At 67.4% G+C, this 55042-nt stretch carries 56 protein-coding genes (1 of these 56 cut by a window edge); 38 read left to right on the top strand and 18 right to left on the bottom strand.

The features are described 5' to 3' along the window. On the bottom strand, positions 1 to 818 hold the beginning of the coding sequence (boxC, locus tag Q0632_RS11265; protein WP_298929092.1) for a 2,3-epoxybenzoyl-CoA dihydrolase. 874 nt of this gene lie to the left of the window's left edge; the window shows 818 of its 1692 coding nt (coding positions 1–818); it begins with the start codon at positions 816 to 818; the stop codon falls past the left edge of the window. Next, positions 815 to 1699, bottom strand: coding sequence for a helix-turn-helix transcriptional regulator (locus tag Q0632_RS11260; RefSeq protein WP_298929087.1), 885 nt, complete (start codon positions 1697 to 1699; stop codon positions 815 to 817). Before Q0632_RS11260 ends, boxC begins: the two co-directional genes overlap by 4 nt. Before the next feature lie 118 nt (positions 1700 to 1817). On the opposite strand from Q0632_RS11260, the gene Q0632_RS11255 reads away from it, so the two are divergent. The 8 genes from Q0632_RS11255 (at position 1818) to Q0632_RS11220 (ending at position 9419) form a co-directional block, all read left to right on the top strand. After that, positions 1818 to 2288 (top strand): flavodoxin domain-containing protein, encoded by a 471-nt coding sequence (locus Q0632_RS11255; RefSeq protein WP_298929085.1) that lies wholly within the window; start codon positions 1818 to 1820, stop codon positions 2286 to 2288. 60 nt (positions 2289 to 2348) lie between these two features. Further along, a complete protein-coding gene (locus Q0632_RS11250) occupies positions 2349 to 3932 on the top strand; it encodes a benzoate-CoA ligase family protein (RefSeq protein WP_298929082.1) in 1584 nt (527 codons plus the stop codon). A gap of 98 nt (positions 3933 to 4030) precedes the next feature. Further along, positions 4031 to 5218 carry an ABC transporter substrate-binding protein gene (locus Q0632_RS11245; RefSeq protein ID WP_298929080.1) on the top strand — a complete coding sequence of 396 codons (1188 nt, stop codon included), beginning with the start codon at positions 4031 to 4033 and terminating at the stop codon, positions 5216 to 5218. Positions 5219 to 5353: 135 nt separating this feature from the next. Continuing rightward, complete coding sequence (locus tag Q0632_RS11240; protein WP_298929078.1) at positions 5354 to 5974, top strand: LysE family translocator; 621 nt, start codon at positions 5354 to 5356, stop codon at positions 5972 to 5974. A gap of 15 nt (positions 5975 to 5989) precedes the next feature. Continuing rightward, entirely contained in the window at positions 5990 to 6853 is an 864-nt protein-coding gene (locus Q0632_RS11235) for a branched-chain amino acid ABC transporter permease (protein ID WP_298929075.1), read from the top strand. 88 nt (positions 6854 to 6941) lie between these two features. Next, entirely contained in the window at positions 6942 to 7964 is a 1023-nt protein-coding gene (locus Q0632_RS11230) for a branched-chain amino acid ABC transporter permease (RefSeq protein ID WP_298929073.1), read from the top strand. Further along, a complete protein-coding gene (locus Q0632_RS11225; RefSeq protein WP_298929070.1) occupies positions 7957 to 8709 on the top strand; it encodes an ABC transporter ATP-binding protein in 753 nt (250 codons plus the stop codon). The genes Q0632_RS11230 and Q0632_RS11225 overlap by 8 nt, the downstream gene beginning before the upstream one ends. Then, on the top strand, positions 8706 to 9419 hold the full coding sequence (locus Q0632_RS11220) for an ABC transporter ATP-binding protein (RefSeq protein ID WP_298929067.1): 714 nt from the start codon (positions 8706 to 8708) through the stop codon (positions 9417 to 9419). The genes Q0632_RS11225 and Q0632_RS11220 overlap by 4 nt, the downstream gene beginning before the upstream one ends. A gap of 7 nt (positions 9420 to 9426) precedes the next feature. On the opposite strand, the gene Q0632_RS11215 is transcribed toward Q0632_RS11220, so the two are convergent. Next, positions 9427 to 9798: a hypothetical protein gene (locus Q0632_RS11215; RefSeq protein ID WP_298929064.1), complete on the bottom strand. Its 372-nt coding sequence runs from the start codon at positions 9796 to 9798 to the stop codon at positions 9427 to 9429. Positions 9799 to 9808: 10 nt separating this feature from the next. Then, a complete protein-coding gene (locus Q0632_RS11210; protein ID WP_298929061.1) occupies positions 9809 to 10729 on the bottom strand; it encodes a LysR substrate-binding domain-containing protein in 921 nt (306 codons plus the stop codon). Positions 10730 to 10847: 118 nt separating this feature from the next. Here Q0632_RS11210 and Q0632_RS11205 point away from each other — a divergent pair, with 118 nt between their 5' ends. Next, positions 10848 to 11483, top strand: coding sequence for an FMN-dependent NADH-azoreductase (locus Q0632_RS11205; RefSeq protein ID WP_298929058.1), 636 nt, complete (start codon positions 10848 to 10850; stop codon positions 11481 to 11483). Positions 11484 to 11552: 69 nt separating this feature from the next. Here Q0632_RS11205 and Q0632_RS11200 read toward each other — a convergent pair whose 3' ends face one another. Next, a complete protein-coding gene (locus tag Q0632_RS11200; RefSeq protein WP_298929055.1) occupies positions 11553 to 12107 on the bottom strand; it encodes an NADPH-dependent FMN reductase in 555 nt (184 codons plus the stop codon). 85 nt (positions 12108 to 12192) lie between these two features. On the opposite strand from Q0632_RS11200, the gene Q0632_RS11195 reads away from it, so the two are divergent. After that, positions 12193 to 13077 (top strand): DMT family transporter, encoded by an 885-nt coding sequence (locus Q0632_RS11195; protein ID WP_298929053.1) that lies wholly within the window; start codon positions 12193 to 12195, stop codon positions 13075 to 13077. On the opposite strand, the gene Q0632_RS11190 is transcribed toward Q0632_RS11195, so the two are convergent. After that, the gene (locus Q0632_RS11190) at positions 13064 to 14677 is read right to left on the bottom strand and encodes a rhodanese-like domain-containing protein (protein WP_298929049.1); all 1614 of its coding nucleotides are present in this window, start codon (positions 14675 to 14677) and stop codon (positions 13064 to 13066) included. The genes Q0632_RS11195 and Q0632_RS11190 overlap by 14 nt on opposite strands. 180 nt (positions 14678 to 14857) lie before the next feature. Between Q0632_RS11190 and Q0632_RS11185 the strand changes: the two genes are divergently transcribed. Next, a complete protein-coding gene (locus Q0632_RS11185; protein ID WP_298929046.1) occupies positions 14858 to 15031 on the top strand; it encodes a universal stress protein in 174 nt (57 codons plus the stop codon). Positions 15032 to 15033: 2 nt separating this feature from the next. Then, on the top strand, positions 15034 to 16065 hold the full coding sequence (gene adhP, locus Q0632_RS11180; protein WP_298929043.1) for an alcohol dehydrogenase AdhP: 1032 nt from the start codon (positions 15034 to 15036) through the stop codon (positions 16063 to 16065). A 40-nt stretch (positions 16066 to 16105) separates the two neighbouring features. Here adhP and Q0632_RS11175 read toward each other — a convergent pair whose 3' ends face one another. From Q0632_RS11175 to Q0632_RS11165, 3 genes are read right to left on the bottom strand one after another with little or no spacing between them, the layout of a single operon-like run. After that, the gene (locus tag Q0632_RS11175; RefSeq protein ID WP_298929040.1) at positions 16106 to 17020 is read right to left on the bottom strand and encodes a cupin domain-containing protein; all 915 of its coding nucleotides are present in this window, start codon (positions 17018 to 17020) and stop codon (positions 16106 to 16108) included. Between the two features lie 35 nt (positions 17021 to 17055). Continuing rightward, entirely contained in the window at positions 17056 to 18072 is a 1017-nt protein-coding gene (locus tag Q0632_RS11170; protein WP_298929037.1) for an ABC transporter substrate-binding protein, read from the bottom strand. Positions 18073 to 18129: 57 nt separating this feature from the next. Further along, the gene (locus Q0632_RS11165; RefSeq protein ID WP_298929034.1) at positions 18130 to 18942 is read right to left on the bottom strand and encodes a class II aldolase/adducin family protein; all 813 of its coding nucleotides are present in this window, start codon (positions 18940 to 18942) and stop codon (positions 18130 to 18132) included. A gap of 247 nt (positions 18943 to 19189) precedes the next feature. Between Q0632_RS11165 and Q0632_RS11160 the strand changes: the two genes are divergently transcribed. The 9 genes from Q0632_RS11160 to Q0632_RS11120 all read left to right on the top strand — a co-directional run bounded on the left by Q0632_RS11160 (position 19190) and on the right by Q0632_RS11120 (position 27286). After that, on the top strand, positions 19190 to 20029 hold the full coding sequence (locus tag Q0632_RS11160; RefSeq protein ID WP_298929031.1) for a TauD/TfdA family dioxygenase: 840 nt from the start codon (positions 19190 to 19192) through the stop codon (positions 20027 to 20029). Beyond that, positions 20029 to 20745 (top strand): GntR family transcriptional regulator, encoded by a 717-nt coding sequence (locus Q0632_RS11155; protein WP_298929029.1) that lies wholly within the window; start codon positions 20029 to 20031, stop codon positions 20743 to 20745. The genes Q0632_RS11160 and Q0632_RS11155 overlap by 1 nt, the downstream gene beginning before the upstream one ends. Then, positions 20745 to 21566, top strand: coding sequence for an SDR family oxidoreductase (locus tag Q0632_RS11150; protein ID WP_298929901.1), 822 nt, complete (start codon positions 20745 to 20747; stop codon positions 21564 to 21566). Before Q0632_RS11155 ends, Q0632_RS11150 begins: the two co-directional genes overlap by 1 nt. Positions 21567 to 21594: 28 nt before the next feature. Beyond that, on the top strand, positions 21595 to 22422 hold the full coding sequence (locus tag Q0632_RS11145; RefSeq protein ID WP_298929026.1) for an ABC transporter ATP-binding protein: 828 nt from the start codon (positions 21595 to 21597) through the stop codon (positions 22420 to 22422). Then, entirely contained in the window at positions 22419 to 23252 is an 834-nt protein-coding gene (locus tag Q0632_RS11140) for an ABC transporter permease (RefSeq protein ID WP_298929022.1), read from the top strand. Before Q0632_RS11145 ends, Q0632_RS11140 begins: the two co-directional genes overlap by 4 nt. A 119-nt stretch (positions 23253 to 23371) precedes the next feature. Further along, positions 23372 to 24004 (top strand): ABC transporter permease, encoded by a 633-nt coding sequence (locus Q0632_RS11135; protein ID WP_298929019.1) that lies wholly within the window; start codon positions 23372 to 23374, stop codon positions 24002 to 24004. A gap of 9 nt (positions 24005 to 24013) precedes the next feature. Next, positions 24014 to 25153: a pyridoxal phosphate-dependent aminotransferase gene (locus Q0632_RS11130; protein WP_298929017.1), complete on the top strand. Its 1140-nt coding sequence runs from the start codon at positions 24014 to 24016 to the stop codon at positions 25151 to 25153. Between the two features lie 13 nt (positions 25154 to 25166). Beyond that, complete coding sequence (locus Q0632_RS11125; protein WP_298929014.1) at positions 25167 to 26048, top strand: alpha/beta hydrolase; 882 nt, start codon at positions 25167 to 25169, stop codon at positions 26046 to 26048. After that, a complete protein-coding gene (locus Q0632_RS11120; protein ID WP_298929009.1) occupies positions 26045 to 27286 on the top strand; it encodes a M20 family metallo-hydrolase in 1242 nt (413 codons plus the stop codon). Before Q0632_RS11125 ends, Q0632_RS11120 begins: the two co-directional genes overlap by 4 nt. Before the next feature lie 18 nt (positions 27287 to 27304). Here the strand turns inward: Q0632_RS11120 and Q0632_RS11115 are convergent, their stop codons facing one another. From Q0632_RS11115 to Q0632_RS11105, 3 genes are all read right to left on the bottom strand, one after another. Then, a complete protein-coding gene (locus tag Q0632_RS11115; protein WP_298929005.1) occupies positions 27305 to 29965 on the bottom strand; it encodes an AAA family ATPase in 2661 nt (886 codons plus the stop codon). 64 nt (positions 29966 to 30029) lie between these two features. After that, positions 30030 to 32894, bottom strand: a complete 2865-nt coding sequence (locus tag Q0632_RS11110; protein ID WP_298929002.1) for a winged helix-turn-helix domain-containing protein — start codon at positions 32892 to 32894, stop codon at positions 30030 to 30032. 54 nt (positions 32895 to 32948) lie between these two features. Continuing rightward, positions 32949 to 34295: an MFS transporter gene (locus Q0632_RS11105; RefSeq protein ID WP_298928999.1), complete on the bottom strand. Its 1347-nt coding sequence runs from the start codon at positions 34293 to 34295 to the stop codon at positions 32949 to 32951. 251 nt (positions 34296 to 34546) lie between these two features. On the opposite strand from Q0632_RS11105, the gene Q0632_RS11100 reads away from it, so the two are divergent. Both Q0632_RS11100 and Q0632_RS11095 read left to right on the top strand, forming a co-directional pair. After that, positions 34547 to 35233, top strand: coding sequence for a response regulator transcription factor (locus tag Q0632_RS11100; RefSeq protein WP_298928996.1), 687 nt, complete (start codon positions 34547 to 34549; stop codon positions 35231 to 35233). An 18-nt stretch (positions 35234 to 35251) separates the two neighbouring features. After that, complete coding sequence (locus Q0632_RS11095) at positions 35252 to 36040, top strand: SDR family oxidoreductase (protein WP_298928992.1); 789 nt, start codon at positions 35252 to 35254, stop codon at positions 36038 to 36040. 24 nt (positions 36041 to 36064) lie between these two features. Here the strand turns inward: Q0632_RS11095 and Q0632_RS11090 are convergent, their stop codons facing one another. Continuing rightward, entirely contained in the window at positions 36065 to 36979 is a 915-nt protein-coding gene (locus tag Q0632_RS11090; protein WP_298928989.1) for an alpha/beta hydrolase, read from the bottom strand. Positions 36980 to 37193: 214 nt separating this feature from the next. Between Q0632_RS11090 and Q0632_RS11085 the strand changes: the two genes are divergently transcribed. Continuing rightward, complete coding sequence (locus tag Q0632_RS11085) at positions 37194 to 38189, top strand: cytochrome c peroxidase (RefSeq protein WP_298928984.1); 996 nt, start codon at positions 37194 to 37196, stop codon at positions 38187 to 38189. A 7-nt stretch (positions 38190 to 38196) separates the two neighbouring features. Here the strand turns inward: Q0632_RS11085 and Q0632_RS11080 are convergent, their stop codons facing one another. The 4 genes from Q0632_RS11080 to Q0632_RS11065 are packed head-to-tail and all read right to left on the bottom strand — an operon-like array spanning position 38197 to position 41783. Beyond that, positions 38197 to 39066 carry an ABC transporter permease gene (locus Q0632_RS11080; protein ID WP_298928982.1) on the bottom strand — a complete coding sequence of 290 codons (870 nt, stop codon included), beginning with the start codon at positions 39064 to 39066 and terminating at the stop codon, positions 38197 to 38199. After that, positions 39063 to 39887 carry an ABC transporter ATP-binding protein gene (locus Q0632_RS11075; RefSeq protein WP_298928979.1) on the bottom strand — a complete coding sequence of 275 codons (825 nt, stop codon included), beginning with the start codon at positions 39885 to 39887 and terminating at the stop codon, positions 39063 to 39065. The genes Q0632_RS11080 and Q0632_RS11075 overlap by 4 nt, the downstream gene beginning before the upstream one ends. Positions 39888 to 39898: 11 nt before the next feature. Further along, positions 39899 to 40885 (bottom strand): ABC transporter substrate-binding protein, encoded by a 987-nt coding sequence (locus Q0632_RS11070; protein ID WP_298928975.1) that lies wholly within the window; start codon positions 40883 to 40885, stop codon positions 39899 to 39901. A 22-nt stretch (positions 40886 to 40907) separates the two neighbouring features. Beyond that, on the bottom strand, positions 40908 to 41783 hold the full coding sequence (locus Q0632_RS11065; RefSeq protein WP_298928972.1) for a TauD/TfdA family dioxygenase: 876 nt from the start codon (positions 41781 to 41783) through the stop codon (positions 40908 to 40910). 202 nt (positions 41784 to 41985) lie between these two features. Here Q0632_RS11065 and Q0632_RS11060 point away from each other — a divergent pair, with 202 nt between their 5' ends. From Q0632_RS11060 to Q0632_RS10995, 14 genes are all read left to right on the top strand, one after another. Beyond that, complete coding sequence (locus Q0632_RS11060; RefSeq protein WP_298928969.1) at positions 41986 to 42942, top strand: TauD/TfdA family dioxygenase; 957 nt, start codon at positions 41986 to 41988, stop codon at positions 42940 to 42942. A 35-nt stretch (positions 42943 to 42977) separates the two neighbouring features. Beyond that, on the top strand, positions 42978 to 44309 hold the full coding sequence (locus Q0632_RS11055) for an extracellular solute-binding protein (RefSeq protein ID WP_298928966.1): 1332 nt from the start codon (positions 42978 to 42980) through the stop codon (positions 44307 to 44309). 6 nt (positions 44310 to 44315) lie between these two features. After that, positions 44316 to 45221 carry a carbohydrate ABC transporter permease gene (locus Q0632_RS11050; RefSeq protein ID WP_298928963.1) on the top strand — a complete coding sequence of 302 codons (906 nt, stop codon included), beginning with the start codon at positions 44316 to 44318 and terminating at the stop codon, positions 45219 to 45221. Then, positions 45208 to 46113 carry a carbohydrate ABC transporter permease gene (locus tag Q0632_RS11045; RefSeq protein WP_298928960.1) on the top strand — a complete coding sequence of 302 codons (906 nt, stop codon included), beginning with the start codon at positions 45208 to 45210 and terminating at the stop codon, positions 46111 to 46113. The genes Q0632_RS11050 and Q0632_RS11045 overlap by 14 nt, the downstream gene beginning before the upstream one ends. Positions 46114 to 46121: 8 nt before the next feature. Further along, the gene (locus tag Q0632_RS11040) at positions 46122 to 47186 is read left to right on the top strand and encodes an ABC transporter ATP-binding protein (RefSeq protein WP_298928957.1); all 1065 of its coding nucleotides are present in this window, start codon (positions 46122 to 46124) and stop codon (positions 47184 to 47186) included. 8 nt (positions 47187 to 47194) lie between these two features. After that, positions 47195 to 48421 carry an acyl-CoA dehydrogenase family protein gene (locus Q0632_RS11035; protein ID WP_298928954.1) on the top strand — a complete coding sequence of 409 codons (1227 nt, stop codon included), beginning with the start codon at positions 47195 to 47197 and terminating at the stop codon, positions 48419 to 48421. A gap of 27 nt (positions 48422 to 48448) precedes the next feature. Beyond that, a complete protein-coding gene (locus Q0632_RS11030; RefSeq protein WP_298928951.1) occupies positions 48449 to 49426 on the top strand; it encodes an aliphatic sulfonate ABC transporter substrate-binding protein in 978 nt (325 codons plus the stop codon). 8 nt (positions 49427 to 49434) lie between these two features. After that, a complete protein-coding gene (locus tag Q0632_RS11025; protein ID WP_298928947.1) occupies positions 49435 to 50268 on the top strand; it encodes an ABC transporter permease in 834 nt (277 codons plus the stop codon). Beyond that, the gene (locus tag Q0632_RS11020; RefSeq protein WP_298928942.1) at positions 50265 to 50999 is read left to right on the top strand and encodes an ABC transporter ATP-binding protein; all 735 of its coding nucleotides are present in this window, start codon (positions 50265 to 50267) and stop codon (positions 50997 to 50999) included. The genes Q0632_RS11025 and Q0632_RS11020 overlap by 4 nt, the downstream gene beginning before the upstream one ends. Before the next feature lie 171 nt (positions 51000 to 51170). Further along, the gene (locus tag Q0632_RS11015) at positions 51171 to 51584 is read left to right on the top strand and encodes a nuclear transport factor 2 family protein (RefSeq protein WP_298928940.1); all 414 of its coding nucleotides are present in this window, start codon (positions 51171 to 51173) and stop codon (positions 51582 to 51584) included. A gap of 4 nt (positions 51585 to 51588) precedes the next feature. Beyond that, a complete protein-coding gene (locus Q0632_RS11010) occupies positions 51589 to 51981 on the top strand; it encodes a MerR family transcriptional regulator (RefSeq protein WP_298928938.1) in 393 nt (130 codons plus the stop codon). A 217-nt stretch (positions 51982 to 52198) separates the two neighbouring features. Further along, a complete protein-coding gene (locus Q0632_RS11005) occupies positions 52199 to 52783 on the top strand; it encodes a class I SAM-dependent methyltransferase (RefSeq protein ID WP_298928931.1) in 585 nt (194 codons plus the stop codon). Positions 52784 to 52821: 38 nt separating this feature from the next. Continuing rightward, positions 52822 to 53103: a hypothetical protein gene (locus Q0632_RS11000; protein ID WP_298928929.1), complete on the top strand. Its 282-nt coding sequence runs from the start codon at positions 52822 to 52824 to the stop codon at positions 53101 to 53103. Between the two features lie 84 nt (positions 53104 to 53187). Then, positions 53188 to 54090: a LysR family transcriptional regulator gene (locus Q0632_RS10995; RefSeq protein ID WP_298928927.1), complete on the top strand. Its 903-nt coding sequence runs from the start codon at positions 53188 to 53190 to the stop codon at positions 54088 to 54090. A 42-nt stretch (positions 54091 to 54132) separates the two neighbouring features. Here the strand turns inward: Q0632_RS10995 and Q0632_RS10990 are convergent, their stop codons facing one another. Further along, on the bottom strand, positions 54133 to 54822 hold the full coding sequence (locus tag Q0632_RS10990; protein WP_298928925.1) for a Tim44 domain-containing protein: 690 nt from the start codon (positions 54820 to 54822) through the stop codon (positions 54133 to 54135). Between the last annotated feature and the right edge of the window lie 220 nt (positions 54823 to 55042).

The following is a 55042-nucleotide window of genomic DNA, read 5'->3' as shown; positions in this document are numbered from 1 at the left end:
CTGTAGTGGTAGCCGGCCTCGTCAATGGTCACGCTCAAAGGCGTCAACTCAATGCCTTTTTGGCCGGTAGACCGCGTGGATTGTGCCTTGAGCGCTTCGATTTCTGTAGCAAGAAGCTGTGCGAACTGCTGCGGCTTGGCCAGGCCGTCGATCAGCTTCCAGTCTTTCGCGCGGTCGGCGCGCACCCCTTCGCTGGTGGTGCAGAAGATGTCGGCCAGGTCGCGCCGCACCTTGCGCTTGTCGGTCACGCGGGTCAGGCCGCCGGTGCCGGGCAGCACGCCCAGCAGCGGCACCTCGGGCAGGCTGACGGTGGACGAGCGGTCATCGACCATGACGATGCGGTCACAGGCCAGGGCCAGTTCGTAGCCGCCGCCGGCGCAGGCGCCGGTCACGGCGGCGATGGACTTGAGGCCGTCGTTGCGCGAGGAGTCTTCCAGGCCGTTGCGCGTCTCGTTGGTGAACTTGCAGAAGTTGACCTTCCAGCCGTGGGTGCTCAGGCCCAGCATGTAGATGTTGGCGCCCGAGCACCAGATCTTCTCCTTGCCCGACTCGAACACCACGACCTTGACCGAGGGGTGTTCGAAGCGCACGCGGTTGATCGCGTCGTGCAGCTCGATGTCCACGCCCAGGTCGTAGCTGTTCAACTTGAGCTTGTAGCCCGGCTTGATGCCGCCGTCCTCGTTGATGTCCAGCTCCAGCCGGGCCACCTCGCCCTCCACGCTCAGCGTCCAGTGCTGGTACTTGCTTGGATGGGTGGCAAAGCGCACCAGTTCACGGCCGCCCTGCTGGAACAGCAGGGGCTCGGTCATTGCGTTCATGTGGTTTCCTTCGGGACGGCGCGGTCCAGGTCTTTGAGGGATTGCTTCACGCTGCGCGCGGCGGTGTCGACCACCGCGTCGGCGCGCGCATACAGGGCTTCGCGGCTGGCCAGAATGCGGCGCAGGTCGTCCAGCGCTTCGTTCGTGGCACCGCGTGTTGAATCAAAGGGCCGCATGTCGCCCTGGGCGACGACGCGGCTCATGTGCTCTTCCGGGCTGGCCTTGAGCCAGACGCAATAGAAGCGGCTTTGCAGCAGGTCGAAGGTCTCGCGCTCGCTGACGATGGAACCACCTGTGGTCATGACGACGCCGTCGGCGTGGTCCTCGGCGATGCGCAACAACGCGCGGCGCTCGTAGCGGCGGTAGCCGGCCTGGCCGTGCAGCAGCAGGATCTCGTTCATGCTGGTGCCGGCCTCGCGCTCGATCTCGCGGTCCAGCTCGATGAAGGGCACGCCGCGCTGCGCCGCCAGTTGCGCACCCAGGGTGGTCTTGCCGGCGCCGCGCAGGCCGATCAGGGCAATGCGCTGCTCCCGGCCCTGCGCGTCGCCCAGGCCGAAGCTCGAGGCCAACAGGGCATGGGCCTGCTCCAGCTGGTTGTCGTCCAGCCGGCCCAGCAGGCCCTGGGCCCGCGCCAGCGCCGGCCGTGGCGCGTCCTGTAGCAATTCCAGAATGGTGATGTTCAGGGCTCGGGCCGCGGCCTCCAGCGAATTGATGGAGACATTGCCCTTGCCGCTTTCCACATCGGCCAGGAAGCGCTCGGACAGGCCGGAGTCGGCCGCCAGGGCCTTGCGCGTCATGCCGCGTCGGGCCCGCCAGGCCCGCACCCGCGCACCCAGTTCGGCCAGGGTGGCGCTGCTGTCTTGGTCGGTCATCAGTTGCATGGGGTCTTGGTGTGTTCGCCAGGGCTTGCGCGGCAAAGCGATTGCAGTATACTTCCTGTCAACGAACCGTCAAGCAGTTTAATGCAGCTTCACGGGTTCAGCTCAATCGGAGAACAGCATGAAGCTCAAGATCCTCGTCGGCACCATGACCAGCACGGCCGACTACGTGGCGCAGGCGATCCAGATGGATTGCGCCGATCTGGTGGAAGACATCGAGGTGCAACTCATGGACGGGCTGGACATCAGCGCCTTCGATGAAGATGCGCTATATCTCATCTGCACCTCCACCTACGGCTCCGGCGATGTGCCGGACAACGCCCGCAGCTTGTACGAGTCGCTGGACGCCACGCCGAAATTCCTGGGCCATGTGCGCTACGGCGTGATCGCCCTGGGCGACCGCACCTACCAGCAGACCTTTGCCTTCGGCGGCAAGAAGTTCGACGAGCGCCTGCAAGGCCTGGGCGCGCAGCGCGTGGGTGAGGTCTGGATCCATGACGCCAGCGCCGGCACCATGCCCGAGACCGAGGGCACGGCCTGGTGCCGCGAGTGGCTGCAGCTCGCTTTGGCGCCGGCGCAGACAGCGGCCTGAACCGGCGGGCAAAGCCCGCAACCCTCAGGCCCCAAGAAGAAGAAGACAGGAGACAAGAACATGCAGCTGAGCCAGGCCGACCACCGCAGCAGCCCACCGCTGGTGGCGATCCCACGCGACTACAACGCCGCCCATGACCTGCTGGCGCGCAACGCCGGCCGCGCCGGCAAGACGGCCTTCATCGACGCCGCTTCCGGCGCCACGCTGACTTACGGCGAGTTGGAAGACCAGGCGCACCGCTTTGCCAACGCCCTGCGCGCCCAGGGCTTTGCGCCCGAGAGCCGGGTCATGCTGGCCATGCTGGACACAACGGAATGGCCCGTGGCCTTTCTGGGCTGCATCCTGGCCGGCGTGGTGCCGGTGGCGGCCAACACCTTGCTCACGGCCAAAGACTTCGACTTCATGCTGCGCGACTCGCGGGCCCAGGGTCTGATCGTCTCGCAGGCCCTGTGGCCGGCCTTCGAGGACATTGTGGGCAGCGTTGCGAGCCTGCGCACCGTGATCCTGGCCGGAACCGACGAACTCCAGGGAAAACTGGCGCTAGCTCCCATGGTCAAAGGCGCAGACGCTAGCAAAACCGTAGCAGCCACCGGCAGCGACGACGCCTGCTTCTGGCTCTATTCCAGCGGATCCACGGGCACGCCCAAGGGCACGGTGCACCTGCACAGCCACCTGGTGCAGACGGCCGAACTCTATGGCCGCGCCGTGCTGGGCATCCGCGAGGACGACGTCGTCTTTTCGGCCGCCAAGCTGTTCTTCGCCTATGGCCTGGGCAACACCCTGACCTTCCCCATGAGCGTGGGCGCGACCGCCGTGCTGCTGCCCGGGCGGCCGACGCCCGAGCAGGTCTTCGCCATCCTGCGCAAGCACCAGCCCACCATCTTCTACGGCGTGCCCACCCTCTATGCCGCCTTGTTGGCCGATGCCGGCAGGCCCAAGAAAAGCGAACTGAAGCTGCGCGTGTGCACCAGCGCGGGCGAGGCCCTGCCGGCCCAGATCGGCCGCAAGTGGAGCGCCGAGTACGGCTGCGACATCCTGGACGGCATAGGCTCGACCGAGATGCTGCACATCTTTTTGTCCAACCGCCCCGGCCAGGTGCGCTACGGCACGACCGGCCAGGCCGTGCCCGGCTACCAGCTGCGCATCGTGGCCGACGACGGCCACGAATGCGGCGACGGCGAGATCGGCGAGCTGCAGATCAACGGCCCCAGCGCCGCCCTCTTCTACTGGAACAACCGGGCCAAGACCAAGGCCACCTTTGCCGGCGAGTGGACGCGCTCGGGCGACAAGTACACGCGTGACGCTGACGGCTACTACACCTATGGCGGGCGCAGCGACGACATGCTCAAGGTCGGTGGAATTTATGTGTCGCCCTTCGAGGTCGAGGCTTCGCTGATGACACATGCCAGCGTGCTGGAGGCCGCCGTCATCGGCGTGGCCGACACCGACGAACTGGTCAAGCCCAAGGCCTACGTGGTGCTCAAGGCCGGCCAGGTGGCCAGCGCGGCCGACCTGCAGCAGCACGTCAAGGGCCAGCTCGCGCCCTACAAGTACCCGCGCTGGATCGAGTTCGTGCCGGAGCTGCCCAAGACTGCGACCGGGAAAATCCAGCGCTTCAAGCTGCGTGGCGCGGCCGGGCTTTGAGGGTTATTCATGTGGCGCGAAATTCGCACATCGGCTACAAATGCTTTAAGCCTCAACTAATTTTTGCCATCCAACCAACGACCCGAGGAAACCACAACATGACCACCCGCCGCCTCGTCCTGTCCCGTAGTGCCGCCATCGTCGGCGCTGCCTCCACCGGCCTGCTGCTGCCCGAAATCGTGCGTGCCCAGTCTGCCAAGGTGCGTGTCGGCTTCATGCTGCCCTACACCGGCACCTTCGCCCAGCTGGGCGTGGCGATCGAGAACGGCGTGCGCATGGCCATCGCCGAACAAGGCGGCAAGCTCGGTGGCCGCGACATCGAGTGGTTCAAGGTGGACGACGAGTCCGAGCCGTCCAAGGGCGTGGAAAACGCCAGCAAGCTGGTGCAGCGCGACAAGGTCGACGTGCTGATCGGCACCGTGCACTCGGGCGTCCAGATGGGCATCCAGAAGGTGGCGCGCGATTCCGGCGTGCTCAACCTGATTCCCAATGCCGGCGTGCATGCCGCCACCCGCGCCTTGTGCGCGCCCAACGTGTTCCGCACCTCGTTCAGCAACAGCCAGCCGACGCTGGCCCTGGGCGAGGCCATGGTCAAGCGCGGCCACAAGAAGGCCGTCTGGATCACCTGGAAGTACGCGGCCGGCGACGAAGCCTTCGAAGGCTTCAAAGAGAGCTACACCAAGGCCGGCGGCACCATCGTCAAGGAACTGGGCCTGCCCTTCCCCAACGTGGAGTTCCAGGCCCTGCTCACCGAGATCGCCTCGCTCAAACCCGACGCCGTGGCCTGCTTCTTCGCCGGTGGCGGCGCCGCCAAGTTCATCCGCGACTACGCCGCCGCGGGCCTCAAGGGCAAGATCCCGCTGTACGGCTCGGGCTTCCTGACCGAGGGCGTGCTCGACGCCGCCGGCCCCGCCGCCGACGGCATCATCACCACCATGCACTACAGCGACTCGCTGGACACGCCGCGCAACAAGCAGTTCCGCACGGCCTATGCCACGCAGTTCAAGATGCAGCCCGACGTGTACTCGGTGCAGGGCTACGACACCGGCCTGCTGCTGGCCCAGGGCGCGGCCGCCGTCAAGGGCGACCTGAGCAACAAGGCCGCCCTGTACAAGGCCATGGAGGGCGCCGTCATCGACAGCCCGCGCGGCAAGTGGAGCATGAGCAAGTCGCACAACCCGGTGCAGGACATCTACCTGCGCGAGGTCAAGAACCGCGAGAACGTGGTGATCGGCACCGCCGCCAAGGCCCTGGCCGACTCCGGCGCCGGTTGCAAGATGGGCTGAAGCTTCAGCAAGGTTTGTCATCCTGGGCTCGACCCGGGATCCACATTGGCGCGCCACGATGGATGCCGGATCAGGTCCGGCATGACAGACTGTTCTTGCCCGGCATGACAATTGTCTTTTGCGTAGTCCACGCCCATGACGCTCTCCACCTACCTCCTCTACGTCGCCGCCGTCGCCCTGCTGATCGTCACGCCGGGGCCGACCATGCTGATGTGCATGACCAACGCCATCCACCACGGCCCGCGCCGCGCCATGACCTCGGTGGCCGGCGCCGTCAGCGCGGTCCTGTGCGTGATGCTGCTGTCGGCCATGGGCCTGGGCGCGCTGCTCGCCACCTCGGAAACGGCCTTCACCACCGCCAAGGTCCTGGGCGCGGCCTACCTGGTCTGGCTGGGCATCAAGACATTCCGCAGCAGCGCGGTGCTGCAGGTCCAGGCCGACAACGCGCCGCGCGCCCGCTCGTTCTGGCTGCAAGGCTTCCTGGTCGGCGCCAGCAATCCCAAGGCCGTGCTCTTCTTCGCCGCCTTCTTCCCGCAGTTCCTCAACCCCGCCGCGCCCATGGCGCCGCAGTTCGCCATCCTGGCCCTGACCTTCATGGCCTTCGAGTTCAGCGTGCTCACCTGCTGCGCGCTGGGCGTGGCGCGCCTGGTGCCCCTGCTCAAGTCGGCCGGTCCGGTCAAGTGGATCAACCGCATCTGCGGCGGCCTGTTCACGCTGATGGGCGGTTTGCTGCTTTTGACGCGCCGCTCCGCCTGAAATGATGTCGCGCTGATGGACCTCGCGAATTTCCTGATCCAGCTGCTCAATAGCGTGCAGTACGGCCTGCTGCTGTTCATGCTGGCCGCCGGCCTGACCCTGATCTTCGGCATCATGGGCGTGGTCAACCTGGCCCACGGCAGCTTCTACATGCTGGGCGCCTACCTGGCCTGGTGGCTCTCGGCCATGACGGGCAGCCTGACGCTGGCCATCGTGCTGGGCGCGGCTTTGTCGGTGCTGTTCGGCCTGGCGCTGGAGTGGCTGCTGTTTCGCCACTTCTACCAGCGCGATCACCTGGACCAGGTGCTGCTGACCTTCGGCCTGATCTACATCTTCGAGGAGCTGCGCTCCATCCTCTGGGGCGACGACGTGCACGGCGTCACCATCCCGCAGCTGCTGTCCGACTCCATCCCCCTGACCGACAACCTGTCCTACCCGGTCTACCGGCTGTTCATGTCGGGCGTGTGCATCGCGCTGGCGCTGGGCCTGTACCTGCTGATTTCCAGGACCCGGCTGGGCATGAAGATCCGCGCCGGCGCCTTCAACCGCGACATGGCCGAGTCGCTGGGCGTGAACATCAAGCTGATCCACGCCATCGTCTTTGCCCTGGGTGTGGCCCTGGCCGCGGTGGCCGGCATGATCGCCTCGCCGGTGGCCAGCGTCTATCCCAACATGGGCTCGCAGGTGCTGATCATGTGCTTCGTGGTGGTGGTCATCGGCGGCATCGGCTCGGTACGCGGCGCCCTGATCGCCGCCCTGCTGGTCGGCCTGGTCGACACCTTCGGCAAGGTGCTGCTGCCCCAGGTGGCGGGCATGCTGGTCTACATGCTGATGGCCGCAGTCCTTCTCTGGAAGCCGGAAGGCCTGTTCAAGCAATGATGAATGTGACCCCCACGCTTTTCACTGCGTGTAATGCGCTGCCCCCCGAGGGGGCCTTCGTCGCCTTGGGGCGGCCCAGCGGCGACTCATGACAGCAAAAGCCAATCTCGAAGTCCTGCCGCGCGGCCTGCAGATCGTGCTGGCGCTGGGCCTGGTGGCGCTGGCCGCCTTCCCCTTCGTCGGCACCGACTTTTATGCGCAGATGGTGGCGCGCATGATGATCCTGGCGATCTTCGCCATGAGCCTGGACCTGCTGCTGGGCGTCACCGGCCTGGTCTCTTTGGGCCATGCAGCCTTCTTCGGCCTGGGCGGCTATGCGCTGGCCCTGGTCTCGTCCGACAGCGCGGCGGTCAGCCTGTGGTGGTCGCTGCCGATGGCGGTGCTGGCCTCGGCCCTGGCCGCGCTGGTCATCGGCTTCTTCGTGGTCCGCACGCATGGCATCTACTTCATCATGGTGACCATGGCCTTCGCGCAGATGCTGTTCTACCTGGTGTTCGACAACAAGGACCTGGCCGTCGGTTCGTTGTTCACGCTGCGGCTGGGCGGCTCGGACGGCGTCTACGTCAACCTCAAGCCCGACGCAGGGTTCTTTGACCTCGAAAACAAGCGCGTCTTCTACTACTTCACCCTCGCCTGCCTGGTGGCCGTCTATGCCTTCCTGCGCCGCCTGCTGTGGAGCCCCTTCGGCCGCGCCCTGGCCGGCATCCGCGTCAACGAGCACCGCATGCGCGCCATGGGCTACGGCAGCTTCAACTACAAGCTGGCAGCCTTCACCCTGGCCGGGGCGCTGGCCGGGCTGGCGGGCTACCTGTGGGGCGCGCAGACCGGCTTCGTCAATCCGGAGCTGATGGGGTTCCACATGAGCGCGCACGCCATCATGATGGTCATCCTGGGTGGCCTGGGCAACTTCGCCGGCGCCATCGTCGGGGCCTTTGCCTTCGAATACCTGCTGCATGTGTTCAAGGACCTGCCGGCTATCGGCAGCTTCAACACCGGCAAGCACTGGCAGCTGTGGATGGGCCTGTTCATCGTGCTGCTGGTGGTGTTCGCGCCGCGCGGCATCCTGGGCCTGGCCGAGCGCTTCATGCGCAAGAAGGCCAGCAATGAGTGAAGTCCTGCTCACGGCGAACAATCTCGTCAAGCGCTTCGGCGGCCTGGCGGCCGTCAATGGCGTGTCGCTCGAACTCTGGCGCGGCACCATCCATGCGGTGATCGGCCCCAACGGCGCTGGCAAGAGCACGCTGACCAACCTGCTCTCGGGCGATGCCGTGCCCACCTCGGGCAGCGTGACTCTGGGCGGCAGCGAGGTGACGGGCTGCAAGCCCGAAGCCATCTCGCGCCAGGGCCTGGGCCGCAGCTACCAGAAGACCAACATCTTCCTGCCCTTCACGGTCTGGGAGAACGTGCGCCTGGCCGCCCAGTCGCGCCAGCCGCAGGCAGCCCGCTGGCTCTCGCTTGCTAGCAAATCAATAGCTACCAACGACTGCACGACGCGGGCTATCGAGCTATCCGGCCTGCAAAACCGGATGCACGCGGTGGCCGGCACCATCAGCCACGGTGAGCAGCGCCAGCTGGAGATCGCGATGACGCTGGCCACCGGCCCGCAGGTCATCCTGCTGGACGAGCCGCTGGCCGGCATGGGCACGGCTGAGGCCGAGCGCATGGTGGCCCTGCTGCAGCGGCTCAAGGCCGAACACGCCATCTTGCTGGTGGAGCACGACATGGACGCTGTCTTCGCCCTGGCCGACCGGTTGACGGTGATGGTCAACGGCCAGGTCATCGCCAGCGGCACGCCGGCCGAGATTCGCGCAGACGCCAACGTGCAGGCCGCGTATCTGGGCGAGGAACACGCATGAGCGAGCTCCTCATCGATGCCAAAGGCCTGCAGACCTACTACGGCGCCAGCCACATCCTGCGCGGCGTGGACTTCCAGGTCGCCCGGGGCGAGACGATCGGCCTGATGGGCCGCAACGGCATGGGCAAGAGCACCCTGCTGAAAAGCCTGATGGGCCTGGTCAAGCCGCGCGGCGGCACGGTGCACATCACCGGCAAGGACATGACGGGCCGCGCGCCCTACGAAATCGCGCAGCTGGGCATCGCCTATGTGCCCGAGGGCCGCGGCATCTTCGGCAACCTCAGCGTGGTGGAGAACCTGAAGATGGCAGCGCGCGCCGGCACCCGGGGCCAGCGCGACTGGACCTATGAGCGCGTGCTGCAGACCTTCCCCCGCCTGCAGGAGCGCCTGGGCCACGGCGGCCAGCAGCTCTCGGGCGGCGAGCAGCAGATGCTGACCATCGGCCGGGCCCTGATGACCAACCCCGACGTGCTGATCCTGGACGAGGCCACCGAAGGCCTGGCGCCGCTGATCGCCAGGGAGATCTGGCGCATCTGCGGCCTGATCCGTGAATCAGGCATTTCCAGCGTCATCGTCGACAAGAACTGGAAGCACGTCACCCAGGTCACCGACCGCAACCTCATCCTGGTCAAGGGCGAGGTGGTGTTCAGCGGCAGCTCGGAGCAATTGCGCGCACAGCCGCAGCTGCTGGAGCAGCACCTGGGGGTTTAAGGGGCGCTCAAGCCGGGCAGCTGCCGCCGGCCGCACGGGTGAAGCTCTCGCCCTGCAGCATGGCCAGCGAGTCGCGCGTCTCGACGATGCGCAGCTTGTTGCCCTCCAGCTGCAGCGCCATCCCTACGTCGCCCTTGGACGTCGGCACGGTGGCCACATCGCCCTGCAACGTGGCCTCGTAGTCCTTGGCGCGGCCCAGCGCCCGCAGCTGGATCTTGAGCTTGTCGCCGCTGGGCTCGATCTGCAAGGCGGCGCGGCCCAGCGGGATCTGGCCGCACCACAGGCCCAGCATGGCAGCGGGCGGCTCAGCAGCGAGCGCCGGCGTGCCGCATCCCAAGGCCAGCAGGACCACGGCTGTGCTTGTTAAAAATGCTTTCATGCCTGTGCGATCACTCCGGGCAATTTTGGTTCAGGCCCTCGGCCGTGACGTTCTCGCCCAGGAAGTCCAGGAAGCGGCGCACGGCTGGCACCATGCCGCGCCGTGAAGGGAACACGGCATGCATGATGCCGCTGCGCAGCGGCCACTCGGGCAACACCAGCTCCAGCAGGCCCAGCCGCAGTTCGCGCGCGCACATGTAGTCGGGCAGCGCGCCTATGCCCGTGCCCTGCAGCACGGCGTATTTCAGGGTCAGCATGTCGTTGGCCGTGTAGCAGGGCTTGTGCTGGAAGGCATGCTCTCGCCCGCCCGGGCCGACCAGGGTCCAGCTGACGCGGCCATCGGCTGCCGACATGGCGACGGTGGCCAGCTTCTGCAGGTCCTCCGGGGTCTTGGGCCGGCCCTGGCGCTCCAGCTGGACCGGGGCGCCCACCATCAGCAAGCCGGTGCTGCCCAGGTTCTTGACCACCAGGCTGCCGCTGTCGTCCAGCGTGGGCCGCACGCGCAGCGCCACGTCGATGCCCTCGGCCACCAGATCGACCACGCGGTTGGTCACCTCCATGTCGATGCGCACCTGCGGATGGCGCGCCAGGAACAGCGGAATCAGCGGCCCCACGGTGGACTGCGCCAGCGTCACCGGGCAGCTCACGCGGATGGTGCCGCGCGGCTCGTCGTGCACCAGGGCCACGGCCTCGGCCGCGGCATCGGCCTCCTCGCGCATGGCCACGCAATGGCGATGAAAGACCTCGCCGGCTTCGGTCAGCGAGAGCTTGCGGGTGGTGCGCTGGAGCAGGCGCACGCCCAGGCGCTCCTCCAGCTCAGCCACGCGGCGCGAGAGCTTGGATTTGGGCAGGTTCAAGGCCCGCCCAGCTGCCGCAAAACCGCCGTGGTCCACCACCTCGGCGAAATACGCCATGTCATTGAGATCCTGCACAGCAGCGCTCCATCGTCCTATTGATAGAACAATCTAACCCGTTATTGCCGGCTTATCAAAGCATTCGCCCATCTCCACAATTGATCCACGGTCAAAAACCGATCCACAGGAGAACCTCATGAAACTGTTGCACGTTGATTCCAGCCCCCTGAACACCAACTCGGTGTCGCGCCAACTCACGGCACGCATCGTGGCGCAGTGGCAGGCCACCCACCCCGGCACCGTGGTCGAGACCCTGGACCTGGACAAAAATGCGCCCTCGCACCTGAACATGGATTCGCTGGGCTTCAAGCTGGGCACCAAGGCCGAGACCGACGTGGCGCGCCGTGAGAATGAGATCTCCGAACGCCTGGTGACGCAGTTCCTGGCCGCCGATGTCATCGTCGTGGGCGCGCCCATGTACAACTTCACGATCCCGACCCAGCTCAAGGCCTGGATCGACCGTCTGGCCCAGGCTGGCCGCACCTTCACCTACACCGACAAGGGCCCGCAAGGCCTGGCCGTCGGCAAGACCCTGATCGTGGCCTCGACCCGCGGCGGCAAGTACGACGTGGGCTCGGCGATGGAACACCAGGAGAGCTACCTGAAGGCCGTGTTCGGCTTCATGGGCGTGACCGACGTGCGCATCGTGCGCGCCGAGGGCGTGGCCATGGGCGACGCCGCCAAGACCCAGGCCCTGGCCGAAGCCGAGCTGCAGATCAAGGCCATCCACCAAGCGCCGGCCAACCAGCCGGACGTGGCCCTGGTGGCCTGAAGCCGGCCTGGCTTCCCGCGCAGGCGGGAAGCCGGTGCGCCTCCAAAAAACCCGCCTCGGCGGGTTTTTTTATCCCTGGTGGCTTTTCACGAAGGCCAGGTACTTGTCCACCCAGCCCTGCAGGAACTTGCGGCTGTCCTCGTTGCCGATGTGGCCCTTGTCGTCGAACAGGCCCTGCTTGTTCTGCAGGTAGACCTCAGGCTGGTTCAGGGTGGGCATGTCCAGGTAGGCCAGGATGTTGCGCAGATGCTGCTGGGCCATGGCCGTGCCGGCGGCGCCGACGGAGATGCCGATCACCCCGGCCGGCTTGCCGGCCCAGGCGCTCTGGCCATAGGGGCGCGAGGCGTGGTCGATGGCGTTCTTGAGCACGCCGGGGATGGAGCGGTTGTATTCGGCCGTGAGGAACAGCACACCGTCGGCCCTTGAAATCTCGTTCTTCAGGCGCTTGACCGGTTCGGGCGGATGGCCGTCGTTGTCCTGGTTGTACAGCGGCAGGTCGTCGATCTGCACATGCTCGAAGCTGACGTCCTGGGGCGCCAGAGCGGCCAGGGCCAGGGCGAGCTGGCGGTTCAAGGATTCCTTGCGGAGGCTGCCGACAACGACAGCGATACGGGTCTGGCTCATGTGTGGTCCTTCAAAGCGACAATAGGCTGCCCCATTATGGGAGGCCGGACGCAAGCTGTGGCCCCTCCAAAGGGCTAGCTCCTTCATGTCCAGTCGCGCCATCCTTCTCCACATCGCCGGCCTCTGGCTGCTTTCCACCCTCGACGCCTCCGGCAAGCTGCTGGTGCTGGCCGGCGTGCCCGTGCTCGTCGTGACCTGGTTCCGCTATGTGGTCCACACCGTGCTGATGTCGGCGATCCTGCTGCCCACGCGCGGCAAGGCCCTGCTGCGCACCCGGTCGCTGCCGCGCCAGCTGCTGCGCGGCGTGCTGATGATCGCCACCTCGGTGCTGTTCTTCACCCTGCTGGGCCGGGCGCCGCTGGCCGAGGCCACGGCGATGAACTTCATGGCGCCGCTGTTCGTGATGGCCCTGGCGCCCTGGCTGCTGGGTGAATCGCACCGGCGGCACCGATGGATCGGCGTGGCCGTGGGTTTTGCCGGCATGCTGGTGGTGGTGCGGCCTGGCGGCCAGCTCGATGGCCCCGGCGTGGCCCTTGGCCTGGCCTGCGCCCTGTGCTTTGCGCTGTTCCAGCTGGCCACGCGCCGTGTGGCGCATGACGATGCGCTGACCACCAACTACTACGGCGGCCTGTCCGGCAGCGTGGCGCTGACCCTGGGCCTGCCCTTCTACTGGCAGTTGCCGCCGCTGGAAGTCTGGCAATGGGTGCTGCTGGTGTCGACTGGCCTGACCGGCTTCTTCGGCCACTGGATGCAGGCCGCGGCCTACAAGCGCGCGCCCGCGACCCTGCTGGCGCCCTTCAGCTATCTGCAAATCCTCTCGGCCACGGCTCTTGGCTGGGCCGTCTTCGGCCAGTTGCCCGACCGCGTGACGGCCCTGGGCATTGCGCTCATCTGCGCGGCGGGATTGGGCGTGGCGCTGGTGGAAGGCTGGCTGGCGCGGCGGCAGAGCCGGGGCGTCAAAGCACCTTGAAATTGTGGGTGCCGTCGCGCCCCAGCTGCGCGACCAGGCCGAACTCCCACTCAAGATAGGCCTGCATGGCTTCGCGCGGCGCGTCCGTGCCTTCGTAGGGCCGGCGGTAGCGGTCGCTGCGTGGCACGGCCAGCCGGCTCTCGCCGGACTCGCGCGCCACGCCGGCAGTGAAAGCCGCAGCGTTGCCGCCCTCGAGCGCCCACACAGGTGTGGTCTGCAGGCCGCGCGCATCGAGCAGCACGCGCAGGTCGGCAGCGGCCCAGCGCGCGAGCTCGCCGCCGGGACAGGTGAGAACGTAGCCGCTGGCCGGCGGCAGCGTTTGCAAAGCCTGCTCCAGCTGCGCGCGGATGGCGTACCACGCGCCCTGGATGTGGCGCTTGAGGTAGGCCAGGCCAGCGCCGACGTCGAGCACCACGACGTTGTCCCCCTGGGCCAGCAACTGCGCCGGGCTGAGCAGGGGCACGGCAGGCGCTGGCGGTTTCGCAGCAGCGGGCACGCCCTGCTCAGTGAAAGCCGCAGCCGGCGCGTCCTGCACCACCACGACATCCCACCCCATCTGCGCCAACCAGGAAGCCGTCATCGCAGCGCGTACGCCGTCACCGTCCGCCAGCACGATGCGGGCGCCGCGCACCGGCACCTGGTGGTCGGTCTCCTGCACCAACTGGCCGCCCGGCGCGTTGGCGAAACCCGGCAGGTGGCCGGCGGCGTACTCCTCGGGGCTGCGCACGTCGAAGCGGTAGACCGTGCGGCCAGGCTCTTCCAGCGCGCCGATCGCATCGAGTGGCAGCCAGCGCACGCCGGATGCTTGCGCGACGCGGCGCGCATCCGCCCTCGCCTGCGCCAACTGCTCAGGCGGGATGTCCGCTGGCGCGCGACGCGCCGCCCCCTGCTCCAGCGTCTGGCCGGCCAGGGTCCAACCTATGGTGCCGTTGCGCAGGGCCGCCACGGGATTGGGCAGGCCGGCGTTGACCAGCGACTGCGTGCCGATGATGCTGCGCGTGCGGCCGGCGCAATTGACGATGATGCGGGTGGTCGGATCAGGTGCCAGAGCGCGGGCCCGCAGCACCAGCTCGGCGCCGGGCACGCTGGTCGAGCCCGGAATGTTCATGGTCTGGTATTCGTCGAAGCGCCGCGCGTCCAGGATGACGGCATCGGCGCCGGCATCGATCAGGGCCAGCACCTCCTGCGCCGGCAGCGAGGGCGTGTGGCGCTCGTGCTCCACCAGCTCGCCAAAGGATTTGCTCGGCACGTTGACGTCACGGAAGACCTCACCGCCGCTGGCAAGCCAGCCGGCCAGACCACCATCGAGCAGATGCACCTGGGTGTAGCCCAGTGCGACCAGGCGTGCGGCGGCCAGCGGCGCCAGGTCCTGGCCGGCATGCTCGCCGTACAGCACGAGCAGCGTGTCGCGCCGCGGGATGCGCCGCCAGGCATCGAGCTCCAGCCGCGTCAGCGGCAGGTTGGCGGCCCACAGCGGATGCTGCTGGGCGAAGGGGTCTTCCTCACGCAGGTCCAGCAAGGCCGTTTCCTCGCGCGCCAGTAGGCGGGCACGGACGGCGGCGGGTGAGATCAAGGGGAACATGGGAGTGACGTTGGCCATGGTCCGCGATTGTGCAGGCTGGGCAACGCTCGCTCCCCGGCGCCGCGCTGGACCGACGTCAACCTGCTCTGCAATGGCGCTGTTACTCCGGAGAAGACACAGAGCGTTGATCTTGATCAATACTCGGGCGCTACGGCCTTCGATACTGGATCAACAACCGCTCATGCCGAAGGAAATGCCATGGACCAACGCATTCTGGTCGCCGTCGACGGCAGCCCCACCTCCCAACGCGGCCTTGAGAAAGCCGTTCACCTGGCCAGGCTGACGGGGGAAAAGCTTCGATTGATGCACTGCATCGACGATCCGCTGCGGGTCAGCCTTCCGGCAGCCTCCTTGACCATCGAAAAGGTGTAGCCATGAAGATGATGAAAGCCGCCGTGGTCCGTACTTTCGGCCAACCCCTGCAGATCGAAGAAGTTCCAGTGCCCGACGTGCTGCCCGGGCAGGTGTTGGTGAAGGTCGTCGCCTCCGGCGTGTGCCATACGGATTTGCACGCCGCCGATGGCGACTGGCCGGTCAAGCCCAGCCTGCCCTTCATCCCCGGCCATGAAGGTGTCGGCTACGCCGCTGCCGTCGGCGCCGGCGTCAAAGGGGTGAAAGAGGGGGACCGGGTGGGCGTGCCCTGGCTGCACACGGCTTGCGGCCATTGCGAGCATTGCATCACCGGCTGGGAGACGCTGTGCGATCAGCAGCAGATGACCGGCTACACGGTCAACGGCGGTTATGCGGAATACGTCCTGGCCGACCCGGGCTACGTGGGACACCTCCCTGCGAACGTGGAGTTCAGCGAGATCGCGCCGGTGCTGTGCGCGGGCGTTACGGTTTACAAGGGCCTGAAGGTGCTGGAGTGCAAGCCCGGCGACTGGGTGGCCATCTCGGGCATCGGTGGCCTGGGGCATCTGGCCGTCCAGTACGCCAAGGCCATGGGATTTCATGTCGCGGCGGTCGACATCGATGATGCCAAGCTGGCACTCGCAAGCCGCCTCGGCGCCGACCTGGTGATCAATGCGACGCGGCAGGACCCGGCCCAGGAGATGCAGCGCGCGGTCCGAGGCGCCCACGGCGTGCTGGTGACGGCGGTTTCACGGCAGGCGTTCTCGCAGGCGCTGGGCATGTTGCACAAGCGCGGGACGATGTCGCTGGTGGGGCTGCCGCCCGGGGACTTCGCATTGCCGATCTTCGACGTCGTTCTCAACGCCAAGACGGTGCGTGGCTCCATTGTGGGCACGCGCAAGGATTTGCAGGAGGCACTGGAGTTCGCAGCCGAAGGCAAGGTGCGAACGACGTATGCAGAGGACAAGCTGGACAACGTCAACGCCATCTTGACCCGCATGCGCAAAGGTGAGATCGACGGCCGGGTCGTCATGCGCATCTCTGATCTTCAATAGCGCGCCGCCACGCACAGCACCGCAGCCTCCTGGAAACCTGTCAGGCGAACGCGAACGCCATGGTCCGCGCGTGGTAGTGCAAGCCACCGTCCTGCACGATCAGGAACTCCGCCCGACGCCCGCCCGCGTTGTGGTGTGAATGCTCAGACCCGGGTGGGGTCACCATCGTGGCCCAGCGTTCCCATTCGCAACGCACGCCACCGACCATGGAATGGCAGTTGTCGCCATCGACGATCAGCGTGATGGCTGCGGAGTTGTGCCGGTGCGCTCGCTGGGCGTCGCCGGGCGGCAGCGTATTGAGCGACAGCGTGAGCACCGGCAGAATGTTGCGGCCCGCCTGCAGCGCCTCGTGCGAGAACACGACTGCGCGGCCGGAGGTGGCGTCCTCCGGCACGGCCTGCTCGATGCGCTGCAATTGACGGGCAATTTCCTGCGCGGGGTAGTGCACAGCGCCCAGGCACGACGCACTGGCCGGGGCAGGCACAAGGCCGTCAAACGCCAGCAGCGGCTCATCGGTGACCACCCACAGCACGGCACCTGTTGCGCCAGCGGTGAGAAGCACCTTTTCCGCACCGGGATAGAAGAGCACGTCACCGGCCGCCCATTCCAGCACCTGCGCGCCTTCGCTTTTTCCGGCGCCGCTGATCACATACCAGATCGAACCGCTGGCGACGAAATCCGCCTCCAGCGACTCACCCGCGGCGATGCGGGCATAGCGCGCCAGCATCAGGGGCGTGGTGGCAGGGCCACCCATGCCCAGAGCCTGTGATTGGTCGCAGGCGTACCAGCCCGTGGCGGCCTGCGCGTGCAGCGCCTGGGCCGCGCTCTGCACGAACGTTGCCGCAGGCACCGGCGCCAGCTTGATGTTGAACGCGTTGGCCGAATTGAAGTAGCGCGCCCGGCCTTCTGCAGCGCTGCGCGGCTCGGTGCCTTGCTGCGGCCCCATGGCGGCCATGCGCGGCGCCGCAGCGCCGGCATCTCCCAGCTCGCTCACGGACGGCGGTCCGCCAGCGGGATGGACTTGAGGAAGCTGGCGTCGAACGCCACATTGGTGTCGACAGCCTTGGCCAGCACCTTGTTGGACAGCAGGAAGTCATGCGCTGCCTGGATCACCGGCGGATCGATGTAGAACAGGCCTTCGCTGGCGGCCTTGCCCGCGGTCATCAGGCGGTACGCTTCGGTCAGCATGAACTCCTGCTGCGAACGGTTCAGGGTCGGCGAGATCTTCATCATCAGGTCCACGGCCTCCTTCGGGTTGGCCATGGCTTCGCGCCAGCCGCGGATCGAGGCGCGCAAAAAGGCTTTGACCAGTTCGGGATTCTTCTGCGCGGTTTCCTTGGACACGATCACCGTGTCGCGCGGAAAGGTGATGCCGCTGTCTTCCGCGACGAACAGCTGAAGCTTGTCGGCGCCCATGCGGTCGCGGATGGACCACAGCTCGTTGTAACGCGTGGCGGTGACCACGTCGATCTCGCCGTTGACGAAGGGGGTGACGCTCACCTGTTGCGGCTGCAGGTCGACCTTGCTGCGGTCCACGCCGGCCTTGGCCAGCATGCCCAGCAGCACGTAATTGGCGCCGGTGAACCAGGCCGTGACCTTCTTGCCTTCGAAGTCCTTCAAGGACTTGATCGGGCCATCCTTGCGCGCGACGAAGACAAAAGGCGTGATCTGGTGCGCGACACCCACCGACACGATGGGCAGGCCCTTCTCCACACCGGCCAGGACGCTGTCGGTGCCGCCCGAGAGGCCGAAGGTGTCGGCGCCGGTGGCCACGAGGTTCTCGGTCAGCAGATTGGGGCCGCCCGGGTTGATCGTCAGGTCGATGCCCGCTTCCTTGTAGTAGCCCTTTTGCTGCGCGACATAGAAGCCCGCGAACTGGGCTTGCGGCAGCCACTTCAGACGCAGGCTGGCCTTCACCGGCTCCTTGGTCTGGGCCTGGACGGGCAGCACGGCAGCCGTGAGTGCAGCGGCAAGCGCCAGTACGGTGATGAGACGTCGCTTTGTCATGGAGTTTTCCTGGGTAGGTGAAGGGAGAGAGAAGGCAGGAGGAGAAGGGATGAAAGGTCAGGACCGGTAGTCCGGCGTCAGGGGGGCGGCCGCGCGATCGAGCTGGCGCATGAGCGCGGGCCATTCACGTTCGCCGGCGGGCAGGATGTCGCCTTGTTCGCCCCAGAACTGAAGCGCCGCCCTTTCGCAGACATCGGCTCCTGGCGCGACGATGGGACCTGCGCCACCCGCCACGGCCGCTTGCATGTCCAGCTGGATGCGCGCTGCCCGCTCGAAGTAATAGAGCAGCATGAAGGCTTCAGCCGGCGTGCGGCCCGTCGTCAGCACGCCATGATTGCGCAGCAACATGACGGGGTGCGAGCCGAAGTCGCGCACCAGGCGCGATTGCTCGTCCAGATCGATCGCCACGCCTTCGTAGTCGTGGAAGGCCTGGCGGCGGTAGAAGCGCATGGCGAACTGCGACAGCGGCAGCAGCCCATGCTGCTGCGCCGATACCGCGACGCTCGCATCCGAGTGCGTGTGCAGCACGCAAGCGGCGTCGTGCCGGCCCTCATGGATCGCCGCGTGGATGACGAAGGCCGCCACGTTGACGTCGTGCGCACTGGCATCGAGCTTGCGGCCCTTGACGTCGATGCGCACCAGGCTGGACGCGGTGATTTCCTCGAACAGCAGACCGTACGGATTGAGCAGGAACTCTCCGGGACGGCCGGGTATGCGCAAGGAGATGTGGTTGTAGATCAGGTCGTCCAGGCCCAGCTTGGCGACAAGCCGGTAGCACGCGGCGAGTGACACGCGCGCTTGCCACTCGATGGGGTCGAATTGCGCCGCGCCCGTCGCGGCGCGAGTGCTTTCGGCTTCAGTGGTATGCATGCATAGCGTTCAGCAATTCGCGTGCCATTCATTTGCATGCGTTTGCGCGACGAGATGGCGTTCGATCAACCCTTGTGGTGCATACGAATCATCGATTTTTGTATTTCATGGTGCACACAGGCCGCATCAGCAAACCAAAAGTCGTCATCAAAGAGCACGACAGACATGTGAACTGGTTGGCATGAATACTGCATTGGGCAGTTGGCGTATCCCGAATTCTCTTCACGCCGCTTCAAACCACACGAACATGAAACTCGTCCCCATCACACCGCATATCGGCGTCGAAGTGGAAGGCATCGACCTGCGTGCACCCGTCGCCGACGATGATTTCACACGCATCCGCCACGCGCTGAACCAGCATTCCTTGCTGCTGTTCCGAGGCCAGACACTCAATGAGGCGCAGCACGTCGCGTTCTCGCGGCGCTTCGGGACGCTGCTGGGCCACGTGCTCACGCAGTTCCTGAAGAAGGAGCACCCCGAGGTGTACGTGTTGTCGAACGTGCGCGAGAACGGCGCCCCCATCGGCAACCACAAGGAGGGCTGGAACTGGCACTCCGATCTCTCCTACAAGACCGAGCCTTCGCTTGGCGCGCTTTTGTATGCGCTGGAAGTCCCACCGGTGGAAGGCGACACCTGGTTCGGCTCCATGCACGCCGCCTGGGACGCGCTGGACGCCCAGACGCAGAGCAAGATCCGGCCGCTGCACGCCACGCACTCCTACGCCAACTACTACGGCAAAGCCTTTGCCGACCGCAACCCGCTGAGCGACGAGCAAAAGGCAGCGGTGCCCGATGTCACCCACCCCCTGGTGCGCACGCATCCCGAAACCGGCCGCCTCTCACTCTATGTCGGCGAAGACGTCGTCAAGCAGATCGAAGGCCTGCCTGCCGATGAAGGCGATGCGCTGCTGGCGCGGCTGAACAAGCATGCGACCTCCCCCGAATTCGCCTACCGCCACAAGTGGCGCGCTGGCGACCTCCTGGTGTGGGACAACCGCAGCACCATGCACCGCGCCACACCCTACGACGACGTGGCCTACCGCCGCGTCATGCACCGCACCACCGTCGCCGGTGACAGGCCCTTCTGATGCAAGACTCTTCCCTTGCCGAGCCGCAACAGGCACAGACGCGCGAGCGTGGCGTCACGCTGGCCGAGGAACTGCAGCAGACGCTGGAAGGCCAGATCGTGGGCGGCCTGCTCAAGCCCGGCACACGGCTGGACGAGGCGGAGTTGTGCGAGCGCTTCCAGATGTCCCGCACGCCGGTGCGTGAGGCACTCAAAGCGCTGGCCGGCATCGGCCTGGTCGATATGCGGGGGCAGAAGGGCCCCAGCGTCGCGCGCCTGTCGGTCTCGACGCTGATCGAGATGTTCCAGGTGATGTCGCAGCTCGAGGGGCTGTGCGCGCGCTACGCCGCGCGGCGAGCCACTGACGAGCAGCGCGAGCACCTCGCGCGCGTCCATGAACGGCTCGAGCAGATGGCCGACGGCGATCACGCGCGGTTCTATGACGTGAACCATGAATTCCACGATGCTTTGTACGACGCGTCCAACACCAGCTACGTCGCCAGTCAGACACGGATGCTGCGAAAGCGGTTGCGTATTTACCGGCAGTACGTGACCTACCACCCCGGCCGCATGGCAGCCACGATCGTCGAGCACGGGGCCATCCTGGACGCCATCGCACGACGCGATGCCGAAGCGGCATTCCAGGCGGCATCCAGCCACGTCACCCTGCTGCAGGACGACATGGTCGACCTCATCGCCGCTTTCTCCCAGAACTTCCCAACCAATTCCAATCCATGATCACACTCGACCTCACCGGCCAGACCGCCCTCATCACAGGCGCTTCCCAGGGCATCGGCCTGGCCGCCGCCCGCGTCTTTGCCCAAGCCGGCTGCAACCTGCACCTGAGCGCGCGCAACGAAGACGCGCTGCGCACCGCCCAGGCAGAACTGAGCGCGCAGCACAAGGTGCAAGTCACGGTGCACCCAATGGACCTGGCCCAGCCCGGCGCCATGCGCACGCTCGACGCCGCCGTCGGCGACGTCGACATCCTCATCAACAACGCCGGCGACATCCCGGCCGGCCCCATCGAGTCGCTCGATTTCGAAGTGGTACGCCGGGGCTTCGCGTTGAAGGTGCTGGGCTACATGGAACTGTCGCAGCTGGTGTACGCGCGCATGAAACGCATCGGCCACGGCGTGATCGTCAACGACATCGGCAACTCCGGCGAGAACTGGGATGCCAACTACATCGCGGGCTCCACCGGCAATGCCGCAGTGATGGCCTTCACCAAGGCGCTGGGTGGCGTGAGCCTGGACGACGGCATCCGCGTGGTCGGGGTGAACCCGGGCCCGGTCGCCACCGACCGCATGGTCAAGCTGATGAAGCGGCGCGCCGTCGACAACTGGGGTGACGAGACGCGCTGGGAAGAACTTTTCAACCAGTACCCGGGCGGCCGCCCTGCCGAGGCCAGTGAAGTTGCCGAGCTGATGCTCTTTCTGGCTTCGCCGCACGCCGCCTACATCACGGGCACGGTCGTCACCATCGACGGCGGCATTGCCGCGCGCGGCTCCATCATCAAGACAAGCAAGAAGGCGGCCGCGGCCGCCACAGCGAACTAAGGGCGCAGCGGTGGCGCATCAGGAACTCATGAACAACACCTCTTCCCTTCCCGCCGCCGTGCCGCCACTGCTGCAGATGCGCCGCATCGACAAGACCTTCGGCCATGTTGCGGCACTCAAAGGCTTCGACGCCAGCATCGCCCCGGGCGAATTCGTCACTGTGGTCGGCCCCAGCGGCTGCGGCAAGAGCACGCTGTTCAACATTGTTGCCGGCCTGGAAGAACCCGACACCGGCGCCATCCTGCGCTTCGAGGGCAAGGACTGCGAAGCGGCCGACCTGCTGGGGCGCGTGTCCTTCATGCCCCAGCGCGACCTGCTGCTGCCGTGGCGCACGGTCATCGACAACGCCATCCTCGCCATCGAAGTGGAGGGAACGCCGCGCAAGCAGGCGCGCGAGCAGGCGCTGGGCATGCTGCCCGAATTCGGCTTGGCGGGCTTCGAGAACCAGTACCCCCACCAGCTCTCCGGCGGGATGCGCCAGCGCGTGGCGCTGATGCGCACCTTCCTGTTCAAGCGCGACCTGATGCTGCTCGACGAGCCCTTCGGCGCCCTGGACGCACTCACCCGCACGATGATGCAGCGCTGGCTGCTGGACGTGTGGCAGAAGCACCGGCGCACCATCCTGTTCATCACCCACGACGTGGACGAAGCGATCTTTCTGGGCGACCGCGTTCTGGTCATGAGCGCGCGGCCCGGGCGGGTGAAACTCGAGCAACGGATCGAGCTGCCGCGGCCACGCTCGGCCGAGTTGCTGACCGCGCCCGAGTTCATCCGGATCAAGCGCGTCCTGCTCGATGCCATCGAGGAGGAGAGCATGAAGTCGTTCACCGCCGCCACCGCCGGGGCCACGCAGTGACGGCAAGCTCTGTTTCCGCGCCGGTCAACACGGCGCTCCCCGGCTCCGGCCCACGGTCCCTCTTCGGCCCTTGCGTGCGCGGCAAGCTGATCCGGGTCGCGCAAATCGCGGCTGCACTGGCCCTGTTCGGCCTCGCGTGGGAAGCCATCGTCGTCCTGTTCGGTATCAAGCCGCACTATGTGCCGCGCCTGAGCCTGATACTGCAAGCTGTCGCGGCGACGCCGCAAGCCTATATCGACGGCTTTTTGCGAACGATGGCAGAAGCATTGATCGGCTTTGCCGCCGGCGCCGTCTTCGGAGTGACCGTGGGTATCGCGTTCTTCCGGATGCGTGTGCTGCGCGACATGGTGTTTCCCCTCTTCGTCATCTCGCAAACCATTCCCGTGATCGCTTTCGGCGCGCTCATCGTGCTGTGGTTCGGTAACACCCTGCTGGCCAAGGCGGTGATCGCCTTCTACGTCACTTTCTTCCCCGTGACCGTTAACACGCTCGTCGGCCTCAACGCCATCGATCCGCGCCAGACCGCGCTGATGCGCAGCTTCGGGGCCAGCCCGCGGCAGTTGCTGTGGCGGCTGCAGTTTCCATCCGCGTTGCCGCAGATCTTCGTCGCATTGCGGCTGGCGGCATCACTCAGCCTGGTGGGCGCGATCGTCGGCGAGTGGTTCGGCGACACCGTGGGACTGGGCGTGTTGCTGTTGCAGGCCATGTTCAACGAGAACGCGGTCGGCCTGTGGGCCGCTCTGCTGGCCTGCGCCTTGCTGGGTACGCTGTTCTACGGCTGCATCGCCGCGCTGGAGAAGCACATCGTCTTCTGGGGGGCTGAGCAATGATCGGGCACCTGCGTCCTTCCATCGCGTCCCAACGCGGGCTGCTTGGGGGAATCCTCTTCATCGCCGCATGGGAAGGCATCGCGCGGGGCCTGCAGCTCCCATCGTATTCGCTGCCGGCGGTGAGCCAGATTCTGGCGAGCATCTGGGGGCAGCAGGCAACGCTCGCCAGCGCCGCCTGGGTCACCCTTGCGGAAGCCTTGCTGGGCTACCTGCTGGGCGCCGCCATCGGCATCGGCGCCGCGGTGCTCGTGGTGATGCTGCCCCGTTTGCGCGGCATCGTGCTGCCGGTCGCCACGGCCATCAACTCAGTGCCCGTCATCGCGTGGTCACCCCTGGTTCTGCTGTGGTTCGGGATGGGCATCAGCTCCAAGGTGGTGATGGTGGCGCTGGCCATCAGCTTCACCTTGTTCCTGAGCGCTTTGGCCGGCCTGGACCGGGTGGACCGCCGCACCGTCGACCTGCTGCGCAGCTTTGGCGCGAGCCGCTTCACCATCCTCTGGCGGCTTCGTCTTCCGACGGCCCTGCCTCTGATGTTTGCAGGCTTGCGCGTGGCCACAGCGCGCAGCGTGCTGGTGGCGGTCGTGACCGAAATGCTCGGGGCCCACAACGGCCTGGGCATGCAGATCTACAAGGCCGTGGTCCAGGTTGACTTCGTCCAGGTGTGGGGCGCGGTCTTCGTCGCTTCCGCCCTGAGCCTGGCTTTCTTCGCGCTGATGAGCGCCATCGAGCGCAAGCTCGTTTTCTGGAAATGATTTGTCCCCATGAAAACCTTTGAACTGCGCAACGCCCACTTCGATCGCCTCTGCAATACGCCGGGGCTGATGTGGCTGGGCCAGAACACCAACCACTTCGACCCGCACCCCAGCGTGATCCAGGCCGTCAAGGACGCCCTGGACGATGGCAGCTACCATGCCTACGCACCACCCGCCGGCTTCCAGAAACTGCGCGCTCTGATCGTGCAGGACCTTGGCCTGTCCGACACCGATGCCACCGCCTTCGTCACCGACGGCGCCGTGGAAGCGCTGTACAACGTCTGCAGCCGGGTCTGCGCCCCCGATACCGACTTCGTGACCACCGATCCAAGCTGGTCCTGGCCGATGCAGTTTGCGCGGCAGGCTGGATCGCGGGTGGTCGAACTGCCGATCTTCGACGCGGCGCAGGGCTACAAGCTGACGCCAGCGCAACTCGCGGCGGCCGTGGGGCCGAAGACGCGCGTCATCTACCTCGTCGATCCGAACAATCCTCTGGGCACCTGCCACACCGCCGACGAGATCCGCGCCTTTGCGGAGATCGCGCGCTCGGTCGGTGCGTACTTCATCCACGACGCGACGTATGCGCAGTTCGCCGACGACTTCGTTCCAGCCTATCGCTTCTATCCGGAAAAGGCCATCGTCACCTACAGCTTCTCGAAGTGGCTGGGCTTGGCGGGCATGCGCCTGGGCGCGGTGGTGGCCAGTCCGGACATCATCGAGATGGTGGCCAACGCGCCGCCCAACAACCTGGGCAGCAATGTCTTGTCGCAGCGCGCCGCGATCGCCGGCCTGGAGACCAAGGACGCATGGTTCCCGCAGATCAAGCAGCGGCTGCGCCGCAACCAGGCGGCCGTGGCCGACGCGGTGTCGCGCGTGCCAGGCCTGACGGTGCTGGTGTATCCCTCGCAAGCCAACCTGCTCGTGATCGACGTTGCCGCCGCCGACATCAAGCCCGAGGCCCTGGTGGCGGCCTACGATGAGCGCGGCATCATGATCCGCCAGGGCACCTACCACACCAAACGCTTCGGCCACCGCTTCGTCAAGGTGAGCCTTTCCGTTCCCGAAGCCTGGGCCGACGCGTTCTGCGAGCTGCTGCCGGCGATGGTGGAGCGTGCACGGGACATCGACGTCCCCGCCCAACTGTTCTGACAAGGAAAAGACCATGCCTTACCTGAACGCACGCGATGGAACGCGCCTGTGGGTGGAAGAAGCCGGCAGCGGCACGCCCATCGTTTTCGTCCACGAGTTCGGCGGCGACTGGCGCAGCTGGGAACCCCAGATGCGTCACTTCACCCGCCGCTATCGCTGCATCACCTTCAGCGCGCGCGGCTACGCGCCATCGGACGTGCCCGAGGATGTGGAACGCTATTCCCAGCAGATCGCGGCCGACGACATCGCCGACGTGATGGACGGGCTGGACATCGCCAAGGCGCACATCGTGGGCTTGTCGATGGGCGGATTCGCCACGCTGCATTTCGGGCTTCGCTACGGGTCGCGTGCGCGATCGCTGGTGGTCGCGGGCGCCGGCTATGGTGCCGAAAAAGCTCTGGAGGCTTACTTTCGCAATGTCTCTCTGGAGGTGGCGCGCAAGTTCGAGACCGAGGGTGCGCCGGTGTTTGCGAAGACCTATTCCACGGCAGCGTCGCGCATCGCTTTCCAGCTGAAGGACCCGCGCGGCTGGCAGGAGTTCGCGACCCAGTTGGCCGAGCATGCATCGATCGGGTCGGCGCGCACCATGCAAGGGGTCCAGGCGCGCCGCCCCTCCATCTACGACCTGGAGGCCGAGCTCAAGCAGATGACGGTGCCCACGCTGGTGGTGGTGGGGGACGAGGACGACCACTGCCTGCAGCCCGGCATCTTCCTCAAGCGCACAATTCCGGCCAGCGGGCTGCTGGTGCTGCCCAAGAGCGGCCACACGCTCAACATCGAGGAGCCCATGCTGTTCAACCAGTTCGTTTCCGACTTTCTCGCCACCGTCGAACAGGGCAAGTGGCTGGCGCGGGACCCGCGCTCGACGCCGGCCGAAATCATGAAAACCGAATGAGCGCACTGCCCTCTTCGCATGTGGACGCTGGCCGCCTGCAGCGCCGCTTCGAAGCGCTCTCGGCAATCGGCGCCACGGCCGCCGGTGGCGTGGACCGGCAGGCGCTGTCCGCGGCCGATGCCCAGGCCCAGGCGCTGCTGATCGGGTGGGGCAGCGCGCGTGGTTTCACAGCCGCCCATGACGCCGCCGGCAACCTTTTCCTGCGCCGGACGGGGACCCACCCGCTTGAACCCGTGGTGATGAGCGGATCGCATCTGGACAGCCAGCCAACGGGTGGACGCTACGACGGCGCCTACGGTGTGCTGGCCGCGCTCGAAGCGCTGGAGGCGATGGAAGACGCGCAGCTGGCCTGCAGCCGCAGCATCGAGCTGGTGGCGTGGATGAACGAGGAAGGCTCCCGCTTCGCGCCCGGGATGATGGGCTCTGCCGTACTGGCCGGTGTGCGCACGTTGGCGCAGACGCTGTGCGTGGCCGACGTGCGAGGGGTGACAGTCGAGAGTGCCCTGCGCGCCTTGAAGCAAACACTGCCTGCCCTGGCGGACCGGCCGTTCTCGGCGCCCATCCATGCGTATGTGGAGGCGCATATCGAGCAAGGGCCCGTGCTGGAACGCTTGGGCATTCCGCTTGGCGTGGTGACCGCCATCCAGGGCAAACACACATTCCGGGTGGACGTGCACGGCGAGGCCGCGCATGCAGGCACGGCGCCGCGCAGCCAGCGCCGCGACGCGCTGCTGGCCGCAACGGCGATGGTGCAGGCCTTGAGCGCTGCCCTCGAAGACGACAGGGATGAAGTGAAGTTCACCGTCGGACGTTTCACCGTCACGCCGAATGCGCCGTCCGTGGTGCCGCGCCACGTGAGCTTCAGCATCGACCTGCGGCATCCCGATACGGAACTTCTGCGCGCACTCAGCGCACGGGTGGCGCCGATCTGCGAAGCCATGCGCGGTTCCTGCGAAGTGAGCGTGGAGCGGCTGGTCGCGGCCGACGCGGTCGCTTTCGACGCGGGGGTGCGCGAGCGGATCCACGCTGCCGCGACGCATCTGGATGTGCAGATTCTCGACATGCCATCACTGGCCGGACACGACGCCGGTATCGTGAGCCGGATCGCGCCGGCCGGGATGATCTTCATCCCTTGCCGGGAAGGCATCACGCACCATGAGGAGGAATCAGCGCAGATGCCCCATATGGTGGACGGAACCCGCGTGCTCGCGGATGTGCTCTACACGCTGGCGCGTTGAGCCCATCCGCAGGGATTATCACGCTGCCTGCAAATCCGCCAGAGTGGCCTGGGCCTGCTGCAGGTCCGCCGTTGCGAAGCCCTCGGTGAATTGCGCGTAGACGGCGGCAAGCTGATCCCGCGCAAGCCTCGCCTGCCCGGTCGCTCCAAGCAGCCTGGCCAGGCTGGTTGCCGAGCGCAACTCCCAGGCCAGTGCGCCTTGCCGGCGCGCCAGAGCGATGGACTGCCGCAGCAGTGCCTCGGCCCCGGCCGTGTCGCTTGCGCTGCCGCGCGTCAAGCTGACAGCCTGCGTGCGCAAAATTTCAGGCGCGCACCAGCCGACCTTTCCCTGGTTCATCCGTGCAACAACGTCGGCACCCAGCAGGCGTTCGTCAAAGGTGCACAGGTGGTCGCGCAGGTTCGCCTCCACGGGGCCGTGCCGCAGCAAGCGCTCGTCCACAGCCATGCCCTCGCCGCCGGCGCGCAGTGCCAGCACCAGCTGGACGCGCTCCGCCCAGTACTGCCAGTAGCCCAACGAATGGCGCCGCGCCAGTTCCTCCAGATCACGGGCCAGTGCCTGGCATTGCCCATCCCGCCCGTTCCACAAGGCGACGGGCAGCGCGCACATGGCCAGGGCCTGGCACTGGGCAATCGCGGTGTCCGTGTGGGCCTGCCCCAGGGCGTCGCCCGCCATGGCGCAGGCCTGGTCTGCGAAGCCCTGCATCCAGAGAATCCGGGCCAGTACGATGCGCATGGACACGCGCTGTTCCACGGGCGAAGGGTTGTAGGCCAGGGGAATCTTGCGCCAGGAACTCTCGAGCACCTCCCGCGCCATCGCTTGCGCGCCCTCGTGGTCTCCCATGAAATGCAGGACCTGCGTCTGCATGCGGCGTGCGATCATGACGGCGACCGGGTCGCCGCAGTCGCAAGCAGCCTCCCAGGCCCGCCGGGTCCATTGCGTGGCGGCGGCGAAATCCGCCTCCATCAGGGCTCCGTGGTTGAGCGAGCTCAGCGCGATGATCTGGTCCCGGGCGCCGATCTCCGAGCCGTGGCGCCCCAGGATTTGCTCCAGCGACAGGGACTGGGGCGAAGCCTGGAGGCTGATCCTCTGGCCCATGCTGCCCAGGTAGGACTTGAGCGTCATCTCGACAAGATAGTCGCGCGGGGATTGCCCTTCCAACGCGACGAGGGCCCGCTCCACGTAGCCCTTGAACTCCACGTCCAGGCTCATCTGGCGGGCCAGCGAAAAGCTGGCAAACGCCAGGGCGATGCCCAGGGGAGCATCGCCACCCACGGCAAACGACCACTCCAGAACAAAACGCACGTCATCGATCCAGGAGGCGTAGCGGCCCAGCCACTGCTGCGGCGGCATCGCCTCCCACTCCTCCTGAGCGTCGCGCAGCAGGCCGAGGATGAAGTCCGCATGGCGCCGGCGTGCCGCAGGGCCGTCCGCCGATGCCGCGAGCTTGGCGGATGCGTAGGCGCGTGTGGTGTCCAGCATCCGCAGGCCGCCGCCCGGCTGGCGCGCCAGCAGCGACTTCTCGACCAGGTCCAGCACCACATCGCCCAACGCGTCCTGCGCAAAGTCGCCGCTGGCCAGGACGGCTGTCGCTGCGTCGAGCGTGAAATTGCCCCGGAAGACCGCGAGCTGCCGGAAGACCCTTTTCTCGGGGGCGGACAGGAGTTCATGGCTCCAGTCCAGCATGGCCGACAGCGTCCCATGCCGGGCCGGCGCTTCGCGCGCAGGCCCGCCCAGCAAGAGCAGGTGCTCTTCCAGCTGCGTCGCCAGGCCCGCAATCCCCAGCTGGGTCACGCGCGCTGCCGCGATCTCGATGGCAAGCGCGATCCCGTCCAGCCGCCGGCACAGCAGCACAACGGATTCCACATCCGCGCTCTGGAGCGCGTAGCCGGCGCCGCCGAGCTTGGCGCGGTCCACAAAAAGCTGCACGGCTGAATGGGCCATCGCCTCCTGCACCGTGGCCACCGCACCGGGCTCGGGCAGGCCCATGGGGGACAGGCGGTACAGCCATTCGCCCCAGCCCAGCAAAGGCTCCCGGCTGGTGGACAGCACGTGGATCCCTTCTTCTGCCCGCAGGATGGCCTCCGCCACGGCGGCTGCCGATTCGATGATGTGCTCGCAGCTGTCCAGGACGACCAGCATCTGCTTGCCGCGCACGAAGGCGGCCAGGCTCGCCAGCGGCTCGTTCGCGGGCAGCGAGAACCCCAGCGCGGATGCCACGGCATTGGCCACACGCCGAGAGTCGGCTAGCGGCGCCAGGTCCACGAAATGGATCCCATCCCGGTAGCGGGCAGCAAGCTCACGGGCCAGGGCCTTGGCCACCGTGGTCTTGCCCATCCCGCCGGCGCCCACGATGGTGACAAACCGGCGCTCCTGCAGCTGCGAGGCGACATGGGCAATCGCCTCCTCGCGGCCGATGACCAGGGCCGGCGCAGCCGCGCCGGGTGTCTGCGCCGGCCAGACCAGGGTGAAGCCGTCTTCCGGGTGCTGCGCCACGTAGTAGCCAGAGGCGGCACAGCCCGCCAGCGCGCGGTTGATGGAGGCCACAGCGGCCCAGAGGGCCTCGCGCGCTACCGGTGTTCCACCACCGGAACGTTGCTGCAGCTGCTGGGCCGCCACAGCCTGCCCCGGCCGCTCGGCCAGCGCGGCGAACGCCTCGAGCGCATGGGCCTCGAGGGGCACCGGGCGATCGCCGAAAAAAAGGCCAGGCTGCAGCGGCCTCCAGACGAAGGGCCCAAAGCGCAGCTCAGGCATGCGCTGCGCCCAGTTGCGTTCCGGCTTGCACATCGAGGTCCAGCAGGAGCTCGCGCGCGCGAACCAGGTCCAGCGTGCCAAAACCCTGTGTGAAGCGTGCGTACGCCGCGGCCAGCAGATCGCGCGCCTCCCCTTGCCTGGATGTTCCGCGCCACAGGCGTGCCAGGCTGCAGCTGGCGCGCAGTTCCCAGGCGAGCGCGCCCTGCTCCCTGGCGATGTCCAGCGCCCGCAGAAAGAGCACCTCGGCCTGCCGCGCCGCCGCCGCGGACCGGGCAACCTCCCTGCGCAACAGGTTCTCGCCCTGCGCGCGCAGGATTTCGGGCGCGCACCAGCCCACCTCGCCGCTTTCCACGCGGGAGATGCTCTCCTCGGTCACCAGGTCCGTGGACAAGGTTCCCATCATGTCCATCTCCATCCAGTTCGCCGGAGGCCCCCAGTCGCGGCGCAGCGCCACTCCCTGGTTCTGGGGCCCCTCGTTCATCCGCGCGATGACACGCCGGAAGCTGCTCGCCCAGGACGACCACCAGCCGTTGGTGTCGCGTTTCGCGCGGTCCATCAGCATGTCCACCGCGGCGGCGGCGCCCGCCGTGTCACCGCACCACAGCGCTATCGGCACAACCGCCAGCGCAAGGGCCTGGTACATCGCGAACGGATGCTCGCCTGTGCCGTTCTTGAGCGCGAGCTGCGCGACGGCCATGGCCGTCTCGGGTTGCCCTCTGAGCCACAGGATCCGGGCTTCCACGATGCGCATGGAGACATTGCGCGCTATGCCGGCGAACCATTCGTGCCGTGGTTCTGCAGCCTTGTCCAGAACCCGCTCGATCAAGGCGTGGGCGGCGTCATGCTGGCCCAGATGGTGATGGGCCTGCACCAGCATGCGGTCCCCCAGCACGACGGACAGCGGCTCGTCCGGGCCGCGCGCAATCGCGTGCACCCGCTGCGCCATAGCGGCGACGATGCTGTACCGGCCCTGCCCCAGCGCACCCACGCAGATGGCGTAAAGCGCCTTCAGGTGCAGGTGCGCGTCACCCAATCGCTGTGCCAACGCGAGCGAGCGCTCAAACATCTCGTCCTGGCGTTGGTGCATGCCCGGCAGGTGGCCGCTGAGGAAGCTCCAGCCTATGCACAGCCGCAGTTCAAGCACAGGCTGCGCGGGCGACAGCCGGGTGACGCGCTCCAGGCCCAAATTGACCCGCTCCCGGTACTCCCGCACCAGGCCCATGCCGAAGTTGGCCGTGTCCACCGCGACAGTCAGGCGGATGCCAGTCACGTCGTCGCCGTCGGGCGAATAAGCCCAATCGAGCCCGGCGCGGATGTCGTCGACCATCCTGCTGTAGGAGTCGATCCGTTCTGCCGGCGTCAGAAAGCCATATTGGTTGCCTGCCTGGTCGCAGAGTTCGCAAAAATGCTGGGCGTGCCGCCTGAAGATCGCCGCACTCTCGCCGCCATGCACCAGTTTGCGCATGGCGTAGGCGCGGGTCATGTAGAGCAGCCGGTGCTGCGGGACTGCGCCGCCTGCATCGACGTTGACCAACGACTTCGCCGCCAGGCTCAGCACGACCTCCAGCACGACGTCCGCCGGAATGTCGCCATCGGCGGCGACAGCGGCCGCCGAGGCCAGGGTGAAACCGGAGCGGAAGACCGACAGGCGCAGCAGGACGCGCTGCTCGGTCGGCGTCAGCAGGTCGTAGCTCCAGTCCAGCAACGCTTCCAGCGTGCGGTGCCGCGACAGCGCCGTGCGCCGTCCGCGCGTGAGCAGTTGAAACAGATCGCCCAGCCTTTGGGCCAGGGCCAGCACGCCCAGGCTGTCCACCCGCGCCGCCGCCAGCTCGATCGCCAGCGGGATGCCGTCCAGGTGGTGGCACAGCTGCCGCACGGCGGGCAGGGTCTCGGCCGACAGCGTGAACCCGTCTGCGTTGGCCGTGGCCCGCTCCACGAACAGCTGGATCGCCGGAAAATCAAGCGCCTGCTCCGTGCTGAGCCGCTCGCCGGCCACTGGCGAGCGCAGCGATGCCAGGCGGTGCACCCACTCGCCTTCCGCGTAAAGGGGTTCGCGGCTGGTCGCCAGGATGTACAACTGGGGCGCTGCCTTCATCACGCTTTCCACCAGGCTGGTGGCCGCTTCGATCACGTGCTCGCAGTTGTCCAGCACCAGCAGCATCCGGCGGTTTCTCAGGAAATCGCACAGGGCGGGAATCGGCGCCTCCGCCGTCAGCGGGATTCCCAGCGCGGCGGCCAGCGCCGCAGGCACGAGCTGCGAATCGGACAGCGGCGCCAGGTCGACGAAGCGGGCGCCGTCGGCGTACTCCGCGATGCTGGCCGTGGCCACGGCCAGCGCGACTGTCGTCTTGCCGATGCCGCCCGCGCCGACGATGGAGACCAGCCGGCGCTGCGTCAGGTGCGCGCCCAGAGCGGCCGTGACGTCATCGCGGCCCACCACATGCGTCAGGCGCGAAGGCAGATGGCTCAGGGCCTGGGCCGTGCTTTCCGCGCGTTGCGGCGCCGTGGCGGGTGCTGTCACAAGCTCCACTGGCGCGACAAAGCAGTAGCCGCGGCCGGGAATGTTGGTGATGTAGCGCTCGCCGCCATGCCCGTCGCGCAGCGCCTTTCTGAGCGCCGAGATATGGACGCGAAGGCTGGTCTCTTCGACCACCGTACGGGGCCAGATGCGCGCTTCCAGCTGTTCGCGGCTGACGACCTCGCCGGCTTGCTCGACCAGCGCAATGAGCAGATCGATCGCCCGGCTGCCCAGCCGCACCGGCTGTGCGTTCTCCAGCAACTGCTTGCGGTAGGGCAGCAACTGGAACGGACCGAACCTCAGGGTCTGGTTCAGGTCCGGGCCTGGAGAGGGCAACACGGCGTGTCCAATCATCGGCTGGGGGAGGCCCGGGGGTGGTGGAGTGGGGTCATGTTAGCCCACGGAGCGCCTTTGCCGGCCTTGCGGCCCGAACGCGAGCAACACCATGGTGGCGGCCAGCGTCCCGGCGATCACGGCGAACATTGCGCCGGGGCCAGCGCCGCGCAGCAGGGGCAGCAACAGCAGCGGCGCGATGGCGGCACCCAGCCGGTTGAGCGCCCACGCGCCCGAGATCGATGCGGCGCGGATGCGGGTCGGAAACAGTTCGGCCCCATACAGGTTCAGGATCGAGATATAGAGGAAGCCGGACAAGGTGAAGACGACGCTGGTCAAGATCAGCATCGCCGGCGTGTCGGCCGCGATGAACCCGGCACCGGCGCCCAGCATGGCGGCCGCGCACAGGCCCAGCGAGAGCCGCCGGTCGATCTTGTCGACCACGGCCGCGGAAACCAGGGCGCCCACCAGGGGCCCGAACTGCGACAAGCCCACATACAGCAAGGCGTCGGAGAGCTTGACGCCTTTTTGCGTGAGGATGGCCCCCGTCAGGAGGGGAAAGGCCACGGTGAACCAGGGGCTCAGCAAGTACAGCCCGCCCACCAGCGACCAGCGCCGCCCGGCGGACATGGCCGGTGCCGGCGCGCCGTCTCCGCTGCTGCCTGCGGACGCTGGAGGTTCGGCTGGGCCGGGGCGCATGACCACCCTGGAGTTCTCGAAATCGCGGCAGGCCGCGTCGGCCTGCGCATGCCGGCCCCTGGCTTGCAGCCAGCGCGGCGACTCCGGCAGGGCCCGAAACAGCAGTCCGAAAAAGGCGCAACCCACGCCGCCGAGCAAAAAGCCCCAGCGCCAGGCCTCCAGACCCATGGGCTGGGCGGAGCCCAGGCCGCGGATGAAAAACACACCCAGCACAGGCCCCAGCGAGGCCACGCCGACGGTCACGAAGATCAGCATGCCGCGCCGCTTTGGCGGAAGGATGTCGGTGAGGAAGGCGATCATCAGCGGCGGGTAGGCGCCCAGGGCCAGGCCCGCCAGGCCGCGGTAGATGGTCAAGGCCGTGACGTCGTCGCTCAGGGCCGCGCCGAACGACATCAGCGCCAGCCACAACAGCATGCCCATCAGCGTGTTGCGCCGGCCGTGCCGGTCGGCCCACCACCCCAGGGCGGGCGCGCCAACGACGGCCCCGATGTAGACAGCCGACAACAGGAGCGACAGCTTCTCGGCCGGCACCACATGGGGCGCTGTCGAGAAAACAGCCGACAGAACACTGCCCAGGGCGATCTCCAGCAGGTCGAACATGAAGCCCAGCGCGCACAGGGCGATGGCTGCCACATGCAGGGCCGTGACCGGCAAACCGTCCAGCCGCGCGGCGACGTCGCCGCCCGAATCCGTCTTTGCATCCGTCATTTGTGGGGCTCTCATCCTGCCAAAGTGGCGCATCCTGAGCCTAACCGCGGGAGGCAGACGCACTGAAGGTAAGCGCAAAGAATTCACACCAATTCACACCGTTCGCCCTTTCCGCCGGCCGCCATGTGGCGCTGATGCCCATCCCCCGTGCCGATTCACATCGATTCACTTCCCTGCGCGGATGCCCGGGAAGACCATTGCCTTGGCCAGGTCCACCAGCCCCCAACTGCGACTCAAAAAGGAAGAACCACATGTCCAAGCTGCCAACCATCACGGTGCATCTGATGCACCAGGACCCGCTCATCTCCAGCGGCATGAAATCCACCCTCAGAGAGCAAGCCGATCTGGAGTTGCTGACCGATGGGCGGGCGGCGGACGTCACCGTTGCCGACTATGAAAACGGCATGGCGTTGATCACGGCCGCCAGATCTGCGGCAGCGAGGGGGGCGGACCGCATGCCCAAGGTCCTGATCCTGACGGCCCGCGAGAGCGAATGGGAGATCCGGCGGGCGCTGGAACAAGGCGCGCGCGGCTACCTGATCATGGGATGCAGCCCGGACGAACTTGTTGCCGGCATCCGCACCCTGCACCAGGGCGCGCGCTACATCTGCACCCCCGCGGCCCGGCGGCTGGCGGACAGCGTCGCGACCGCATCGCTGACCGGTCGGGAAGCGGATGTTCTGCGCCTGGTCGCCGAAGGCCTGTGCAACAAGGTCGTGGCACGCGAACTGGACATCGCGATCGGCACGGTGAAATCCCACCTGAAAGCCATCTTCGAAAAGCTCGGCGCCAAGAACCGCACCGAGGTGACGGCGGTTGCCGAACGCCGCGGGCTGCTGACTTTGCCGCCTTCCCCGACAACGGAAACGCCTGGTTACGGCAACGGCCGGGTGCCCGGGGCCCGCAAGGTTTTCGCTTCTGGCGCTGCGATGCATTGACCGAACGGGATCAAACCAATGAGCACGCATAGCAAGGCCATCGCAGCTTCCCAGCCCTTGTCCTCACGCGTCGCAGTCGTGACTGGCGCATCCAGCGGCATCGGCGCCGCGACCGCCGCTCTGCTGGCCGCGCGCGGCGCCAAGGTGGCCCTTCTGGGCCGCAGGACGGAGCTTCTGCAACGGCATGCAGTGGACATCGCCGGTGCCGGCGGCGTGGCCATTGCGGTCACAGTGGATGTCACGGACCCGCGGTCCGTCGAAAAGGCGGCCGCGACCATCGCAGCCCAGCTTGGCGTGGTGAACCTGGTGGTGAACAACGCAGGCGTCATGCTGCCCTCCCCGATCACCGAGCACCGCACCGAGGACTGGGACCACATGATCTCGCTCAACCTGAGCGCCGCATTGCGCATCACCGGTGTTTTCCTGCCATCGCTGCTCGATGCCGCGGCAGACGGGTGCCCGGCCGACCTGGTCAACATTTCCTCGATTGCCGCGCAGAACATCTATCCCAACTTCGCCGTCTACTCCGCCACCAAGGCCGCGACCAGCCACCTGTCGCGCCACCTGCGGGGCGAACTCGGCGTCAAGGGCGTACGGGTCTCCATGATCGAGCCGGGCATCGTGGCGACCGAGCTGCAAAGCCATTTTTCCGATCAAGGCGCGATCGACTGGCTGGAGAGCACGCGCGAGACCATCGAATGGCTCCAGCCGGAAGACGTGGCGCAGGCCATCGCATTCACAGTGGGCCTGCCGCCGCATGTGAACCTGCAGCAGGTCGTGATCATGCCGACGCGTCAGGCCAGCTGAACACGCCGGCGCTGCCCGCTCCGGTCAGAGAGCGCGCCGCAGGAAGGCCTGAACCGCGTCAATCGTGGCTTGCGGCGCCTCCTCCATCAGCCAGTGGCCCGCGTCGGGAATCACCAGTTCGGTGACGTTGCTCGCCGCGTTGCGCATCACCGCCGCCTCGTTGGCCCCAAAGGACTTGGCGCCACCGATGGCCAGGACCGGCATGGTCAGCTTGTTGGCGATGGATTTGGCGTTGTCCTGCGCATCCTGGCCAATGGCCAGGAACTGCGCAAACGCCGAGTGCATGGCGCCCGGCCTGGCGTAGAACTGGGTGTAGTGGACGCGCGTTGCCTCGTCGATCTTGGCGGGGTTGCCGGCGAATTCGTTCCAGAAGCGGTCCAGGTAGATGCGCTCGCGCCCGGCCACCAGCCGTTCGGCGTCGGGACCTCCAAAGGAAAAGTGCCAGAGCGCCGGGCTGCGCACGATCTGGTCCCATGGCGGGACGCCGGGAACCGGCGCGTCCATCACAACCAGACGCGTGGTCTTGTCCGGATAGCGGGCCGCGTAGGCGTAAGCGACCATGGTCCCGATGTCATGGCCCACGATGTCGGCCTGGTCCAGCTTCAGGTGGGTGAGCACCGCCCGCACATCGGCGGCCTGCGTGCGTTTGTCGTAGCCGCCTGCAGGATGTGACGAGAGCCCCATGCCACGCAGGTCCGGCACCACGACCGTGTGGCTGCGCGCCAGCACGGCCGCCATCGGGGCCCACATGTCGCCTGTGTCGCCGAACCCGTGAAGCAGAACCACGGCGGGACCGGAGCCGCCCACGCGGACGTGGATGGTTGCGTCTCCCGCCTGGATGTCCTGCATCTTGAAGCTGGGAGGAAAGGGATGCACTTGGGCGACTGCCGGCAGAGCGGCTGCGACGGCGATGGCGAGGGCGGCGAACTGTTTGCGCATGGGGTGTTCCTGGTGAAGGGTTGAAGCCGCTCCAGCATGGGTGCCCGGCGCGCGGCGCGCCTCCCTCCAATGGCCGGCTGCGCTCCAGCCGCCCGGTCGGCGCGACAGCCGATCCCTCCGGAAGTCCCTTGCATCGATCAAAAAGTTACGAAAAAGGTGTTGGTATGGCGCCGGCTTGCGTGGGAGAGTCTTCTCTCGTCCAGGAGGGCTGGCCATGGCAAGCAAGCATTGGAAGCGCGGCGCAGTGGCGATCGCACTGTCGGCGGGCATCGTTCACCTTTTGGTTGTTGCGCAGACTCCGCGCAGCGAGCCTCTCCTGCCCCTGCCGGACACGGTGACGGACGTGGAGCCGGCCAAGGTCAGGCTGGGGGAAAAGCTGTTTGCCGACAAGCGCTTCTCCGGCGACGGCACGGTGTCCTGCCAATCCTGCCATCTGCCGCACGCCGGGGGCGCCGACACCCGCCGCCATTCGGTCAGCGCCTTCGGCAAGGTGCGCGAGCTGAACTCGCCCACCATCTACAACATCCGCTACAACACCGCCGGCCTGAACTGGACCGGCCGCACCAAGGACCTGCACGCCCAGATCACGGGCTCGGTCGGCAATGCCGACACCATGGCACATGACTGGAAAAAGGTGATCGACATCCTTTCCGCAGACGCGCCCATCGCCGCCGAATTCAAATCCGCCTATGGCGGTGACCAGCCGGTGAGCCAGGCCAACGCCATGGACGCGATCGTGAGTTTTGAAAAATCACTGGTCACGCCCTCGCGCTTTGACGACTGGCTCAAGGGCAATGACAACGCCATCACGGCGCAGGAAAAGCTCGGCTACGACAAGTTCAAAGCCAACGGCTGCGTCGGCTGCCACAACGGCATCAACGTGGGCGGCAACCTGTTCACGAAGTTCAGCATGGTCGGGGACTACTTCGCCGACCGCACGGCCAAAGGACGTGGCCACATGGTGGAGTTGGACAAGGGCAAATTCGCCGTGACCAAGAAGCCGGAGGACATGCACATTTTCCGCGTGGCGTCGCTGCGCAACGTCGCCATCACGCCGCCCTATTTCCACGACGGCGCTGTCGACAGCCTGGACGAGGCCATCCTGCTCATGGGCCGGCACCAGCTGGGACGCGAAATTGCCGCCGCCGACCGCAAGGACATTGAAGCCTTCCTCAAGTCCCTGACCGGCAAGCAGTTCGAGAAAAAGTGATGCGGCCCTAGCGCTGCATGCCCCAGCGCCGCACCGTCAGGCGCTCCAGCGTCTGGAACACCAGGCCCTCCACAGCCAGGCCGATCAGGATGACCAGGGCCAGGCCGGCGAAAACGCGGTCGGTCTGCAGTTCATTGCGGTTCTGGAAGATGAACCAGCCCAGGCCGCCCTTGCCGGAAGATGCGCCGAACACCAGTTCCGCCGCGATCAGGGTGCGCCAGGCAAAGGCCCAGCCGATCTTCAGGCCCGAGACAATGGCCGGCAGCGCCGCCGGCACCAGAATCTGCAGCACGTAGCGCAGCCCGGTCAGGCCGTAGTTGCGGCCCGCCATGCGCAGCGTGTCGGGCACGCCCTGAAAGCCCGCATAGGTGTTCAGGGCCAGCGGCCACAGCACGGAATGCATCAACACAAAGACCAGGCTGCCGCGGCCCAGGCCGAACCACAGCAGGGCCAGCGGCAGCAGCGCGATGGCCGGCAGCGGATTGAACATGGCGGTCAGCGTGGACAGCAGGTCGCGCCCCAGCTGGGTGGACACGGCCAGCACCGTCAGCGCGAAAGCCGCCAGCACGCCCATGGCGTAGCCCTGCAGCAGCACGGCCAGGGTGATGCGGGTTTTCTCCAGCAGTTCGCCGCTGGCCAGGCCTTCGCCCAGGGCGCGCGCTGCCTGCAAAAACGTGGGCAGCAGCAAGTCGTTGTCCTGCCAGCGCGCCACCACTTCCCACAGCGCGGCCAGCACCACCAGGATGAGGCCGCGGCGCAGCCAGCCCTGCTGCCACAGGCGCGCGGCCAGGGGCAGGCTGCGTTCGGCAGCGCGCGGCGGCAGCGGCTCCAGCACCAGTTCGTATTCGGGACGGATGGGAGGGTTCAAGACTGTCATGCGGTCTTTCTCCCCTCAGTGGGCTGGCTCTCGGGCGCATCGAACAGCAGGCCGTGGATGCGGCGGGCCGTGGCCTGGAAGGCCGCGCCCTCGCTGTCCAGACCGAAGTCATGGGCGTTGATCTCGGCGCGCATGCGGCCCGGGTGCGGTGAGAGCACACCCACGCGGTTGCCCACGACCAGCGCCTCCTCGATGGAATGGGTGACGAAGACCAGGGTGAAGCGCACCTCCTCCCACAGCACCAACAGCTCTTCCTGCATCTTGCGGCGCGTCAACGCGTCCAGTGCGGCGAAGGGCTCGTCCATCAGCAGCACGCGCGGCTGCATGGCCAGCGCCCGGGCGATGGCCACGCGCTGCTTCATGCCGCCGGACAACTGGTGCGGATAGGCCTGGGCGAACTTCGCCAGGCCCACCTTGTCCAGCCAGTGCAGGGCCCGCTCGGCAGCCTCCTTGCGCCCCAGGGTGCGCGAGGCCCGCAGCGGAAAGGCCACGTTGTCCTGCACGGTCTTCCAGGGCGGCAGCTGGTCGAACTCCTGGAAGACCACGATGCGGTCCGGTCCCGGGCCGTGCACCACCTGGCCGTCCAGGCGGATCTCACCTTCCACCGGCGCGATGAAGCCACCGATGGCCTTGAGCAGGGTCGACTTGCCGCAGCCCGAAGCACCCAGGAGCACGAAGCGGTCCGCCGCATGCACGTCGAAGCGCACGCGGTGGGTGGCCCGCACCACGGTCTGCGCCGTGCGGTATTCCAGGCTGACGCCGTCCACCTGCAACAGCGGCGCGGCCGCGAGCTCGGGCTTGATGGGGGTGACCGTGGCCATCGCGTTGTCCATCAGCTGCCCGGCTGGGCGTAGGCTTCTTCGAAGAAGTAGTCCTTCCACGATGCAGCGCGGTTCTTCAGCACGCCCAGCTTGTGCAGCTCGTCGGCATAGACGAAGGTGCGGTACGGCGAGACGGTGAAGTCGTTCTCCGGATCCTCGACAATGCGGCGCACGAAGTCGCGCGAGAGCTTGGACTTCTGCACCCGGATGAAGGTGTCTGCGGCCCTGGCCTTGTCGGCCTTGATGAACTGCGCCGCCTCCAACAGGGCCGCATAGAAGGCCTTGTAGGTCTTGGGGTTCTCGTCGTGGTACTTCTGCGTGGTGTAGAGCACGTTGAAGGTCGCCGGCCCGCCCAGGATGTCGTAGGAGCTGAGCACCTTGTGCACGCTCTTGTTCTCCAGTGCCTGGTAGTAAAACGGCGCGCTGGAAAAATGCGTGGTGATTTCCGAACCGCCGCTGATCAGCGCCGCCGTCGCATCCGGGTGCGGCAGGCTGACCGAGATATTGTCGAAACGCTTGAAGTCGTCTTTGCCGAAGACCTTGGCGGTCTCGATCTGCAGGGTGCGCGACTGGAAGCCCGTGCCCGCCGCCGGCACGGCGATGCGGTCCTTCTCGCCCAGGTCCTTCAAGGTCTTGACCTTGGGGTTGTTGGTGATCAGGTAGTTGGGCAGCGAGCCCAGGGCCGCCACCGCCTTGACGTTCTGCCTGCCCTTGGTGCGGTCCCACAGCGTCAGCAGCGGCGGCACGCCGGCCGAGACCACGTCCAGCGAGCCGGCCAGCAAGGCCTCGTTCATGGCCGTGGCGCCGGAGATCTGGCTCCACTCCACCTGGATGTCCAGGCCCTGGGCCCTGCCGTGTTTTTCGATCAGCTTCTGGTCCTGCAGCACGTCCAGGATCAGGTAGCCGATGCCGAACTGCTGGGCGATGCTGATCTTGCCCTCGGCGTGGACCGCGAGGCTGGCCGCGGCCAGGGCGGTGATGGCGACAATTTTCTTCATGCGTGTGGGTCGTTCAAAGAGTTCAGAAAGGCGTGTCGCCCTCGATGGTGGTTCGGTAGAGCTTGCGGCGCAGGTGCTCGGGCGTGCCGGCTGCCAGGTGCATGACCGAGCGGTTGTCCCAGAACACCATGTCATGCGGCGCCCACTGGTGGCGCATGACGTGCTCGGACCGCACGCTGCGCTCGAACAGTTCATCCAGCACGGCGCGGCTTTCATCCTCGGGCAGGCCGACGACGCGCGTCGTGAAATGCTCGCTGACGAACAGCGCCTTGCGGCCGGTCTCGGGATGGGTCCGCACCACAGGGTGCACCACCGGCTGGACTTCATCGAGCTGCACCTGCGTGAGCTTGGGACGCCAGGGACTGCGCTCGCGCAGTTCCTCGTACTTTGCCAGGTAGGTGTGCTCGGCCGCCAGCGGCGCGATCAGCTTCTTGAGTTCCTGCGGCAGCGCCTCGTAGGCCGTGTGCTGGTTGGCGAACAGCGTGTCGCCGCCCTCGGAGGGCAGCTCCTGCGCATGCAGCATGGAGCCCAGGCTGGGCTTGTCCTTGTACGACAGGTCGGAATGCCAGAAATGGCCGGCATCGCCCAGGCCGATGGGCTTGCCGCCCTCCTTGATGTTGGAGACCACCAGAACCTCGGGCTGGCCGGCCAGCTGAAAGTCCTTGAGCACATGGATCTGCAACGGCCCGAAGCGCCGGCTGAACGCCACCTGCTGGGCCGGCGTGATGCGCATGTCGCGGAACACCAGCACGTGGTGGTCCAGATGCGCCTGGTGGATGCGCTCGAGTTCGTAGGGCGTCAATGGCTGGCTCAGGTCCAGGCCCAGCACCTCGGCGCCCAGGGCGTCGTCCAGGGGCCTGATTTCGAGCTGACCCAGGTCGAAGGCGGGAAATTTCATCGTCTGCTTGTCTGCGGTAAGGCGGGAGAGCCGCAATGTATGCCGCAAGCGCCGCGCCGCGAACGAATGTTTTGGCGTTTGCTCACAACCGAAACATCTATACGGCCCAGCGATGACTTGGTTGTTTGCAAATCGAAATCCATTGGTTCGCTTTTGCGCAGCTTGTCCCTAGAATTTTTTGCACCACAACCGGAGCAAGACCTTGAGCGCAACGCAAACCACGAACGAAGATGCCTCTTTCGGCGGCCTGCAGATCCGCCGTGTGGCCGGCCGCATCGGCGGCGAAGTCAGCAACCTGAAGCTCTCCGCCTCCCTGGACGACGCCACCATCGGCCATCTGCAGGCGGCCCTGGTCCGGCACAAGGTCTTGTTCTTCCGCGGCCAGGACCAGCTGGACGACACCGCCCACCAGGCCTTCGGCGCGCGCCTGGGTCGCACCGTGGCCCACCCCACCGTGCCCTCGCCCCAGGGCACCCAACTTTTCGAGCTCGATGCCTCCAAGGGCGGCGGCCGCGCCGATTCCTGGCACACCGACGTCACCTTCGTTGATGCGTTCCCCAAGATCTCCATCCTGCGTGGCGTCACCATCCCCGCCTACGGCGGCGACACGGTCTGGGCCAACACGGCGGCCGCTTATGAAGGCCTGCCGGAAGACCTCAAGCGCTTCGCCGACAAGCTTTGGGCCGTGCACAGCAACGACTACGACTACGGCGCGACCCGTGCCGTGGTTGAAGACGAGCGCCTGCGCCATCACCAGAACGTGTTCGTCTCGGCCGTCTTCGAGGCCGAGCACCCCATCGTCCACGTGCACCCGGTCTCGGGCGAACGCGCCCTGCTGCTGGGCCACTTCGTCAAGAAGATCTCCGGCTTTTCCAGCACCGAGTCGGCGCGCATCTTCGAGCTGCTGCAAAACCGCGTGACCAAGTTGGAGAACACCGTCCGCTGGAGCTGGCGTCAGGACGACGTGGCGATCTGGGACAACCGCGCCACCCAGCACTACGCCATCAACGACTACGGCGATCAGGCCCGCCTGGTGCGGCGCGTGACCATCGAAGGCGAGCCCGCTGTCTCGGTGGACGGCCAGCGCAGCCGCACCCGCAGACGCCCGGAGGCTGTGAATGACGAGCAGATCCGCGCCGCCATCTCCCAGGCCGCCTGAGCCCCATCCAGAACACCCCAAAGAAACGAGTTTCCATGACCCAACGTCGCCAGTTCCTCACTGCCGGTGCCGCGCTCGGCGCCGGCGCCCTGCTACCCGGCTTTGCCGCCGCCCAGGGCGGTGCCAAGAAATTCGCCGGCGTGACGCTCAATGTCTCGACCTTCAGCGCCGCCTACCCCAAGCTGCTGCAGCAGTACCTGCCGGAGTTCGAGGCGCTCACTGGCGCCAAGGTCAACTTCGACACGCCCTCGTTTCCGGTCTACAACCAGCGCGCCGACCTGGAGCTGTCGACCAAGGGCTCGGCCTACGACGTGCTCAACGTCACCTTCATCTACTCCAGCCGCTGGATCAACAACGGCTGGTTCACCCCGCTGGACGACTTCGTCAAGAACCCGGCGCTGACCCCGGCCGACTGGGACATCAACGACTTCCTGCCCGGCGCCCGCGCACCGGAGACAGGCAAGGACGGCAAGCTGTACGGCATTCCATGGACGGCCGAGGCCTTGCTCACGGCCTCCTCGCGCTTCGACCTGGTGCAGGCCGCCGGCCTGGAGTTTCCCGACACGGTGGACGACCTGGCCAAGGTGCTGCGTGCCGTCAACAAGAAGGAGCGCGTGGCCGGCTTCGTGGCCGACAGCCACTACGGCTGGACCTTCGTGCCCTATCTGCAGGCCTTCGGCGGCAACGTTTTTCGCAAGGCGCCGGACGACCTCTTCCCCACCCTGGACACGCCGGAGGTGATCGCCGCCGCCGAGTACTACGCCGGCCTGCTGCGTGAGTTCGGCCCCGACGGTGCCGTGACCTACACGCCCGACCAGGTGACCCAGGCCCTCAAGCAGGGCCGGGTGAACTTCACCGACGCCGGCCAGCTGCACCTGGCCCAGCTGGGCGACCCGGCCACCAGCAAGACCATCAAGACAGTGAAGTTCGGCTTGGTGCCCAAGGGCCCGGCCGGCCGCTTCCCTGGCGCCGCCGTGCACGGCCTGGGCATCCCCACCGGCTCGAAGAACAAGGAGGCCGCCTGGGCCTTCATCCAGTGGGCCTTGTCCAAGCAGACCACGCGCAAGGCGGTGCTGGCCGGCTACGGCTCGCCGGCCCGGCGCTCGGACATCGATTCGCAGGACTTCCGCTCCCGGCAGGTCATCAACGGCAGCGACCTGGCCAAACTCTCGCTGGAATCGATCGACCTGGCGGCCAAGACCGGCCACATGAAGTACCGCACGGTCTCGGTCTATCCGCAGATCGACCAGCAGCTGAACAAGGCCATCGAGCTGGTGGTCACCAAGCAGTCGTCGGCCAAGCAGGCCTTCCAGCAGGCCCAGGCCGCCTCGATCGCCGAACTCAAGCGCGCCGGCATCAATCTCTAGGCCCCGATGACGATTGCCCTCCCCCGTGCCGGCTGGCAAGCGCAGCGCCGGCGCGCCTTCCTGCTCGGGCTGGCGCCCTCGCTGGTGGTGCTGCTGCTGGTCACCCTGCTGCCGGCGGCTGCGCTGCTGGTGGCCAGCCTGACGCCGCTGAGCCTGACCGACCCGGTCGCGAGCTTTCGCTTCGACGACCCGCTGGTCAACTACCGGCACCTGCTGGAGGACCCGCGCTTCCTGGATTCGGTGGTCACCCAGCTCAAGCTCTCCGTCTCCAGCGTGGCGCTGCAGGTCGCCGTGGGTCTGGGCATCGCCTTGCTGCTGGACGGCAGGTCGCGCCTGCTGGCGGCGACGCGCACTGCCTTCCTCATCCCCATGGTGCTGCCGCCCATCGTGGTCGCCCTGATCTGGAAGATCATGTACTCGCCCGATGTCAGCCCGCTGCACCGCGCGGCCGAGACCCTGGGCCTGCCCTTCTCCTCGCTGATCGCCAACCCGGCCACCGCCTTGTGGGCCATCACCCTGGCCGACACCTGGCAGTGGTTCCCCTTCACCATGCTGATGGTGCTGGCGGCATTGCAGATGGTGCCGGCCGATCCGCTGGAAGCGGCCCGCCTGGACGGCGCCAACCGCTGGCAGCTGTTTCGGTTCATCGTGCTGCCGCACATCCGGCCGGTGCTGGTGGTGTGCGCGCTGTTTCGCCTGATCGACAGCTTCAAGGCCTTCCCGCTGATCTATGTACTGACCAACGGCGGGCCTGGCACGGTGACCGAGGTCACCAACTACTACGGCTTCATCCAGGCCTTCAACTTCTCGTACTGGGGCTACGCCAGCGCCATCGCCATGGTGATCCTCGCCGGTGTGTTTCTCTTGAGCTGGCTGGTCGGCCGGCTGGGATGGAAAAATGAACAGCATTAGCACGGCGGCCCTGGCCGACCTTGACCCCGTCCACGTCGCCGCCCATTCAGCGGCATCGCCTGTGCGAGCCCCTTCGCGCATCGGCCGGTTCGCCCGCCGCCATGCGCGCAGCGCCGCGGCCCTGGTGCTGCTGGCCGTCGTGATGTTCCCCTTCCTGTGGCTGGTGCAACTGGCTTTCCGGCCGGCAGCCGAGGTGTTCGATGACAGCCTGCTGTTCAGGCCCACGCTGGAGTCCTTCACCAGCCTGCTGCAGGGCAACTTTCTCAAGTCCTTCGGCAACAGCCTGCTGGTGAGCACCCTGTCGACCGGCCTGTCACTGCTCATCGGCGTGCCAGCCGCCTATGCCTTGACACGCTGGAAGTTCCGCGGCCGCCAGCAGGTGGCGCTGTGGATTCTGGTCACGCGCATGGCGCCGCCGATTGCCTTCACCATTCCGTTTTTCCTGGCCTACCGCTGGCTGGGCCTGCAGGACACCATCATCGGCCTGGCCATCGTCTACCTGACCTTCAACCTGGCCATCGTCATCTGGCTGATGCAAACCTTCTTCGAGGCCGTGCCGCCCTCGCTGGAAGAGGCGGCCTACATCGACGGCTGCGGCGTCTGGCGGGCCTTCTGGCGCATCACCCTGCCGCTGACGGCGCCCGGCCTGGCGGCCACGGCCGTGCTGTGCTTCATCTTCTCGTGGAACGACTTCTTCTACGCGCTCATCCTCACGCGAACCAACGCCACGACGGCGCCGGTCGCCATCGTCAACTTCCTCCAGTACGAGGGCTGGGAGTGGTCCAAGATCGCCGCCGGCGGCACCCTGGTCATGTTCCCCGTCGTCATCTTCACCGTGCTGGTGCGTACCTGGCTGGTCCGTGGCCTGACTGCCGGCGGCCTCAAGGACTGAACCCACCCATGTCTTCCATCACCATCCGCCAGCTCACCAAGAGCTACGGCCCGCAAGCCGTGCTCCACGGCATCGACCTGGACATCCGCGAGGGCGAGTTCGTCGCCCTGGTCGGCCCCTCGGGCTGCGGCAAGTCCACCCTGCTGCGCCTGATCGCCGGCCTGGAGGACATCAGCTCCGGGGAGATCCGCCTGGGCGGCCGCCTCATCAACGACGTCGCCCCCAAGGACCGCGACATCGCCATGGTGTTCCAGAACTACGCCCTTTATCCGCACATGACGGTGCGCGAGAACCTGGGCTTCTCGCTGCGGCTGCAAAAGACGCCGCAGGAGGAAGCCACGCGGCGCATCACCGAGGTGGCATCGGCACTGGGCCTGTCGCAACTGCTGGAGCGCCAGCCGCGCCAGCTCTCGGGCGGCCAGCGCCAGCGCGTGGCCATGGGCCGCGCCATCCTGCGCCGGCCCCAGGCCTTCCTGTTTGACGAGCCGCTGTCCAACCTGGACGCCAAGCTGCGTGTGCAGATGCGCACCGAGATCAAGGCCCTGCATCAGCGCCTGGGAACCACCACGGTCTATGTGACGCACGACCAGGTCGAGGCCATGACCATGGCCGACCGCATCGTCGTGCTGCGCGACGGCGTGATCGAACAGCAGGGCGCGCCGCTGGAGCTGTACGACAAGCCGCGCAATGCCTTCGTCGCAGGCTTCATCGGTTCGCCGGCCATGAACTTCATCCCCGGGCGTCTGCAGCTGGGCGACGCACCGCACGTGGTCACCGATGACGGTTTGGTCCTGCCCCTGGCCGCCACGCCGGACGGCGCGCACGGCAGCCGCGTTCTCTATGGCGCGCGGCCCGAGCACTTCTCCCTGCAGGCCGGCGGCCTGAGCGCCGAGGTCATCGTGGTCGAGCCCACCGGCGCCGAGACCCAGATCGCGGCGCGCCTGGCCGGCCAGGACGTCATCGCCGCCTTCCGCCAGCGCATCGATGCACGGCCCGGCGACCGGCTTTCCCTTCTGCCGCAGGCGGCACAAGCCCATGTGTTCGACGCCTCCAGCGGCGCCCGGCTGAACTGAAAGATTCCATGTCCGCCATCCTGCAATTTCCCAATGGCCGCAGCAGCGCCACCGATGCCGCCGGTGACACTGCCACGGCCCACCCCGAAGTCCTGGCCCACACCCTGGCGTCCAAGCTCGCAGAGACGGCCGTCGCACGTGACGCCGCCGGCGGCCATGCGGCGGCCGAGCGCGACCTGCTGCGCGCCAGCGGCCTGCTGGCCCTGACCATCCCGCGCGAACACGGCGGCCACGGCGGCGACTGGCCCACCCTGCTGCGGGTGGTGCGCATCCTGGCGCGCGAAGACAGCGCGCTGGCCCATGTCTTCGCCTTCCACCACCTGCAGCTGGCCACCGTGCGGCTGTATGGCAGCGCGGCCCAGCAGGCGCGCCTGCTGGGCGACACCGCCGCCGAGGGCCTGTTCTGGAGCAATGCCTACAACCGCCTGGACAAGCGCACCACGGCCACGCCCACCGAAGGCGGCTGGCACATCGCTGGCACCAAGGCGTATTGCTCGGGCTCGGTCGGCTCCGACAGGCTGATGCTGACCGCCTGGCACGAGGCGTCTGCCGGCTTTCTCATCGGCGCGCTGCCCACGGACGCGCCCGGCGTGGCCGTGCAGGGCGACTGGGACGCCTTCGGCCAGCGCCAGACCGACAGCGGCACGGTGCGTTTCGACGGCGCCCTGCTGGCGCAGGCCGACCTGCTGCAGCTGCCGGGCACGCCGTCCACCGTCTTTGCCACGCTGCGCCCGCAGATCTCGCAGCTGGTCATGGCCAACCTCTACCTGGGCATCGCCGAAGGCGCGCTGGCCGCGGCCCGGCGCTTCCAGCGCGAGGACGCCAGACCCTGGTTCGCCTCGGGTGTGCAGGCCTCGGTGGACGACCCCTATGTGCAGCACCGCTACGGTGAGCTGGCCCTGGATGCGCGCGCCGCCCAGCCTGTGACCGATGAAGCGGCGCAGCTGCTGGAAGCCGGCTGGCAGCAGGGCCTGGAACTGCAGGCCGACGAGCGCGGCGAGGTCGCCATTGCCGTGGCCCAGGCCAAGGCCCTGGCGCACCGCGCCGTGATGCGCATCAGCAGCGACTTCTTTGAATTGACCGGTGCCCGCTCGACCTCGGCGCGCTACGGCTTCGACCGCTTCTGGCGCAACGCCCGCGTCCACACCTTGCACGACCCGGTGGACTACAAGCTGCGCGACCTGGGCCGCCATTTCCTCACCGGCCAGTACCCCGACCCGACGGCCTACTCCTGATCCATTGAACCTCCCGAAAAGACCACCATGCAAAGACGACACCTCCTGCAAGCCGGCGCCGCCGCCCTGGCCGCGCCCGTCCTGGCCCGCGCCGACGAGCCGCTGAAAGAACTGCGCCTGGACTGGGCCACCTACTCGCCCTCCAGCCTGGTGCTCAAGCGCTTCGGCTGGCTGGAGGAGGACCTGCGCAAGGACGGCACGGCCGTCAAATGGGTGTTCAGCGCCGGCAGCAACCGGGCGCTGGAATACCTGGCGGCCAACAGTGTGGACATCGGCTCCTCGGCCGGCCTGGCGGCCCTGCTGGCGCGCGCCAACGGCAGTCCGATCCGCGCGCCCTACATCTTCTCGCGCCCCGAGTGGACGGCCCTGGTGGTGCGCAAGGACTCGCCCATCCGCAGCGTCAAGGACCTCAAGGGCAAGAAGGTCGCGGCCACCAAGGGCACGGATCCGTATCTGTTCCTGCTGCGCGCCCTGCCCACCGCTGGCCTCAAGCGCAGCGACATCGAGCACGTGGCGCTGCAACACGCCGACGGCCGCACCGCGCTGGAGCAGGGCCGGGTCGATGCCTGGGCCGGGCTGGACCCGCTGATGGCGGCCAGCGAGCTGGACGCCGGCTCGCGCCTGATCTACCGCAACGTGGCTTTCAACACCTACGGCTTCCTCAATGTGCGCGAAGACTTTCTGACGAAGCAGCCCGAGACAGTGCGCCGCGTCATCGCCGGCTACGAGCGGGCCCGCAAATGGATCCTGGCCAACACCGTCGAGGCGGCCAAGATCCTGTCGGAGGAAGCCAAGGTCAGCCTGCAGGTCGCCCTGCTGCAGATCAAGCTGCGCACCGACCTGAGCAATCCCCAGCCCTCCTCTGAACACGTGCAGGCCCTGCAGGCCGCCGCGCCCATCCTGCTGGAGGAAGGCCTGGTCAAGCCCGGCACCAACCTGAACAAGGTGGTGACCGACCTGGTGGACACGCGCTTCGCTCTGTCCTTGCTGCAACGCGCCGCCTGACGCCACCCATGCCGCCCCACAGCCAAGCGATCGCTGAACTGCCCGCCGCTGCGGCCCCACCGGAGCAGCGCCCCCGTCTGCCGCGCGGCTGGCTGGGCCTGCTGCTGCCGGCGGCCGTGCTGCTCACGTTGGAAACCGTGGCGCGCGCCGGCTGGATCGCCCCCAACCTGCTGCCGCCGCCCACCGAGGTGCTGCGCACGCTCTGGTCGCTGGGGCCGCAGGCACTTGCCGGCCACATCATGGCCAGCAGCGCGCGCGTCGCCACAGGTTTTGCCGCTGGCGCGGCCCTGGGCATCGCGGCCGGCGCTGCGGCCGGCCTGTCGCAACGCGCCCAGCAACTGCTGGACCCGAGCTTCCAGGCCCTGCGTGCCATCCCCTCGCTGGCCTGGGTGCCGCTGTTGCTGCTGTGGCTGGGCATCGATGAGGCACCCAAACTGGTGCTGATCGCCATCGGCGCCTTCTTCCCGGTCTACATGGGTGTGGCCGCGGGCTTTCGTGATGTCGACCGCAAGCTGGTGGAGGTGGCGCGGCTCTACAGCCTGAGCGGTGCCGCGCTGGTGCGGCGCGTGCTGCTGCCGGCCGCCCTGCCCTCGGTGCTGACCGGCCTGCGCAACGGCCTGAGCCTGTCCTGGATGTTCATGGTGGCGGCCGAACTGATCGCTGCCACCAACGGCCTGGGCTACCTGCTGACCGATGGCCGCGAGACCGGCCGCGCCGACATCGTCTTCGTCGCCATCGGCCTGCTGGCCCTGCTGGGCAAGCTCAGCGACACGGCCATGGCCTGGCTGGAGCACCGCCTGCTGGCATGGCGCGACAGCTTCGACGCCGGGAGCCTGGCATGAGCGCCGTCATCGACGTCCAGGTCGCTCAAAAGGATTTCGGCGGCGCGCCCGTACTGGGCCCGCTGCGCCTGGCGCTGGCCAGCGGCGAGACCGTCGCCCTGGTGGGGGCCAGCGGCTGTGGCAAGAGCACGCTGCTGCGTATCCTCGCCGGGCTGGACGCGGACTTCCGGGGCGCCGTCCACGTCGACGGCCGGGCCGTGCACGGCGTGCAGCGCGAGGTCGGCTTCATCTTCCAGGAGCCCCGGCTGTTCCCCTGGCTCAGCGTCGCCGACAACATCGCCTTCGGCAGCGGCCGCCCGGGCCGGGAAGACCAGCGTGTCGGCACGCTGCTGGAGGAAGTGGGCCTGACCGGCCTGCAGGACCGCCTGCCCAAGCAGCTGTCGGGCGGCCAGGCGCAACGCGTCGCCATTGCCCGCGGCCTGTACGCCCGGCCGCGCGTGCTGCTGCTGGACGAACCCTTCAGCGCGGTCGATGCCTTCACGCGCATGAAGCTGCAAGACCTGCTGGCCTCGCTGGCCCAGGCCCATGGCATCAGCGTGCTGCTGGTGACCCATGACGTGGAAGAAGCCGTGCTGCTGGCCGACCGCGTGCTGGTCCTGGCCGCGCGGCCGGGCCGCGTGCAGGCCGAGGTGGCGGTGGACCTGCCCCGGCCGCGCCAGCGCGAGCACCCCGGCCTGCTGCCCTTGCGCGCCCGCGTGCTGGCGGCCCTGCACGACGCCCACGCATTCTGAACAAGTTGTCTCCTTGCCCTCTCTGGTGGGCAATTCACCACCCCGCCGGTCCGCCGGTGGGGTGTTTTTTTTGGCGCCGGCCGCGGCGCTTGACAGGGCCTTGACCTGGCGTGCACTCTAGGATGCCCAATTGAGCTGCAGGCCTATCCTGCCTGCGGAAAAGGAGCATCCATGGACACGACAGACGCCCAGAGTCCCCGCACCATCGCCGAGAATTTCTACCGGCGTTTCGACGCCAACGACGTTGCCGGCGCGCTGGACCTGATGGCCGACGACGCCAGCTTCTGGATCGCCGGCAAGCCCGGCGCCAGCCCCTCGGCCGGCGAGCACAGCAAAGACGAAATGGCTGCCATGTTCCGCCGCATGGGCAAGCGGCTCAGGGACGGCCTGCGCATGCAGGTCAAGGCAGTGACTGCCGAAGGCGATCGGGTCGCGCTGGAGGTGCAGTCCCACGGCGAACTGCTCAACGGCCGCGTCTACGACCAGGAGTACCACGCCCTCATGCTCATCCGCGGCGGCAAGATCGCGGCCGTGCGTGAGTACATGGACACCCAGCACGTGCACGACATCTGGTATCGGGACTGACAGCGTGCCGGCCGCAAGACCCCTGCGCCTGCGCATCGGCGAGCTGGCCGAACGCACCGGCCGCAGCGTCCACACCATCCGCTGGTACGAGGCGCAAGGACTGCTACCCACCGTGCCGCGCCAGGGCACACACCGCGTGTACAGCAACCGCCACCTCGAATGGATGGAATTGGTGGACCGTCTGCGGCAGTCGGGCATGTCGGTGGCCGAACTGCGCGAGTACACGGCGCTGGCCCAGCGCGGTGGCGCGACGCTGGCGCAGACGCGCGCGCTGCTGCAGGCCCACAAGGCCCAGGTCGAGGCGCGCATCGCGCAGTGGCAGCGCGCCCGGCGGCTGATCGACGCGAAAATCGCCTTCTATACCGAGTGGATCGAGCAGGGCCGGCGGCCGCTCTGATCCGCATCGCTTCGAAGGCGCGCTTGGCGGCCGCGCGGTCCGGATCGGTGACCCACGGCGCCATCCAGGAAGGTCTTGTCGATGCAAGAAGACGTAGACTGCGCGCAGGCCCGCCTCCGACAACTCGCTGTCAGCACCCTTCAACGATCCCCAGGCGGTGGCCGGCTATTTCGACCGCACTCGCCGCCTGGTTCCTGGCTGGGACGACCTGCAGAAAATGGCGACGGTGCTTGTGGCGGAGCGGGCGCCGGCGGATGCCCATGTGCTGGTCGTCGGCGCCGGCGGCGGCGCCGAATTGAAGGCCTTCGCGCAGGCCCATGCGGGTTGGCGATTCACCGGCGTCGACCCCGCGCAGGAGATGCTGCGCATGGCGCGGACCACACTGGGCCCGCTGGCTGGGCGCGCCCAGTTGCACCATGGCTATGTGGACACGGCGCCGGACGGCCCTTTCGACGCGGCAACCTGCCTGTTGACCCTGCACTTCGTGGCTGTGGCTGAACGCAAGCGCACCTTGCAGGAGATTCACCGCCGCCTGCGGCCCGGCGCGCCCTTCGTCATGGCCCACCTGAGTTTTCCGCAGGCTGCGGGGGAACGCGATATCTGGCTGGCGCGCTATGTCGCATTTGCCGTCGCCTCGGGCGTCGACCCTGCAAGCGTGCGCAACGCGGCGTCTGTGATCAGCGATCGTCTGAGCCTGCTGGACCCGGCCGCAGAAGAAGCCCAGCTCCAAGACGCGGGCTTCAGCGTGCCCCGGCTGTTCTATACCGGCCTGGCCTTCCGCGGCTGGGTTGCGCAGGCCTGAGCCGGAAGTGGCCATGGGGATACCAGTAGACTGCAGCCATGACTTCTTCCCCGCCGACCTCCCCGAATATCATCAATTGCGAGCACCGCGATTGGCAGCTGCAGGCGCGCTGGTTTCAGTCCTTGATGGGAACGTCCGAAGGTTGGGTTTGCTTTGTCTCCGGCCCGAATTCCCAACACAAGCTCAATATCGGACGTTGGCCAGGCAGTGAGCTGGCGATCCAGCAGGGAAGAGACTATGTTGATCGCAGGCTGGACGCCACCCAGCTGGCGCGCATCCATCCCAGCGTGAAGCCCCGCAACCCGAACGCAAAACGCTAGTCGCGGCCAGAGAACCTGGCTCCCGCCCCATCCCTTTCGTGCCTGAGTTGAGGTGCCGCTGCGCGCGGCTCCTATGATTGCCCAATGGCCACCCCGCTCAACTTCCGTCATCTCTATTACTTCTGGGTCGTGGCCAAGGAAGGCGGTATTTCCCGCGCGGCAGAGCGGCTGGGCATGGCGGTGCAGACCGTCAGCGCCCAGGTGCGCGCCCTCGAGCACGACATGGGCCACGCGTTGTTCAAGCCGGCCGGCCGAGCGCTGGTCCTGACCGAAGGCGGCGAGGCGGCCATGGCGCTGGCCGAGCAGATCTTCCAGCTCGGCGAGGCCTTGCCCGCAGCCGTGCGCGAAGCTGCCACTGGTGTGGGCATGCGCCTGCGCGTGGGTATCTCCGACGGCCTGCCAAAGCTGGTCGTGCGCCACCTTTTGCGGCCCGCTGTGGCCGACACCGGCGCGCGGCTGCTGTGCCACGAAGACGAGTTCGACCGCCTGCTGGCCGAGTTGGCACTGCACAAGCTCGACGCGCTGCTGGCCGACCGTGCCGCCCCCACCAACAACCCCAACCTGCGTCTGTACAGCCACAAGCTCGGTGAAGCGCCGCTGGCGTGGTTCGCCCCCGCAGCCATGGTGGGCAAGCGCTGGCCGCGCTTTCCGGCCTGCCTGGCGGAAATGCCGGTGCTGCTGCCCACGGGCCATGCCGCCGTGCGGCCGCGCATCGACCACTGGCTCGAGCGGGAAGGGCTGCGCCCGAACATCGTCGGCGAGTTTGAAGACAGCGCGCTGCTGGCGGCGTTCGGCCGCAGCGGCATGGGCGCCTTTCCAGCCTCGCGCCTGTCGAAAAAAGAGCTGCTGGCCGATCCCACGATCGTGCTGCTGGGCGACAGCCCCGACCTGGTCGAGGCGTTCTACCTGATCTCGGCTGAAAGAAAAATCCAGCATCCGCTGGTGCAGCGGATGCTGGATGGTTTGAAGAACGCGACGCCCGGCTGAGGCGTCGCTGGGGCTCAGGCGCCCCGCATCAAACGCCCAGGCTTACACGCCCGGGGTGACTTGCTGGATACCCGCCACGATCCAGCCACCGAAGCCGGTGCGGGGCTTGGTCAGGTGCCAGACCTCGTCCAGGTCCTCCGTGTCGGCATGGAGCTGGTCGCGCACGCTGCCGGTGAAGCGCACGCTGACGATGTAGCGTTCACCTTCTTCCACAACTTCCAGCACCTGGGCGTTCAGGCCAAACACCTGCGTGTCCTGCCCCACGTCGCCACGCGACTCGACATCCGCACGCACTTCCTCAAACATCTCCGGCGTGAGGTAGTCACGCAGGCGTTGCAGGTCGCGGGCGTCGTTGGCCGACTGCAGCGCCAGGAACTGCTGCGTTGCATTGCGCGCGAAGCCTGCCGCGTCGAAATCAGCCGGGATGGCGGAAGCTTGCGCCGCCGCCGCGGTGACGCCACCCAGGGCCGAGCCGATGCGCGTGCCGCCTGCGGGCTGGCTGCCGAAGCCGCCGCCGAAGCTGCCACCCGCGCGCCCACCTGCCCCCGCGCCAGCCGTGGCCGGCGTAGCGTTGCGCGCCATGCGGTTGCGCATCACGAAGCCGATCACCGCCAGCACCACCACGCCGAGCAGCGCGAACATCATGAAGTTGGCCATTGCCTCGCCGAAGCCCAGGTGCGAGGCCAGCGCCATCAGGCCCAGGCCCGCGGCCATGCCGGCGATCGGGCCCATCCAGCTGCGCTTGGCTGCGGCGGCAGGGGCGGGGGGGGCGGGGGGGGCGGCCGGGGGGGGGGGGGGGGGGGGGGGGGGGGGGGGGGGGGTTGGGGGGGCTGCGGGGGGGGGGGGGGGGGGGCCGGCCCCCGCGGCCCCCCCCCCCCCCCCCCCCCCCCCCGCCCCCCCGCCCGGCGCGCCCGAGAGCCCCCCCCGGGCCCCCCGCCCCCCCCCCGGTCGC

It is taken from the genome of uncultured Ramlibacter sp. (genome assembly GCF_936925435.1).
Taxonomy (GTDB): domain Bacteria; phylum Pseudomonadota; class Gammaproteobacteria; order Burkholderiales; family Burkholderiaceae_C; genus Ramlibacter.
Note: the sequence above shows the minus strand (reverse complement) of the source record. Positions and strands in the feature narration are given on the sequence as shown.

Excerpts from the sequence above, each read along its gene's own strand:
- Q0632_RS11145 (WP_298929026.1), top strand. The coding sequence starts at position 21,595 with ATGAACAACACCTCTTCCCTTCCCGCCGCCGTGCCGCCACTGCTGCAG.
- Q0632_RS11235 (WP_298929075.1), top strand. The coding sequence starts at position 5,990 with ATGGACCTCGCGAATTTCCTGATCCAGCTGCTCAATAGCGTGCAGTAC.
- Q0632_RS11075 (WP_298928979.1), bottom strand. The coding sequence starts at position 39,887 with ATGGCCACGGTCACCCCCATCAAGCCCGAGCTCGCGGCCGCGCCGCTG.
- Q0632_RS11230 (WP_298929073.1), top strand. The coding sequence starts at position 6,942 with ATGACAGCAAAAGCCAATCTCGAAGTCCTGCCGCGCGGCCTGCAGATC.
- Q0632_RS11125 (WP_298929014.1), top strand. The coding sequence starts at position 25,167 with ATGCCTTACCTGAACGCACGCGATGGAACGCGCCTGTGGGTGGAAGAA.
- Q0632_RS11195 (WP_298929053.1), top strand. The coding sequence starts at position 12,193 with ATGTCCAGTCGCGCCATCCTTCTCCACATCGCCGGCCTCTGGCTGCTT.
- Q0632_RS11205 (WP_298929058.1), top strand. The coding sequence starts at position 10,848 with ATGAAACTGTTGCACGTTGATTCCAGCCCCCTGAACACCAACTCGGTG.
- Q0632_RS11170 (WP_298929037.1), bottom strand. The coding sequence starts at position 18,072 with ATGACAAAGCGACGTCTCATCACCGTACTGGCGCTTGCCGCTGCACTC.
- Q0632_RS10995 (WP_298928927.1), top strand. The coding sequence starts at position 53,188 with ATGGCCACCCCGCTCAACTTCCGTCATCTCTATTACTTCTGGGTCGTG.
- adhP (WP_298929043.1), top strand. The coding sequence starts at position 15,034 with ATGAAGATGATGAAAGCCGCCGTGGTCCGTACTTTCGGCCAACCCCTG.
- Q0632_RS11070 (WP_298928975.1), bottom strand. The coding sequence starts at position 40,885 with ATGAAGAAAATTGTCGCCATCACCGCCCTGGCCGCGGCCAGCCTCGCG.
- Q0632_RS11020 (WP_298928942.1), top strand. The coding sequence starts at position 50,265 with ATGAGCGCCGTCATCGACGTCCAGGTCGCTCAAAAGGATTTCGGCGGC.
- Q0632_RS11055 (WP_298928966.1), top strand. The coding sequence starts at position 42,978 with ATGACCCAACGTCGCCAGTTCCTCACTGCCGGTGCCGCGCTCGGCGCC.
- Q0632_RS11220 (WP_298929067.1), top strand. The coding sequence starts at position 8,706 with ATGAGCGAGCTCCTCATCGATGCCAAAGGCCTGCAGACCTACTACGGC.
- Q0632_RS11065 (WP_298928972.1), bottom strand. The coding sequence starts at position 41,783 with ATGAAATTTCCCGCCTTCGACCTGGGTCAGCTCGAAATCAGGCCCCTG.
- Q0632_RS11005 (WP_298928931.1), top strand. The coding sequence starts at position 52,199 with ATGGCGACGGTGCTTGTGGCGGAGCGGGCGCCGGCGGATGCCCATGTG.
- Q0632_RS11040 (WP_298928957.1), top strand. The coding sequence starts at position 46,122 with ATGTCTTCCATCACCATCCGCCAGCTCACCAAGAGCTACGGCCCGCAA.
- Q0632_RS11155 (WP_298929029.1), top strand. The coding sequence starts at position 20,029 with ATGCAAGACTCTTCCCTTGCCGAGCCGCAACAGGCACAGACGCGCGAG.
- Q0632_RS11085 (WP_298928984.1), top strand. The coding sequence starts at position 37,194 with ATGGCAAGCAAGCATTGGAAGCGCGGCGCAGTGGCGATCGCACTGTCG.
- Q0632_RS11200 (WP_298929055.1), bottom strand. The coding sequence starts at position 12,107 with ATGAGCCAGACCCGTATCGCTGTCGTTGTCGGCAGCCTCCGCAAGGAA.
- Q0632_RS11240 (WP_298929078.1), top strand. The coding sequence starts at position 5,354 with ATGACGCTCTCCACCTACCTCCTCTACGTCGCCGCCGTCGCCCTGCTG.
- Q0632_RS11105 (WP_298928999.1), bottom strand. The coding sequence starts at position 34,295 with ATGACGGATGCAAAGACGGATTCGGGCGGCGACGTCGCCGCGCGGCTG.
- Q0632_RS11190 (WP_298929049.1), bottom strand. The coding sequence starts at position 14,677 with ATGGCCAACGTCACTCCCATGTTCCCCTTGATCTCACCCGCCGCCGTC.
- Q0632_RS11080 (WP_298928982.1), bottom strand. The coding sequence starts at position 39,066 with ATGACAGTCTTGAACCCTCCCATCCGTCCCGAATACGAACTGGTGCTG.
- Q0632_RS11175 (WP_298929040.1), bottom strand. The coding sequence starts at position 17,020 with ATGGCCGCCATGGGGCCGCAGCAAGGCACCGAGCCGCGCAGCGCTGCA.
- Q0632_RS11045 (WP_298928960.1), top strand. The coding sequence starts at position 45,208 with ATGAACAGCATTAGCACGGCGGCCCTGGCCGACCTTGACCCCGTCCAC.
- Q0632_RS11050 (WP_298928963.1), top strand. The coding sequence starts at position 44,316 with ATGACGATTGCCCTCCCCCGTGCCGGCTGGCAAGCGCAGCGCCGGCGC.
- Q0632_RS11185 (WP_298929046.1), top strand. The coding sequence starts at position 14,858 with ATGGACCAACGCATTCTGGTCGCCGTCGACGGCAGCCCCACCTCCCAA.
- Q0632_RS11015 (WP_298928940.1), top strand. The coding sequence starts at position 51,171 with ATGGACACGACAGACGCCCAGAGTCCCCGCACCATCGCCGAGAATTTC.
- Q0632_RS11130 (WP_298929017.1), top strand. The coding sequence starts at position 24,014 with ATGAAAACCTTTGAACTGCGCAACGCCCACTTCGATCGCCTCTGCAAT.
- Q0632_RS11090 (WP_298928989.1), bottom strand. The coding sequence starts at position 36,979 with ATGCGCAAACAGTTCGCCGCCCTCGCCATCGCCGTCGCAGCCGCTCTG.
- Q0632_RS11120 (WP_298929009.1), top strand. The coding sequence starts at position 26,045 with ATGAGCGCACTGCCCTCTTCGCATGTGGACGCTGGCCGCCTGCAGCGC.
- Q0632_RS11000 (WP_298928929.1), top strand. The coding sequence starts at position 52,822 with ATGACTTCTTCCCCGCCGACCTCCCCGAATATCATCAATTGCGAGCAC.
- Q0632_RS11255 (WP_298929085.1), top strand. The coding sequence starts at position 1,818 with ATGAAGCTCAAGATCCTCGTCGGCACCATGACCAGCACGGCCGACTAC.
- Q0632_RS11030 (WP_298928951.1), top strand. The coding sequence starts at position 48,449 with ATGCAAAGACGACACCTCCTGCAAGCCGGCGCCGCCGCCCTGGCCGCG.
- Q0632_RS11100 (WP_298928996.1), top strand. The coding sequence starts at position 34,547 with ATGTCCAAGCTGCCAACCATCACGGTGCATCTGATGCACCAGGACCCG.
- Q0632_RS11025 (WP_298928947.1), top strand. The coding sequence starts at position 49,435 with ATGCCGCCCCACAGCCAAGCGATCGCTGAACTGCCCGCCGCTGCGGCC.
- Q0632_RS11215 (WP_298929064.1), bottom strand. The coding sequence starts at position 9,798 with ATGAAAGCATTTTTAACAAGCACAGCCGTGGTCCTGCTGGCCTTGGGA.
- Q0632_RS11165 (WP_298929034.1), bottom strand. The coding sequence starts at position 18,942 with ATGCATACCACTGAAGCCGAAAGCACTCGCGCCGCGACGGGCGCGGCG.
- Q0632_RS11260 (WP_298929087.1), bottom strand. The coding sequence starts at position 1,699 with ATGCAACTGATGACCGACCAAGACAGCAGCGCCACCCTGGCCGAACTG.
- Q0632_RS11160 (WP_298929031.1), top strand. The coding sequence starts at position 19,190 with ATGAAACTCGTCCCCATCACACCGCATATCGGCGTCGAAGTGGAAGGC.
- Q0632_RS11250 (WP_298929082.1), top strand. The coding sequence starts at position 2,349 with ATGCAGCTGAGCCAGGCCGACCACCGCAGCAGCCCACCGCTGGTGGCG.
- Q0632_RS11035 (WP_298928954.1), top strand. The coding sequence starts at position 47,195 with ATGTCCGCCATCCTGCAATTTCCCAATGGCCGCAGCAGCGCCACCGAT.
- Q0632_RS11225 (WP_298929070.1), top strand. The coding sequence starts at position 7,957 with ATGAGTGAAGTCCTGCTCACGGCGAACAATCTCGTCAAGCGCTTCGGC.
- Q0632_RS11095 (WP_298928992.1), top strand. The coding sequence starts at position 35,252 with ATGAGCACGCATAGCAAGGCCATCGCAGCTTCCCAGCCCTTGTCCTCA.
- Q0632_RS10990 (WP_298928925.1), bottom strand. The coding sequence starts at position 54,822 with ATGGGCCCGATCGCCGGCATGGCCGCGGGCCTGGGCCTGATGGCGCTG.
- Q0632_RS11245 (WP_298929080.1), top strand. The coding sequence starts at position 4,031 with ATGACCACCCGCCGCCTCGTCCTGTCCCGTAGTGCCGCCATCGTCGGC.